Genomic DNA, 57,671 nt, shown 5'->3' with positions numbered 1-57,671 from the left:
CGTCCGTTCGATCTGGGTCGTCGATAGCGCCGCCACGGTTGCCCACGACGTAACCGCGTAGGTTCTCTGAATTGGCGCCGCCCAGATAGCCGTAGGCGAGTGCGTTCCAATCGTAGCCATACCCGACGCGGTCTTGGCCAACGGGGTGGTCGACGATCGGAACCTTGTTCTCCACGTCGAACGCGTAGGTTTGCAGACCGTCGTCGCGAAGGAATTGCGCGGCGCCGGTACCAGTGTTGATCTGGAGGAAGTTGCCGTTGCTGGACGCTTGAGGCACGTTGGCGCCGGCAGTGTCGATTGAGTAGGCGTACAGGCTGCCATCGGGATGCATGGCGATGTCGCCAACATCATAGCCGAACTCGCCCAAGTAAGCTTCCACCGCCCCAGTGAACGGATTGATCGCCCAGACTTGGGTCCGCTCGTTGCCGACGTCGACCGAGACGAACATCACCATATCGCTCAGGTGATAGTCCTTGACCTGCTGATTGCTGCTCAGGAACGTCGTGATGTCGGGAGCGCCGGCGGTTGCCGTCGAATTGCCGCCGATGTGCTCTTCGACGATTCGCTGGATCGAGTCGATCGGCTCCATGCGAACCAGCGGGTTGGTCGGGTTCTCGGTGTAGAACTGCTCCAACTGGCCCGGGATCTGGGCCGCCGACGTCACGGCGACGTAGTATCGGCCTTGCGGAACGCTGATGGTGCCGATGTACGGATCGCCGGTGCTGAGCGATCCACGTTCCAGATCGCCGAATTGCGCGTAATTCGGATCGTAGGCCGCATTGGCGATAAACTGGGTGTTCGCCTGATCGTCGCTGACGTTCGAGTCGCTGCTGACCAGAACCAACTGGCCGCTGGCGTCGAAGACGGCGATCGAAGCGTTGCCGCGGGCGCCAGCCATGTAGTCGATATCCAGAATCAGGCTGGCGAACAAGTCGTCAGCGCTGAAACCCGGGATCGACTGCAGGTACTCGCGAGTCAGATCAAACTCGAACCAGTCGACGTCGCCGGTGGTCGCAATCTGGCCGGCAATGCTGATCGCGTCGCGATCGGTCGTCAGCACGTTACCAACGTTCTGAGCCGTGCCGAGGGTGTCGTTGTTGTTATCGGGCGATTCCGCCGATTCGCCCAGCAGCGGCGAGTGCGCCGGTTGACCGAGTACTTCGATGCCGTTGGTCGCGTAGCGAACGTCGGCCTGTTTGATGGTCGAACCGCCGAATTCGTCGATTTCTCGCAGACGGACCTGCATTTGATAGACGCCAGAGGTCAGACCGCTGGTGAGCTGATCCTGGTTGACGAGGTAGCTGCCGGAGGCGTTCTGCGACGTCCCCAAGTTGTCGCTGTTGCTGCGAATGCGGATGTGGTAGTTGCTGACCGAACCGGAGGTCGGATCGCCGGTCAGCACAATTCTCATACTCGGATCGCGAGGGTTGATCGTCCAGCGATCTTCGTCGTACATGCCTGACTTCGGCATCGTATTCAATTGGTCCGCAGCTGCGTTGGAGCCGAACAACGTTTCGTTGTCGATTGAGCGAGCGATCACATTGCCGTTGTCGTCGATCAGTTCGATGATCGCATCCAAGGCATAAGTCGTCAGGTCAAGGTCTATCCAGACTTCGGTGCCAGGAATGGCTTGAAACGAGTAAACGTCGACGTCGCTAGGCGAACTCAGGAAGCCGTGGACCTCGAAACCGAGACGACGATTGTCATCCCCTGCGTATTCATCTGGGGCCAAAATGCCGAGCGCCTGGCCGGTTTGCGGAGTGCCGTTGGTTCCAACGGAAACGGCGTTGTTGATTTCCGCTTCGACAATGGTGTCGACGTTGCGATCGTTCGCGTATTCGTCGATCAGCAGGCTTCGCCAGTCGCCGGGGCCGGGAGCCTGGGCGCCGTTGTCGTTGTTCGTGTCGACCGCGGACATGCCGTCTTGGTCAAAGCCGGCGCCAACGGTGTCGTCATACAGCGAGGTGAAGACGACCGGATAACCGGGCTGGCCGACAACGTGTAGTGTGCCGCCGATACGGTCTTCGATATCCAGCGGGGTACCGCTGGCCGTAATGCCCGCATCCATGCCCCGCAGTTTAACGACCAGGCTTTCTCGCGAAGAGCTTTCGATTCGCAGGCCGCCATAGGTGTGCAGGTCCGGAATGACGATTTCGTCGAACAGAATGTGGACGATGTCGGTATCGTCCCAGACCCCTTCGGTGTTCAGCACGCCGCCGCGAACGATCATGCCGTTCAGGCCATTGTTCGTCTGCATGTTAAAGCGGACAAGGGCGCCTTGGTTGTCTCCCACACCCGGGGTGACGTTGACGAAGCCGGTTGAGCGGCCGGTGTCGACCACCAAGTCTTTGTTCAACGAATTGACGTCGATGTTGATCGAGGCGCTCTCGTTGTTAAGGAAGTTGTTGCCGATGATGATCGGTTGAGCGCCGGCGACGAAGATCGTGCCGATCGCGTTGGCGCTATGGCCAGAGCGGGTGCTGCCAGTGTCGTTGACGCCAAGGCCATCGGCATTGCTTTCCAGCACGCTGTTCGCGACGCGAACGGTGGCTTGGTGAATTTCGATCGCGTTGAAGAAGGCGAGGCCGCCGTTGATGCGCGAGTTGCCGCCGCCATAAGCCAGGATGACGTTATCCAGACTGCCGGTCGAGGTTTGCCCAAAGTAGATGCCGCTCCAATCCCCTTCGGCGGCGGTCGTGAGCACACCGTTGCCATTCGTGTCGAAGGTGCCGCCGAAGCCGTAGCGATCGTCATGCAGCGAGGTCATGATGACTTCGTTGCCACTGGAGCCTTCCGCGATGAAATTGGCGCCCATTTCGACTTCAATTCGGGCGCCGTTCGACTTCAGCACGATGTTCGGGTCGATCATCAACGCCGCGTCCAGGCGAGCATGTAGAACGCCGAATTCGTCGATGAACTGACCGCCCGGAGTACCTTGAATCAGCAGATTCTCAAACAGCACATGGACAATATCGGTATCGTCGAAATTCGCCGTAACGGTTAGCTTTTCGGTCTGATTGCCGGCTGGCGTGGCGATTCGAATCACAATGCCGTTGTAGGAGTTGGTGTCGTACAACTCTAAAACCGACGGATCGTCCGTATCGTTAGCGGCGTTTAGCACGCCAGTATCGGCGACGAAGTCGTTGCCGAAGATGGCTGGACCGGAACGCGAATAGTCAGGCGTCGCTTGGTTGAACTGACCGGTGCGGTAGCTTTCGGAGTCCGAGCCGCCGTTGTAGACCTGGAAGTTCGTTTTTTCAAAGCTATTAGGGTCGGCCGAGAAGGCGCCGCCGGCGCTGGAAACGACTTGGTTGAAGTACAACGCAGGGCGAGACTCTTCCATATAGACCGGCGCCAGAGTAAATTCCCGGCCACTGATCGAGGTGACGCCGCCGCCGAAGCGGAAATCGCCGCCGACGACCGAGTTCAGGAAGATGCCATTGTCTTGCCAAGAGCCAAAGCTCTGTTCGCGGTCAACTTCGTTGTTGAAGAAGATGCCGCCCCAGTCGCCGGCCGTAGGCGCAAACTGCAGGTTGCTGCGATCGCCAACCCCATCTTCGTTGTATGAAGTGAAAATGACGCGGCGCCCGGTCCGCACTTCGTCTTGTACGACCTCGTTGTCGGCGTTGACGTAGGGATCGAAACGTTCCGGCACGCCGAGGACCTGTAGCGAAGCGTAGCTGCGATCCTCAGTGACCGAGGTGCTGCCGACGACGACGGAGCCGCCGACGCCGAATTTAAGAATGGCGCCTTCGTCAATCATAACCGTGACGCTCTGCGGAATGATCAGTTGCAGCCCATCTTCCAGCGTCGTCTGTTGAGTCGTGTCGTAGCCGATGTAGTAGGCGAGATCCTGGTCATTGCCGACGATCCGAATGACGTCGCCTACCGGCTTACCAAATAGATTGATCGAGTCGACGTTCCGCTGTTCGGCGAAATTGATCGCATCCTGAATGCTGTTGAACGGGCGTTCTAGCGTACCGTCGAGCGCCGGCATATTTTGGCCGCCGCGGGTCGACGTCTTGTCGACGTAGATGACGATCGGTTCGTCCAGCGGAGTGATTGTGCCGTCGGCATGCGAAGTCTCGGCGCGGAACCAGAAGTTGTAGTTGCCGCCGGCGGCGCCATCCAGGTCGCCGTCCAAAGCCGCACCTTCCGAGGCGCCAGCCGAGACGCGGAGCGAATCGAGCATTTCAATCGGGCTGGAGAAGACGACGGCGTCGTTGCTCGCCACATTCGACAGGTCGATCCGATTGCCGACATTGGTTGCGATCGCTTTGAAGTTGGCGAAGGTGTCGGTCGTGTTGTTGATCGCGTCGACCAAGGCGGCGACGATATCGCTGGCCCGATAAGACGAACCGGCGCCAATCAAGACCGGGACGGGGATATTGCTGCCAGAGACGGTATCGGGATCGCTGAGATCGGTCTTGAAGTCGAGCTCGTAGGTGACGTCGACGCCGACGGCGTCGGTAATGGTGATCGTGTTTCGCCCGTCGAGGTCAAAGTCGAGGTCGCCGTCAGAGTAGCTTTGAGCGTCGGTGCGGACCTGAATCGAGGCGCCCGACTCCAGTTCGGCCCCGGTATCTTTGATCGCGTTGGTCGCATCAGGCCGGAAGCGAATCTGCAGGTCATACTGGCCTTGCGTCTTGCCGCCGAAGCCAGAATCGGGGATCGATGGATCGTAGGCGTTGTTGCCGCTGGCCGAAACGCCAACGTAGTAGGTCCCCTGTTCCAGCAACAACTCGACGAACGAATCTTCGCTGTAGTAGTCGTCGTTACGGGCGATGATCGTACGCGTACCGTCGCCGTTCTCCTGATAGATCGTGATCAACGCGTCCAGGCTGCTGAGCGCGTTGCCGGTGTTAGGATCGACCAAACGCTCGGCCAGAATTTCGGCAGTCAGGCGGCCCATCTCCGGAATCTCGAGCTTATAAAGATCGATATCCTTCGACTCAGGGTTGTACATGTACTGCATGTGGACGATGTCATTGTCGCCCGGGAAGATGTTCTCCGCAATCAATCCATAGTCGTTCTCCCCGCCGCTTTGCGTCGTTGTCGGGGGGAGTTCGTACGCGTGGCCGAGGCCCAGGAAGTGGCCGATTTCGTGAATCGCCGTGCGTTGCCAAGCGGCCCCATACTCATCGTCGCCCGCATTCTGGTGATCGAGGATGTCCATGATGACCAGCCCGCCGCCAGCGATGCCGGCGACGCCGCCCGGCGCGGACGGAATGGTGGGCGCGACTCCGCGCAGGTCACCCGTGACGACGCCCAGGTCCCACTGTTGTGCATTCCAGGGAAGGCTAGGATCGTAAGCGACTTCGACGAACGTTACGCCGGAATAGTAGCTGTACAGCGCCATAATTTCGCGCGTACGCTGCTTTTGCGCTTCGGTGATGACGTTAATCAGCGCGGGGTTGCCCGGTGACGGCGAGACGCCGTACTGGACGGGGAACCCATAGCGAAATTCGGTGATGCCCGCGTGGTCATCCGCTGTGCCGAGGAGATGCGATTGCTGGTCGACGTAATCTTCGCGATGGCCCGGTTCGTCGGAGGCGCCCGGCAGATTCAGTTCGTAGGGCGTAACGTTCTCGATTTCGCCATGAATGACGATCGTCTGCGAGCGGTCGACGATCAAACCGACCGTCGTCTCACTGACCTGCATCTTGGGCCGGCCATCCGGGCTGGTGATCTTGTAGCGAGTGTCGCTTAGCGCCGCGTTGGCCAAGTCAACATCGACGGTAACAGGCGTGGGAAGGCTGGCGAAACCGTTCTCGATTCCGGCGGCAATTAACGCGGCCAAATCGGCGCGCGTGCTAGCCGTGTTGGTGATAAAGGCCGAGATGTCGATGGCGGAATCCGCAACGGGGTTGGTCGTCGTTGCGCCGTTGGTCAATTCAAACGTGATGACAGTGCCGGCTCCGTCATCGATCGTAAAGATCTGACCAACGATGTCGTACACCGTACCGCCGTTTCCATCCGAATGCGTCGCATGGGCGGCGCGAGTGACCTCGAACTCATGGTTGCCGTCCAGCAAGTTGCCGGAGACGCCGGGGCCAACCAGTTCCGTCGCCGTGTCGAACGTATCGCCGGCGTCGGTGCCGTCAGTATTCGTGTTGATGGTGTCGACGCCGAGCGTACCGGTCCATTCCTTCGACGTGATTTCTTTGCTGCCGATCTGCAGGCGGTAGACGGTCGGCGCAGTCGGATCGTAGCCGCTGGCGCCGGTCGCCAATTCGTCCAGAGAATCGGAGAAGGTGAGCACGATACGGTCCAGCGCCGCGTCGTACTCGACGTCGGTCGGGAAGAAGGCGATTTCGCCATTCTGAATGCTGGAGGTCGAGCCGGAGGTCGCTTGGAACAACAGTTGGTAGTAACCCGGATCCTGGGCTAGTTCCGAATCAAGATCGTCGTCATTCAGGTAGATGTAGATCTTGTCGGTTTCGACGGTCAGGTTGCCTTGATCGTCTCTCGACATCGGTTGCGGAACGATCGACAGAATCTGGGCGCCCAGGTTCAGCTCGAACGTCGTGCTCGAAGCGAGTGCGGGGTCGATATCGCCGGTGGCGGTCTCGGTACCCAGCAACGATTCGGTCACTTCCAGCCGATACTGATCGTCAGGCAACGCTTCGCCAAAGCGGATGACGATTTCGTTCGGAGTGTCGCCAATGCCGATGAATCCGCCAAACGCGGCGCCATTGCCGACAATTTGGACGTCGTCATCGTCTCCTAAGACGTTGTTCGGGCCCGCGCGGTAGATGCGGATGCCGTCAACGATAGTCGTCGGATCGATGACGTGATTCTCGTCAAACCGCAGGGTCAGGTTATGCGGCGAGCTGTTGAGCACCTCGTTGTCTTCCAGCAGGTCGCCATCGTTGTTTTGAATGCCGATGAGCTGGAACGAGTCGGCCGCCATCACCTGGCGTTGTTCCAGTTGCTCATGGTTCAACGCTCGCGTGCCACTGTTTCGCTTCTTGCTACGCAGGTGATTCTTGAGGGCAGCTTTGCGTTCTGTGGATGTACGTCGACGAGTGTAGCGAATGGTCATGTAGACGACCTCTATCCTCACTGGAAGGGGGCGGGAGCTTCTCCGGGGGGAGAACCGCGTAGGACCTGTTTGGTTTTTCGTAGGTTGGATCTTCCCCCGCCATGTTGCGAAATCGCATCATTTCGAGGGTTAAGCCGGATTGTAATTACGCCCAAACTACGTTCCGCACGAAATGAACGGGCCTTCGTAGTTTGCCTATCCTTTCCTTCTTTGCAGGAAAGGATTTTGCCTGCGAGACCGGTTATAACGGTTTCGCGGGGGCGTCGAACCTCACTCAAAACGCGCAAATTGAGGTTTGGTTCGACGTTTGGACGTGGGGCGCTGACTGGAAGTTCCGGTAATTTCCCTCCAACCGTTGAAATTTGGCAACAGGGATCTTGGGAAAGTCAAGGAATTAAGCTTGGCGATTCAGGCTGTGGCCGCATACCGCATAAGTACGGGCGCCGAAGTCCCACTTCCAGGGTGGGGTGGTCTTTAGCGTGTGCCCCGGCGCCAGAGCTTGCAGTTCCCCAGCGATTACCGCGGGATTGAGACCCATAAACAGCTTTTGTTCTAAGGCTAACTGAACCAGAGTCGGTCCGAGCATGGGGGCTTCGCAGGTGGCGACGCTTGGTTCGGTGTCGCTCGAGACCGCCTCGTTGGCGATGACGACGCTTCCCTGGGGGCCAGCGAGGCTGGTCAGCAGGTCAAAGTGGCGTGTCCGGATTTGGTGAATCAGCGGCAGCCCTTCTTCTTTGTTCTTCTGCTGCTCGGGAATTGCATCGATAATTTGCGACAGTACGCAAAGCGACGCAACGACATCGAACTTGCCGATCGCAGAGAGCTGGCTGATCGCATCTTCGGCATCGAGATCGACCGGCGCATGAATCATGATTTTACCCTGGAGCCCGCTGAATTGGCGTTTCAGGCCTTTGGTAACCGCCTCTTTGTCGAAATCGACCAGGTGGATCTCGGCAAACTTCTTGGCGAGGGCGGTCAGTTCGACATCGTTGCAGTTGCCGGCGCCCAGGAGGCAGAGTCGAGTCGGTTTGACAGGAGCGGCATCGAGAATCAGACGCGTGCAATGTCGGCGATGCTCGGCGTAGCGTTTCCATTCTCCCGCCGAGTCGAGATTTCGCTGTCGCAGTTTCGCCAGTGATTCTTCGTTCACCTGAATTCCTTCCAAGGCAAATAAAAAGCGGCGGAGAGGCGAGCCGCTCCGCCGCGTGAGAAATTGTTCGCTGCAGGGGGGGATACTTAGCCGCTGATCAGATCTTCTTCCCAGGCGGCTTCAACGTCAATCGCGATTTCATCGATCGTCGATTCGACATCTTCATCCAGCAGCGTCGAAGTGCTGGTCGACTCGATCAAACGGAAGTCGAGCGAGTCGCTGGGGTAAAGGTAATCGGTCAATTCCCCTTCCAGGTTTGATTCGCCTTCGTCAGGTTCCGACTCCTGATCCAGCAGGCTCTTCTGGTCGCTCGATTTTTCGAGGACGCCGGCCAGATAAGGAGTGACGTTGCTGGAAGGCGTCGAACTGGACGAGGTGACGATCGGCGATGAGGTCGCAAACGCGGATTCGGTAAGAACCGGCGTCGTCGCTTCCAAGATCGGCGTTTCTTCCGCAGCCAACGCCACGTCGACCGCTTCCCGTTCCCGTTCCCGTTCTCGGGAAGCGCGGCTCAGCGCGGAAAGGACCGCCGTCACGTCCAGCGAGCTGAACAGCCCGTCGCCGTTGACGTCAATGAACTGATTAAAGTTCGGGTTGGTCGGCGTAACTTGCGGCAGAGCGCGCGGTCCGTTGTGCTTCAGCTCGTACAAGATGATCGCCAGGTCGTGGGTGGTTACCACGCCATCTTTGTTGACGTCGCCCCGCTTCTCGGTGTTCACGAAAGCCGTTGAGTTGAAGGACGACGAGATTGGCGTGCCGGCGACCTTGAGCGTCAGCTTCGCCGTCGAGGTGAAGCCAGCCGAATCGATGGCTTCGTATTCGACGACGATGTCTTCGCCCACGTCGAGGATGCCGGTGGCGTCGAAGACAATCTTGTTGCCGACGATCGTAAACGCGGTGCTGGGGACGCCAGCGGTTTCCGAGGTAACGCTGGTCAGCGTGATCGTGCGGTTGAAGAAGGTCTTGTCGTTCGCCAAGACATCGTATGTCTGATCGGCTGTGTCTTCTTCATAGGTGAACGCGTCGTCGTTCAGGAAGAGACCGCTTTCGGGATCTTGAGCGACGAAGAGTTGATAGTCTTCGACTTCGCCGGCGAATCCAACGCCGGTTGGACCCAGGTTCTGGGTATAGTCGATGCGGAAGCGGGCGTTCATCGCAATGCGATACGCTTCCGGCAGGGCCGAGTCGTCAATCACCGTGTTCGGGATTGTGAACGTGTAGGTATGGATCCCGGGCTTCAACTGCAGATTTTTGAAGATCTGCTCGCCGGCGTCATCGAAGTCGCCGTCCTTGTTGAAGTCCATGAAGCCTTGCAGCAGCGCCGTCGACAACACCGTCGACGAATCGATGGTGACCGTGTTGGTTCCGATCTTCAGGCCCGAGCCAAAGACGACGCCATCGTCGACCAGCGGCGATTCGCCCAGTTGCAAGCCGTCGACGACCGGGTGGGCGGCGTAGGGCATGCCTGCGTCGCCGTAATCGATGGCGGGAATGGCGCCAGAGATCAGCGGAGCGTTGATTGTGATGCGGTCGCCGTCGACTTCGATGACATGCGAAATCTCATCGGTGTCGTAGTACCCCGGCTCGGTCACCTGCAAAATGTTGAAAGTGCCGCTGTTACGCGGGTAGAGGGTGAACATGCCGTTTTCATCGGTAACCGCGGCCGGTTCGCAGAGGCCAATCTTGCCGTCGCCGTTTTCATCGATGAAGTAGGTGAAGCCAGCCAGACCGGGCTCGTTACTTTGGCGAATGCCGTCCTGATTGACGTCATGGAACTTGTATCCAATGACGCCGTGCATCAGAATCTCGGTCTCTTCGGTCGCTTGCACGAGTACGTCGTCCGCGAAGGCGACGTTACGGGCGAGTAGCGAAATCGTTTCGCCGGCGTCTCGTTGCTCGACCTCAAAGAAGTTGGCGTCGTAAGCGGTGAACTGCGAATAAGCCTCCGCTGCGTTAACCATGGGGTCGGTGACGCCAATCGACTCACCAATGACCGTCGAGTCGTAAGGCGTCGCCGAAACGCCCAGGTCCGCGACATCGACCGAACCGGCAGGCAGGAAGTCGTAGTATCCCGACGCCAGGCTGCCGCCGCCGGCCCAGATGTCGATACCGCGACTGTTGATTGCAGCGGCGATATTCGATTTGGCGGAGACGATCTTGGCGACTTGCGCATCGTCCAGGCCTTCGGTCGGCATGGCGTTGAGGTCCGACAGGATGATCAACGCGTCTTTCGACAGGATCTCGATCCACATCAGCGGCGTGATGTCGTCGATGTCGTAGAACGAGGTCGATTCGTAGCCGATGGCCGTATGGGTGCCGGTCGAGAAGCCCCAGTCGACCGTGTCGTTGCCGATGATCGCGATCGAGTAATCGTCGGCGGCGATTTCCTGGTCAGTCCCTTCGCCGCGGAGGAAGTCGAGAATCTCGTAGTCGAAACCTTGTTGTCCGTTGTCGACGCCGTTGTCCAGGACTGAGTGCCCAGTGACGAACAGGTTGGCGCCAAGGCCGGCGTGGACCTCAATGGCGGCTGGTCCCGTGTAGACGCCGCACGCGTCCGGCGAGCCGATGGTGTCGGCGCCCGCGAAGATGGCGCCGAGAACCGCTTCGATGCCGTTCACATAGCCGTAACCAGTTCCGGTGTCAAAACCTACGTCAAATCCGCTGGTAGTGGGATCGTCCATGTCGGTCGCGGTTTCGCGGAGGATGTCGTTGACTTCGAGCGCCGAGAGGCTTGTGTTTGCCTGCCGCATCAGAGCCGCCAGAGCAGCGACGTGCGGCGCAGCGGCCGAAGTGCCAAAGAAATTCGGGAAGCCGGTAGCGTCTGAGTCGCCGCCGCCGAAGAAGGTCGTGTCGGAGCCGTCGGGCCCAACAACGTCAACGGTCTGTCGGTAGTTCGGCGTGATGTGATTGCCCGCTTGGTCAAGCAAGATCGGCGTACCGCCGGCCGAGGAGAACGATTCAATCGCTGCCGGCGCGGTGCCGAATACGGGCGTTTCAAGATAATAGGCGGCGCCGATGCTCATCGCATATTCGGCGTTGGAGTGCCCCAAAGCGGTGCCGCTGGCCGTGTCGTATTCGTTGACCGCCATGGCGCCGCGGTACTGGACGTACTTCAGGCGAGTCGGCAGATCGCCAGAGTACGAGACGATCATGATGTCGTACGTCGCGGCAGAGTCGGTTGCGTTGATGACGTTGAAGCCTTCAAAGGCGTCGACGTTCAAGTCGGTGCCGCCAGCGACGACGGTGTTCCCCGATAGTACGTAAATGTCGACCACGCTAGAGGAGGCGATGCCGCCATCGGTCAGGAAGGTGTCGTCCCACTGCATGGTAAGCGTGACGAAACTCTGTGGGGCGAGCGTAATCGACTGGCGATCGTCAACGCCGGAGCCAGGATCGAAGTCGTGCGACGTTCCACCGAAGAAGGTGGGAGCGCCGGTCGCCGAGGCAAAGTCGCCTTCGTTATAGGTGTTGCCCACGCGATAGTCGCTCTCATACGACTCGCGTGCGCTATTACCAGCCGAGGTAAAATACGCGACGTTGTTTTGGACGACGCTGTCGGCCGCTAGGGCGATCATGCCGTCAGAAAACCACGGTTCATTTGCGTAGCCAACGTCGTCGACGATGACGGTCGATCCGGCCGCGGCCAGGTCGTAGATCCCCTGGGCGAAGCCCGCCTTCCCGGTGAACGCGGTGGTAAACGCCAAGTCGGCCGCCGGGGCGACGTCATGCACCAACTGCATCATGCCTCGCCCTTCGTCGGACGAGTCGATTGAGATGTAGTCTTGCAGCACCTGAACCGGCGTCGTGTAGCCTTCCGGATTGCCGGCGCCGGGGAGGTCGCCGGTCGCGATATCGGCTGCTTCACCGCCAAGTGCGTTATAGCTGTCGGACAGGACGCCAATCTTCTGGCCGGCGCCATCATAGCCGTATTCGGCCCGGACCTCGTCTGTCAGCATCGAGGCGTCCCCCTGGCTATCGACCGATCCAACGTGCGTTTTCACGATCGAGGCCGAGACGCCGCCGAGTGATGGTAAGGCGGCCAGATCGGCGAGCGAGGAAATTGGCAGAAAACCGGAGACGGTGTTGTTGAGCTGTCCCATTTGGACGAACCCAAGTTGGCCGAGACCTGCAATCAGGTCGTTCTTGCCGGCCGTGTCGAAAGCCGCGATGTCGAGCAGGATTCGATTTTCCGAATCGATCTCGTACAATTCGCGAAGACCCGCAGGATCGCTGGTGGTCTCGTCGTCGGTTGGGGCGTCCGGATCGATCGGCGAACTGTTGGCTTCGCCATCGTGATAGAGAACCGTCAGGTTCCAGCCCAAGACCGCCAGGGGGCCGTCTCGACCGACGCGATCGGTTCCCATGAACGAGTCGAGGGCCGCTTCGTAGCCGGCCGCATCCATGACCATCCGCGCTTCCAGGGCCTCGAATTTCGCTTGAGAGCCATGTTTCGGAAGGCGGTTTTTGGGTTTACGAGAAGACCGTTTCATGGTGCGAATCTCCGAACGCCGACCTGGCCCGAGAATGGTCGGGCAAGATCCCTTGCGTTTTGGCTGGCTGAGCTGTCGTGAGTATGGGAGTAGGGCTTGCGACGGATTATCCCAAATGTTCGGGCCAGGACGGGCCTGAAGAGGGGAACGATTCCGTAGCTAATGAAAATAGTTGCTCGTCAGCCCGTTTACAACGTATCTGACGCAGTCTAGCCGAATTGCCCAAATTTTCCGTTTGGGGGAATTCGGTAGACTTTGCAACGTGGTTTAGACGTGGGGGATGCCACCAGAGTTCCCCAAATTTTGCGGGCAGATGCGCAAAAAGAAAGGGCCGGCGAGATTCGCCGGCCCTTGTTGTAACCTCTTTTTGGTCAACGCTTTGCGACTACCAGACGACTTCCAGGCCCGCCGTGGCGCCGTGATAGAGCGCCGAGCCGTTGTCGTCGACGGTGATCGCCCGTCCGGCCAGGGCCGCCGGGGCGGTTCCCAGTCCGGTGGTGAAGTTGTAGTTGTCGACCGCCAGGGCCACGCCATCGACATAAACCACTTGGTAGCCAAGCTTTATGGCTGCATGCGGCGTCAGCTTGAAGTTGCCGTAGAAGCCCCCTTCGGTGACCATCGAAGCTCGGTTAGCCGAAGCTTCTTCGATCACGCTGGCCAGTGTTCCGGTATCGTTCAGCAGGATCGTGGTGTGCTGAACCCCCCGGTTGCCATAGAGACCGCATTCCAGGAAGCCGGTCAGGCTCAAGCGAGTCGTCAGGCGGGTCGTCAGATCGCCACCCAACTGAACGCCGTACATGTCGTTGTCGGTGTCAACGTTGTAGCTCATGGCGCTGGCGCCGGCGAGCGTGATGTAGTCCGAGCGTTCGCTCAGGCGGAAATAGCGGAAACCGCCCCACCACGAACCTTGGAACCAGCAGCCGGCGCCGGTCCAGCCACGCTTCAGGTTGATCTCGACCGAATCAAAGCGATTCGACAGCGACAGAGCCGCGTAGTTGGCCTGGTCGCTTTCGGCAAAACCGCCGAACGGGTCGCTACCGAAGTTCGACAGCGGCGAGTACAGGTCGCCGGCGCCAACGGCCGCGGCCGAGCTTCCCCAGTTGCCAATTCCGACGTAGCTGACTTCGAGGGTCGAGCCCGCGAAGCAGAGCCAGTTGCCGGTGATTCGCATGCCCCCTTCGGCGTCGAAGTTGAGCTGGTTGCTGTCGAGGACGATTGGGCCCAGGATGCCTCGCGAGGCGAACGCTCGGTCCGGCACGTTGCCTTCCAGGCGGAAGATCGTCGCTTCGGCGCTGACGTCAAAGAACCGCGGAGCACAGCGGCCGCCATATTCCGACAGGTCCCAGGCGTTGCCGATACCGCGGCTGAAGCCGCAGTACTGTCCGCCGCCGAGCAATCCACAGCAGCCATTGCAGCCGTTGCCGCAGCAGCTGCAGCCCGAACCGCGACAGGTGTCGCAGCCGTGACCGCCGCAGGTCGCACAGGCGCCATTGTGGTACGAGGCGGGGGCGACGTTCGGGTCTTGCATCGGCGCGGCGGGTTGCGTGTAGCCGGCCGGAGCGGCGCCGTAGGGCATCATGCCCTGTTGCGGCATCATGCCCGGATAGCCCATGCCAGGCTGCGGCATCATACCGCCGGTCATCATCATCGGTTGATAGGGATTGGGCTGCGGAGCTTGCCCAGGCTGGGCGTATTGTCCGTTGCCGGCTTGCGACGGGGGATCTTTGACCAAAGGCTGGCGCCACTGGCCGCTCGCCAAATACGCGATGCCGGAGGGTTGGCCTGCGGAATCTTGCTGGTCAGAGCCGGTCGCGTACGTCGCTTTCTGCGCGACCGCATCCGTCGATGCTGCGAGCATCGTTATCAAGGAAACGATCCACAAACTATGGGCTCTCATGGGTTCCTCTTTCGCAGACGAAAGGCTGTCTTATCGTTGTGGAGACGAAGGCGGGCCAAGTGCCATGTCCACGCGCTCCGTCGATGGATCGCCGCAACGGCGACGAGTCGATACGATGACTGCGAGGCGTATTTTCGATACCTTCACCACCACCCATCGGCACGAAACGCTCGCATTAACCAGCACTTTCAGAACGAGCCGTACATTTTTGCCAAATTCACGTAGGCGGAGATTGCCGGAGATCGCCCCTGGGCGGAAAGGTTTGCCTGAATTGCCGAGATTGCGTGCTAGCGGGCGGCGGGTGGGGCGAGGCTGCGACTTGCGAGTTATGTCGTTACCACAACCGTCGCGTTAGACTGGCGGACGTTCGTGTCCGAATCAACCGATTTTCAGAAGCATATTCATGCACGAGATCACCGCCGTCAGCGATGCGGCCGCCAACAAGGGGGCGTTCTACGCTCAGCTTCAACAAAACGTCGCCGCCATTCTGACCGGCGAGCGAGATTGGATCGCCAACACCGCCAACTGCGCGGCCGTCCTGTACCACGCGCTGGATAAGATCAACTGGGCCGGTTTCTATTTTTCCTAAAAGGCGAAGAGCTGGTGCTGGGACCGTTTCAGGGAAAGCCCGCCTGCGTGCGGATCGCCCTCGGTCGAGGCGTTTGCGGTACGGCGGCATCTTCGCGACAGACGCAGGTCGTCGCTGACGTGCACCAGTTTCCCGGGCATATTGCCTGCGATGCGGCGTCGAAGTCAGAGATTGTGCTACCGCTGCTGGTGGGAGATCGGCTGTTGGGAGTGCTAGACATCGATAGCCCGATCACTGACCGGTTCGACGAAGAGGACGCCGCTGGCTTGCAAGCGATCGTTGACTGTCTGTTGTCGTCGTCGGATCTCGCCGACTAGAGCGTTTTTCTGATAGCTGTAGCGTTTCTGGCGTTGGTGAGGCAAGCTGGTCAAGGCGGCCGCAACCAGCCACAACGCTATAGATTGAAGAAAACCGCTCTAGGACGAAAGCGACTCGCGAAGGTTTCCGCCTTCACGACGAAAAATCGCCACGCGGCAATCGACGTTCAAGATTTGCGTGCCGTTTGGCAGCTCGGGCAGCGGTTGGTCCCAATGGGCATGACCGCGAACGATGAGCGTTGGCGGAAGCAGATCGAAAGCATCGTTTAGGTCGGAATAGCCGAGTTGCCCCGGCAGGTTTCCGGCTGGGCCATCGTGCATCACGAGAAGGTCGACCGGCGAGTCGAGCAAATCCCCCAGCACATCGACATATTCCAGCGTCGTGCGGCGATGCGTCTTGCCGGGATTGCCAACCATGCCGCCGAGGCCAGCGATCGTCAGCCCGTCGATCGTCGCGACCTTTCCTTCCAGATAGTGCAGATTTGCCGCCAGGCGATCACCAGGATGAGCGCGATCGCCAAAACGATCATGGTTGCCGGCGATCCCCGCGATCCAGCGAAAAACGTCGCCGAAAGCCCGCCAAACGTTGCTGATGTCGCCGTTGCCGCCCCGTTTGTCTAAAGCGGGGACGGTGTAAAAGTCGCCACCCAAGAGGACGCCGACTCGCTGCGGATCGAGATGAAGATTCGGCAAATATTCATCCCTAAGTAGGTTGGGAAGAACTTCCCCCAGAAGGCGTGGCGGACGGGCTGGATTCGGCGGCATCCGCTCTCGCCCCTGAAGGTCGGCGGTGGCGATGATTGCGTCCAACGAATCAGGCAGCCCAGCGATCGTACCGGTATGAACCGGACAGCGTTCTACATAGTAGCCCCCTGCCCCTTTGCCTGCGTTGAGGAACGGGAGTTCGGCGATCGGATTTTCGTCAAATGTAGTGATTCGCATCGTGAGGCCAGACAAGGAACGGGCCGCTCAGGTTCGCCCTGCCGCATACCCCATGCAAACGGTCAGGCGACAATTGGCCTTTGCAAAGTCGCTGCCTGGTGGCGTCGAATTGACTATCATGGATGACGCAATCGCGGCGTCGCCGGGCGTCGCTTCCCATCCTCTCGCCAGGACCTTACTCATGCCGCTCCACATTCCCGCCGTCGGACGTCGCCAGTTTCTCACCCAATCGGCCGCGGCGCTTGCTGGGCTTTCTATCTTGCGAATTGGGTACGCCGCTGAAGGCGACCAGGCGGTGACGCTCGCCCTGTTGTCCGATACCCACGTGCCGGAAACGCCGATGGTCGAAGCCCGCGGCGTCAACATGACCGCCAACCTGCAGAAAGCGGTCGAAGAGATTAACGCACTGCCGACCAAACCGGCGGCGGTGTTGTTCAACGGCGATTGCGCCTATCTGAAGGGATTGCCGAGGGATTACGCCAACTTCGCCCAGTGCGTGCAGCCGCTGATCGACACCGGGCAAGAACTGCACATGACGATGGGGAACCACGACAACATCCCCGCCTTCTACGGCGCGATGGCGAGTCAAAAACCGGAACAGCCGCTGGTCGAGTCGAAGCACGTCGGCATCTTAGAGACGCCCTACGCCAACATCTTCCTGCTCGACTCGCTGATGACGACCAATGTCGTTACGGGAGAACTTGGCGCAGCCCAATTGAAATGGCTCAGCCAAGCGCTCGACGCTCACGCCAACAAGCCGGCCGTGATCATGGCGCACCACACGCTCGACAAGTCGCCCCCGCAGGTCGGTAAGGCGATCAGCGGGCTCGCCGATACGGCCGAGTTGCTGGAGCTGCTCCATAGCAAGCCGCACGTCAAAGCGTACGTCTTCGGCCACTCGCACGTCTGGGCCCACACGCATGAAGGGGACCTGAACCTGATCAACTTGCCGGCCTGTGCGTATGTCTTTAACGAAGCGCAGCCGAATGGCTGGACGCTGGCTCGCGTCAATGAGAAAGGAATCGAGTTCGAACTACAGGCCCACGACAAGAGTCATAAGAAACATGGTCAGGTCTTTACGGTGAAGTGGGCGTAGCAATGCGCCTGCGTAACTTATTCAGAAGCATGGCCCATTAGAGCGGTTTTCTTCAATCTTTAGCGTTCTTGCTGGTTGCGGCCGCGCTGGTCGGCGTTGACCTGCATCGACGAATCTTGAGGATTCGCCTGCTTCGGTCGCCTGGACCAGCTTGTCTCACTAACGCCAGAAACGCTACAGCTATCAGAAAAACGCTCTAAGTCCCAAAATCCCGCCTGCCGCGCCCAGCGGCACGCCGAAGATGATCACAAACGGGTAGAGCCACGATTCAAAGAACGCCGCCATCAATAGGTAAGTGATCAACAGCGCCCGCGTCAGGTTAAAGCGGAGCGAGGTCCAGGTTTTGCCCAGTTTGTCGGCGGTGCCGGCCAGATTGATGCGATAGTCCTGGCCTAGCTCACCGCTGGCCTCAAGCGGCTCGATGATTTCTGACGTGATCTGATCCATCGCGTATTCCAGTGGGACGCTCGGCGGAGGCGTCACTTCGATGATGATCGAGCGGAGTCGTTCGCGGTGGTTGACCTGTTCGGGAGCGCTGGCGATGTCGACATTCGCGATTGCGCCGAGCGGTACGATCGAGCCCAGCGGCGTCGCGACCGGTAGCGCTTCGATCTTTTGGGTCGCGTCGGCGAACCGCGTCTCCCCTTTGATCGTCAGGTCGATTTCCTGCCCTTCCAGGAAGCGGAATCAACTCGGAGACCCGCTGATCGTCGTAGGTCTTGACCTGGCGGCCCCGGGCGACGAAGAAGAAGTCGCGAATCGCCGGGAACTCTCCTTGGTCAAATTCGGGATCGGTCGGGTTCACGTCCCAGTAAGGTTTCAAATCGGCTTCAAACACTTCGCCCAGTTCCATCAACGGGTCGAGGTTGTACCCCGTTGGCGGCAGCAGCACGCCAAACACCAGGTTCCGGTTGCCGTTGGGCAAATATTCGACCTTCGGCCAAAAAGGCCCAGCAGAGGAAAATCGCGCCGGCGGTGATGCCGCTGATCAAGGCGATCCGGCGAAGTACGCCCCCTTGGAACCAGCGATTCATTCCAACGATGCTCCCCACCATCCGATGCCCAACTTGGGGGCTCGATCGTTCCACCGCTCCCATGCGATGGCCATCGGCGGCGATCACGGCCGGCACATCACTATCTGCCTGTTGAAAAATGCCCTCGTGGCATTTTCCAACCTCGCCAGGCTCAGAGCATAGCTCTTCGCGGCTCCCAAAATAACGACTTACGTCGCTATTTTGGGAGCGCATCCCTGCGATCCAGCAGCCCGTTGAGAAAATCAACGGACTGCTATGCTTCTCGGGGATTTGCGGATCGGCGAACGGGTTGTCTTCGTCCTCCTCCTCCTGGCTGAACAGCCGAGAAGCGGCGACCGGAATGACCGTGATCGAAACGATCAGCGAAAATGCGACCGCCGCACTAATCGCCAGCGCGATATCGGCGAACAATTGACCCGCTTCTTCCTGCAAAAAGACGACCGGCAGAGAATGCCGGCGAGCGTCGGCGGCTCGATCATTAGCCGCTTGGCAAGTTCGGTCTGCGTTATTTCGCGATCATGGACCAGCCAGCCCAAGACCTAGAACTGGCGGAACGTAATGCCAAACGGCATCAAACGCTCGTCGAGCGTTTGATGCATCGTATGGGCGGCGAGACCGATCCAATTAGCCGATACTTGACTGAAAATCGTACTTGAGTGGTCCCATGATGCTAGCAAATAATTGGTTGGCCTAGCTAATGTAATTTTTTGCTAGCATCATGGATCGCAAGCGAAATCTTCCCCAGAGGGGCTAGCTAATTCCTATCGCGCCGCCCGGCCCCCTCGGCCGAGGTAAAACGCCGGGTCGTCGATAATCCATGGCGTCGACCAGCTCTTGCCGTCGTCATGGTTGAAGACGTTGAAGAACATCCCCTGCACCGATTCGATCGTGTAGTTGTACGGCTTGTGCGACGCGACATGGTCGGCGGCGGTCAGATTGTCGACCCCTTCCGAGATGAAGTAATGGCAGCGGCCATCCGGCGTGAACGACATGCCGATGGTGTACCAGCCGGGCTCGGTGATTTCCTGGCTGCGGAAGTCGCCCCGCTCTGATCCGCGGATCACCCAGAAGGCCCGCGAGCCTTCTTTGGTCAGCTGATGTTCGACAAAGATGCCGGGCCAGCTCTGTTCTCGCTCGGTCGAGCTGCGGCTGAACAAGCCGCCACCTCCTTGCTTTTTGCGGCTGCCCATCACCGTGGCGCGAAAGCCGAACGATGCGGCCGCGTTGTATTGTTCCCACTTGTCGAACGGCTGCATGTAGACGCGAACGACGCAACTGGGATATTGCGACGCCGAGTAAGAGCCAGGGATGCGGCAGATCAGATCGTCTTGGCCCAGGTCGCCGCTGGGACGTCCCGGAACGTTCGACTGCAGCGTCATCATCAGCAGCGAACCTTCGCTTCCTTCGATCCCATCGGGCGGCGTGTGGAAGCGTTCGATGTGATCGGGATGGCCGCGCTTCGAGCTTTCGCCCCACATCTTGTTCTTGGACATCCCGCCGGGCAGACGAACCTGCTTGTCTTGCTCGTGGCTCGCCTTCGGGTTGTTGGGAATGTACTCCCACTCTTCATTTTCAAAATCGTCGTACCAGATTCTTGTGCCGGTACCCGGGACGAGCGGTCCTTGAGCGGCGGCGAATTGGGAGACCGAAGCGACGGCCAGAACCAGGCTCAGCAGTAAAATACGCGACATAACAACTACTCAATAATGACGCTAGCTAAAGCGGATCGGGGGAAGAATAACGCAGGCCCCACTAGCCGACGTATCGGCGCACAGCGGGGTCCGATTTCAGTAAACCGGCACGATTGTGCCGGGAATTTCGTTCGCCTACTTCGGGCCAATCGCCCAAAGAGCTTGGAAGGTGCGGAGATAAATCCGTCCACCCGAGATCGCCGGCGAGGCCGAAATTTCTTCGTCCAGCTTGTTTTCGGCCAGGATCTCAAAGTCCGGTCCCGGTTTGACGACGGTCACCTGACCATCCCGGCTGGTGAGATAGATCTTGCCGCCTCCGTAAACCGGCGAAGCGCGATGGCGATCGCGGTGCGTTCGTTCTTCATACAGCTCTTTGCCTGTTTCCCGCTCTAGGCAAATCAGATTGCCGTTCTCGCGGCAGAGGTAAACGTAGTCGCCTACCGCTAGCGGCGACGGAACGTCGGGCGTGGTATCGAACTTCCAGAGGTAGCTATCCGCCTTGTCGGTAATGTTGCCGCTAGAGTCGGGTTTGACTGCGACCAGCTTGCCCCGTTTGGCGCTCGGCACGACGATCAAGCCGGGACTAGCCAACGGCGAAGCGACAAAGCGAAGCGTTTCGTCATAGCCAGCCGGCGGATGCAGACCGCCGACGCGCCACAGCTCTTTGCCATTTTCCAGGTCATAGGCAATCGAGTAATCGGCGCCATGCGTCAACAGAAAGCGGAGCTGACCATCGTTATAGATCATCGGCGAGGCGTAAGAATGTTCGCACTCGGCGTAGGCGTCGCTTTCACGCTTGATTTGCCAGACTTCGGCGCCGGTGTCGGCGTCCAGGGCGATTACCTTTGCGCCGCCGCTATGGATCAATTGCAGGTAGAGCTTGCCGTCGTACAATACCGGCGTCGAGGTGAGCCCGAACTGAATGTCGAACTTGCCGAACCGTTTCTGCAGGTTGGTTTTCCAGACTTCTTTGCCGTCGAGATCGAAGCAGGCCAGATCGCCGGTCGTAAAGAAGCACCAGACGTGCTTGCCGTCGGTCACCGGCGAAGCGGACGCCGAGTTTCCTTCGTCGCCGCGAACGACGCGGTTCCCCTGTCCGACCGTTTTCTTCCAAAGCTGCTTGCCGGCCGCGTCCAGGCAGATCAGAACCAGATCGTCGCCATCCACCGACGTCAGGAAGATGCGATCGCCCCAAATCACCGGCGTCGAACCGGCGGCGCCCGGCAAGTCGACTCGCCAGGCGACGTTCTCGTCTTTTGACCAGGTGGTTGGCAGGTTCGTCTCCTGGGTGACGCCGGAATTGTTAGGACCGCGCCAGTTAGGCCAATTGTCGGCTCTGGCCGACAAAGTAACGAAAATAAGGGGCAGGCAGACCAGCAGGGGCAGGATGCGAGAAGGCATGGTTTTAAGCTCGGTAGGCGGAAAAAACGACCAAGAGGGTCTAGTTTCCGGCATTTGGGGCGGTCGGTCAAGCAAAGCCGAGGTAACCCTTCCCGAGAAGTAAGGTAGAATATGGAAGTCACTCCCTAGGCAAAAACTGCATGCGATTGTCCAGCATCCCTCAGCTCTATCGAAACATGAACCGCGGCGCCGAAATCGTAACGGTGCTCAGTCGGTACGGCTTGGCCGATTGGATTCAACAATTCAACATCGATTTCGCCAAAGGCATCTTGAAGGCGAAAGATGGGGAATTGCTGGCCAAGTACACCCGCGAATCGCGGATTCGGATGGCGATCTCCGATCTCGGCCCCACGTACATCAAGCTGGGGCAGATCCTCAGCACCCGCCCCGATATCGTTGGCATCGAACTGGCCGACGAACTGAAAAAGCTGCAGGCCGACGTGCCAGCCGATCCCTTTCCGACCGTTCGCAAGACGTTGGAGTCGGAACTGTGCCAGTCGATCGAGTCAATCTTCGCCCGCTTTGACGAAACGCCGATCGCGTCGGCTTCGATTGGTCAGGTCCATCTGGCCGAACTGCTCGACGGCCGGACGGTGGTGGTCAAAGTCCAGCATGCCGACATCGAGAAGAAGGTAACTGAGGATCTCGACATTCTGGCCGGCTTCGCCAGCCTGGCCGAACGGCTGCCGGAGTTCGCCCCGTATCACCCGACGTCGACCGTCGCCGAATTTCAGCGGGCGCTACGGCGAGAACTCGACTACGGGCGAGAAGAACGCAACATGCTGCAGTTCGCCGCCCAGTTTGGCGACGACGATACGGTCTTGATTCCGGAGATCCATTCCGAGTACTGCACCGCCCGGGTGCTGACGATGGAATACGTGGAAGGGGTCAAACTCGCCCATCGCGAAGCGCTGCAGGAGATGGGGTGCAATCTTCCGGAAGTTGCGCGGCGCGGGGCCGAGCTCTATGTCCGGATGATTTTTGACCTCGGCTTCTATCACGCCGACCCGCACCCTGGCAATATCTTGATCTTGCCGGGCGACGTGATCGGTTTGCTCGACTTTGGGATGGTCGGCCGGATTGACGATCGCCTGCGGGAAGAGATGGAGGACCTGCTGGTCGGGCTGACCAGCGGCGACTCCGATCTGCTGGCGAGCGTGATCATGCGGTGGGGATCGCTGCCAATAGACCTGGACGAGAACAGCCTACGGCGGGACGTTTCCGACTTTATCAGCGACTACGCTAATCGGCCGCTCGAAAAGATGGACTTCGGCGAAGTGATCGACGACATGTTTCGGATCATTCGCCACTACCACATCGCCTTGCCGCCGCAAGTCGCGATGCTGCTGAAAACGATGGTGATGTTGGACGGGACGGGCCGCTTGCTCGATCCTGAATTCAACCTGGTGGGTCTGCTGCAAAAGCATCGCCGCCGCATCATGATGAAGCGCTATTCCCCTTCACGGCGAATCCGCAAATGGACGCGGGTCTATCGCGAGTTTGAGCGTCTGGCCGAAGTCGCGCCGCGGCGAGTATCGGAGATGCTAGAGCAGATTCGGACCGGCCGATTCGACGTTCATCTCGACCATCGCATGCTGGGCCCGACCGTCAATCGACTGGTCACCGGAATCGTGGCGAGTAGTTTGTTCCTGGGCTCCTCAATCATGCTGAGCATGAAAGTGCCGCCGCTGCTGTTTCACCAACGTTCCGCCGCAACGCACGTCGAAGCCCCCAAGAACCCAGTCGAAAAAACGGAAAACAACGTCAAAGCGGTCGTCGGAGAGGATGCCGCCTACATGGGCATGCGCGACATTTCGATCATGGGCATGTCGGGCATCATCATCAGCTTTGGCATCTCGCTGCGGCTGCTGCTGGCGATTAACAAGTCGGGCAACTTGGACCGGCCGGAGTAGGCGCATCATCGTTACCTGCGACAAGTGGTCCTTGGCGCCGCAAAGCCCGGCAGCAAGAGCAGGGAAAAGACGAAGCAGACCGACCGACTCATTTCCAGATTCCTCGCAGCGCACGACATATAGATTTGCCGCGACATAACGGCAAATTTCATCGTAGCCCGAGGCGCGAGCCGAGGGAATGCGCTCAGAAATTCTGAGGAGAAGTCGTATTTTTCCCAGGCCGCGATCGTGCGATTTCGCTTAGGCGGCGCGGCGCTGCTCTTCTTCGTTGACGACCGGGATCGGAATCCGTTCCGGCTCGGGGCGAACGACCAGCGAAGAGAGAAGCTCTTCGAGACGGCGATTGAGGTTGTCCAACTCTTCCAGCACGTAATCTTGGCGGGCGTTAATCTCTTCGACGATGTTGTTTCCAAGCGGTAGACTCAATGCAGGCTCCTCGTCGATGGTTGGCTCAATTCCGCCTACCGTTGATCGACCAGCCAAGCGGTCAGAATGAACGTGCGGATCGGCCGCCGACGAAGATCATGGTTCGGCGATGAGAGACTTTGAGGCCTGGGCAAAGCTTGTCTACCTGCTGGCGTGGCGAATTGCTAGCGATGCGGAGTAGGCGATAGCAGCGCGAGTTCGGCGTGTGCGGGCGCCTTTGCAGGCCAGGACCTTGCGGTGTTGCAGTACGCAATCATGGCCACGCAAAGTCGTGGCCATTGCGCCCCGTTCGGATGTGACGCGCCTGGGCCTAGACGTTTCGCGATAGCGAGAAGATCGGCAACAGCAGCGCCATCGCGATGCCGCCGACGACCGTACCCATCACGGTGATCATCAACGGTTCTATCAGGCTGGTCGCCGTTTTGATCGAGAGATCGACTTCTTGCTCATAGTGGCGGCTGACCTTCATCAGCACGTCGTCCAAGCGACCGGTCTCTTCGCCGGCCGAGATCATTTGCACGACCGTCGGTGGAATCAGCTTGCTTTTGGCGAGCGTTTCGTGGATTTGATTACCCGAGGTAACCGAGTCGATCACGTCTCGCCAGAGCTTGTCGTAGTAGTAGTTTTGGCTGATATCGGCGGTAAGTTCCAGCGACTGCAGCACCGGCACGTCGCTGCGAACTAGCGTCCCCAGCGTGCTCAGGCTACGGGCGATCGTAATCTTGCGCATCATCGGACCGACGATCGGCATCGTGATCTTGACGCTATCAATCGTCTTGCGGCCACGTTCGGTCGTGCGGAAGTAAAGGAAGCCGATGACCGCGGCAACTAGTCCGATCAACCAGGCCCACCAGTAGTCGAGCAGCACGTCGGACGCCGTCATCATGATGATGGTCGGCGTCGGCAGTTTGGCGCCTTTCCGCTCGAACAGCGGGGTGAACTTTGGCAGCACGTAAGTCAGCAGGAAAATTGTCACCGACGTTGCTAGCACCACCATCACCGCTGGATAGGCGAGCGCGGCGCGAACCTTGTTGCGGATTTCGACTTCGCCGCGCAGGTACGATGCGATCCGCTCCAGCATTTCGCCCAGCATACCGGTCTGTTCGCTCGCTTTGACGAGCGAGATGTAGGTGCGGTTGAAGTGCTTGGGATAGCGGGCCAGTGCGGCTGAAAAGTCTTCGCCCCCTTCAACGCTGCGGCGGATGTCGTTAAGCAGCGTCTTCAGCGCTTCGTTCTTCTCTTGCGACGCGACCGATTCGATCGCGGTCGAAAGGTTGATGCCGGTGTCGACCATCACCGACAGCTGATTGGTGAAGTAGATGATGTCGGACCGGGAGATCCGCGATGGAAAGAGGGAGCCCCCTTCTTCCTCTTGCTCCAGCGATAGAACGTGCATGCCGTCGCGATGCAGCACCATCGCCGCTTCTTCGGTCGAACCGGCTTCGATGGCGCCCTCGTGCACATGGCCGAGGGTATCGCGGGCTTGATAGGCGAAGCTTAACATGCTGGAACTTTACCAATCTTGGGTTACGTCATGCTGGCCATCGCCACATCGCCGGTGGCATGCAGCACTTCTTCGATCGTCGTGATTCCTTCACGGACCTTCCGGAAACCGTCATGCTGCATCGAGATCAAATTTTTGCTCTTCACAGCAAGTCGCCGCAGTTCGCCAATTGGCATGCCGGCGACGATGGCGTCGCGCAGTTCGTCGTCGATCGTTAGCATCTCGTGCACGCCGAGACGTCCGCTATAGCCCGAGTTGCGGCAGTAGCGGCAGCCGATTCCTTTGCGGAAGACTGGAATCTCGTAGCCCATCCGCTCGAGCGTTTTTCGCAGGTTACGCGGCGGTTCGTACGCTTCGCTGCACTTGGGGCAGATGCTGCGTACGAGTCGCTGGGCCAAAACCATGTTGAGCGCGGCGCCAATCAGGTAGGGCTCGACTCCCATGTTGACCAATCGGGTCACGGCCGAAACAGCGTCGTTGGTATGCAGCGTGCTGAAGACCAAGTGCCCGGTCAGCGCCGCTTGAATCGCCGTACGTCCCGTCTCTTCATCGCGGACTTCACCCACCATGATCACGTCGGGGTCTTGGCGAAGCAGCGTTCGCAGCGCTTTAGAGAAGGTCAGACCGACCCGCTCTTGCACTTGAAACTGGTTGATCAGCGGCAGGTGATATTCGATCGGGTCTTCGACGGTGCAGATGTTGTTTTCCATGGTGGCGATTTCGTTGAGCGCCGCGTAAAGCGTCGTCGACTTACCGCTACCGGTCGGACCGGTCACCAGCACAATGCCGTTCGGAGCGTGAATGTTGTTCAGGAAGCGGTCAAGGATGTCCTCGGCGAAACCAAGGTGTTTCAGGACCAACGTCACCTTTTTCGTATCGAGCACGCGAATCACCGTCTTTTCGCCGCGATTGCCCGGGAAGGTGCTAACGCGCAAGTCGATCTTCCGCGAGTCGAGCATCACGTGGACGCGACCATCTTGCGGCAGACGGCGCTCGCTGATGTCGAGTCCCGCCATAATCTTGATACGGCTGTTGACCGCGTTTAAAAGGTGCTGGGGCACTTCCAGCGATTTGTGCAATTTGCCGTCGATGCGATAACGAACCCGCATGCACCGCTCGGCCGGCTCGATATGAATATCGCTGGCGCCCTCTTTGACGGCATTGTAGATGACGTAGTTAACCAGACGGATGACCGGTGACTGACCGGCGATTTCCTCGACGTCGCCGATGTCCTCGATCGCGTCTTCGATCAGCGTCACTTCCGACTGATCGCTATCCTCGATGATGTCGTCGATGACGAACACCTTCGAGTCAGGCAGGTTCTGGATCATTCGCCGCACGTCGCGCGGCGACGAGGCGACAATCTGCACCTGCTTTTCGGTAAGCGTCTGGATTTCGTCAATCAGAAAGAGATTGGAAATCTCGGTGACCGCGATCGTCAGCACGTCATCGATCAAGAACAGCGGAAAGACCAGGTTTTTTTCGATGTACTCGCGCGGCAAGATGCCGACCACGCGGGGATCGTAGAGTCTCGCTTCCAGCTTGGCGTAAGGAATGCCATACTCGACCGCCAGACATTCGATAATCTGGTCTTCGGTGCAGTAGCCGAGGTCGACGAGGATTTCGCCGAGAAGCTTGTTCTTCCCTTTGTTTTTTTGGTGGTCGAGCGCGACCTCCAATTGCTCGATCGTAACGAACCCCCGCTTGGTGAGGACGTTACCTAATCGCATCGGGGCGCTCGTGGTGGGCGCGTTCATGGGGAATCATTTCCAATGACGATTAGACGAAGCTCTTTACCGCTTCGATCATGTTTTCAAATACCTCCAGCCGCTTGTCCAATCGGGTGATTTCCAGGATCTTGCGATTGACGTGGTTGGAAGTGGTAATCTTCAATTCTCCTCCCCCTTCGCGCAGTTGTTGTTGCGCTGATAGGAGGCAAGTCAGACCGGCGCTGTCAATCGTCTCGGTGCCGTCCAGGTCGACGATGACCCGATTGCGTTCTCGCGATCGCAAGAACGCTTCGACGCCGTCGGCTTGGTCTTCGCCCAATTCTTCAGGCGTGTGGACCACCACGACTTCACCAAAAATTTCGGTCGGCAGGCTCATCGGCTACTTTGTGAAAAATGGTTTAACGCAGGAAGCTGACCGGCGGTTGCTCGAACGAACCGGTGGTCAATACCGCTTCGACGCAGTTCACCAGGCCGCGAGGACTGAAAGGTTTCGCCAAGATGGCGGCGATGTCGAGCGACTCCAGGTTGTCGTCCGACGTCATTTCAAATCCCTTGGCGGTCAGCATGATGATCGGCAGTTGGCGGGTCGCCTCGTTCTCTCGCACGCGGCGGCACAGGCCGAGGCCATCAAGCCGCGGCATGTGGAAGTCGGTGATCAGCAGGTCGGGCATTTGCTCTTGAATCGCTTCCCACGCCTGTTCGCCATCCTCGACGCAGTCGATTTCGTAACCGCTCCGCTTCAGTTTGAACTCAGCGGCGCGGAGAATGTGCATTTCGTCATCGACCAGCAAGATGCGCTTGCTGGCGGTGTGGGTTGACGTGACGGCGGTCGAAGTGGTCGTCATCTGACGAAAATCTTCCATGGAAGGTTGTGAAGCGTTCATCTTGATGGCCTACAAACGAACTGATTAACTACGAGACGGTTTCGGCCACTTGGACCGTGGGGAGACGAATCCGGAACGTCGAGCCGACGCCCGGTTCGCTGGAGACGTTCAGTTCGCCGCCATGAACGTCTTCCACAATATGTTTGGCCAAGGGCAACCCAAGTCCGGTTCCCGTGGCCATCTTTTGATCTTTCTTGACGCGATAGAACTTCTCGAACACCCGATCGCAATCTTCCGAATTGAGACCGACGCCAGTGTCCTCGACCTCAAACACCACTTCGCGATCCTGCATCCGGCTGCGCAAGGTTACCCGGCCGTCGTTGGGGGTGTACTTGAGGGCGTTCGACAGCAGGTTAATCGCCGCCTGCATGATCATGTCGCGATCGACCAGCACGCCTAAGTACATCGGGCTGAGGTCGGAAACGAGCGTGATGTTCTTTTGCTCGGCGGTTGGCTGGACGATGCGGAACGCTTCCTCCAGCAGTTCGTTGAGCGAGCGCGGCTTCTTGTTGACGTTGACGACGCCCGCTTCGATCCGGGCCAAGTTCAGCAGATTGTCGATCAGCCGCTGCAGGCGGTCGGCCTGGCTGTTGATCACCTGCAGAAACTCATCGCGGGTCTCTTCGTCTTCCGCCTCGCCGTCGGCCAGCAGTTCGACATACGCCTTGATGCCGGCCAGCGGCGTCTTCATCTCGTGACTCACGGCCGAAACGAATTCGGCGTTGCGGCGCTGGATCGCTTTGTAGCCGCTAATGTCTCGCAGCACGGCGACGGCGCCGAAGTTCGGCTCGTCGGCGCCCATTTCGTTTTCGAGTTGCTGTCCGATCGTGCCGACGGTGATGCGGTACCAATGCTTGTCGCCGGTCGAGTCGTGCATTTCGATCTCGCTGACTCGCTGCGTCGGCGTCTTGCGGAGCCGCGTCTCTTGCAGCAGTTGCACGATCCCTTCCGATCCGATCGCGTCCTGGGCCATCGTTTTTTCGGCCAGACTGACGATGCCGAAGATTTCGCGGGCCACTTCGTTGGCGAAAATGATCTCGTCGTACTGGTTGGTCATCAAAACCGGTTCCGACAGCTTCTCGACGATTTCTCGCATCTGTTCGTGGCGCAGACCGGTCAGGTGGGCCTTTACTTCGCTGCGAACCCGCGACTGTTGCAACTCGTGCGCCTCGTCCGAGAGCGACTTCATCCGCCGAAAGCAAAGTTCCAGCGGCGTTTTCCAGCGAGGCAAGGCTCGCGCCTGGGGACACATGTCGTGCAGATCGTCGGTTTCCAGTTGTTCGGTCGACGCGCTGGCCAGCAACTGCAGCTGGCGGATAACGCGGTCTTCGGTCGTTTTTACCGAGCGCCATATAAGTAGTAACGCTACCGCCGAAAGACCAGCCGCGCCGCAGGCCAGCATGCTGCCGAGTCCGACTTGCCCAGTCGCTACGCAGAAGATCGTCGCAATCACGAACAGCAGCCCGCAAGCGATTGCGGCCAGGAGTTCATTGGTAAGTGGCGACTTTTTCATCATTGGCGTCAACTCAGTTTCAAGTCATGCATCAGCGCCGCTTGCGCTGCGTGGGGCGAGCTGAAAGCGCGCGACGGCAGGCCCGCCATCAGCTGGACATCTTTGAAAAACTAGGTTGGACAATGAGTTTGTCCAAGAAACGGGATTCGCAATGCCCGTAGGAAGCTCCCACTTTTTGGGGCCTGAGGCGCCGAAGATGCCGGTTATGCGTGTGGCGCTGAGAGAATCAGATGAGGGGACGGATTTTGTTATGCGACTTGCTGGTTGCGCCGCTCCCCGGTTCGGACCGCTTGCAGCGTGGCGGCAAGCTGCGATAGCTCTTCCCCCGCTTCGTACTGGAAGGAGATTTCAATCACGTCGCCCGCTTCAACCTCCTGCGGACGCTCCAGCGGCATGACCAGAAACTGGTTGTGCCACGGGATGACTCGCTCGTCTTCCACCAGTACCGTGAGCGCGTTCTTGGTGATGAACCGGACGCCGTTCATAACGCCGCGGTGGGCGATTTCGATTTTCCCGCGCCAGGCGATCTCCGAGCGAAGCGGCTTGTCGTACCAGACCATCTGATGGACGGTAGCATCCGCCAGCACGTGGGTATCGGCATGCTCGTCGGCCGGCGCCTGAAAGAGCGGACCGGTCGCCAGGTAGCCTTCAAACTCAAAGTCTTGCTCGACCGGCTGGCATGCCAGCAGCGTCCCTTCAGGAAAAAAGCGAGGGAGTCGCGGGCCATGGGCCGCGGCGTAATTGCGCTGGAAAGCCGAGATCACTTGAACCTGCTTTTCCCGCAATAACCCGACGTGCAGCATTTCGCAGATGACGGCATCGACCGGCGATGGCGGCGTGAACTCCGCCGCGTCGGCGTGGACAATATGCACCTGCTCGGCGACATGATTGGCGCGCAGCATTCGCTGGGCCGCTTCGACCAGTTCCGGATTGCGCTCGCAGTACCAGACTTCGGCGCCGGCACGCGCGGCGAAGAACGACATCACGCCGGTACCGCCGCCCAGATCCACCACCTTGTCGCCTGGGCGAACGGTCGCTTCAATCGCCTCGCGGAAGCTCTTCATACGATAGCTGTCGCGGAGCATTTCAAAGTGGTAGTGGAGCGGGATGTACTGTCCAAGGACTTCTGACGCTTTGGGCATGAAATTCTCTTCGTCAATGCTGGCGGAGATTGGCGCAGGAGCGCGGTCGGGAAAATAGCAGGCGCCAGCGGATTCTGCAAGCGAGAAACAGCACACACGCAAGCTGGGTAAATGCGAGTAGCCGCGTTTCCGGCGGCATACGAGGGGATTTTTGCGAAATTGACTCGCCTTTTTCGCGACATATCGCCTAAAATTGAATAGGTAGGAAACGACCAGAATCTCCTGCCTCGCTTACAGTCGCTCATCCCGTGAAACGGAGTTCCTTTGTCATGCCGCTGAAAAGCTTGCTACTGATGATTGGCGCCGGGTGGATCATGCTCGGCTCTCTTGCGCTCGGTCCCGGTTTGATCGTCTATCCCTTGGCGTGGACGGTTGTGGCGGTTGGATTCTGGCTGCTGCACCGCATGGTGGGGGATCAGATCTCCGGCGTCAGTGTGGAAGCGGTTCCCGTGAAGGCGGCGCCCCCTCAGACCGGCGCCAGCGGATCAGCTTCGTCCGCTTCCACCGCGTAACGTCGCTGACCGAATAACCATGACGGTTTAACACCGCGTGCTATCAAATCGCGCGGGATGTGCCGATCACTCCGATAAAAATTTCCCGCCGCGTGGCGATCTGGAAGAACGTGCGAAACCAATCGAAGGCAATCTCAATCCGTCGCATCGGCTCGCCGATACTTCGGGATAGTTTCGCCCCGATTTGTTTCTTACCGATCAGGATCGCTCATGCTGAAGGAATTGGACGTCGAGAATTTGTCTGCTGAAGAAATCGAGATCTTGCTCTCGTGCGGCAGCGATATTTTGTCCCCCTCGCAAGTGCTCGAAGTGCAACTCTTCGTGCAGCGTATTGGTGGACTTGCGAACGCTTATGAAGCGGTACGCGTTCTGAAGAACATGGAAGCGGCCGGCTAGCTGACCTTGGCAGCCGGCTGCCGCCGGTTTGGCGGCCCAATCAAGCGGATCGAGAATGACGCCGACTACTCGGCCGACCCGCTCGAAGCTTCGCACCGCATTAGCTCGACCCAATCGAGATAATCCTCGATCTCGTCATACGGCATTCCGAGCTCCAGCGCCGACTGAATCGCAGCGATTCGTTCTAAGTACGAGTGCGACGACTCCAGCAGCAGCTTCGCTTTTTCATGAGCCATGGGCGTTTGCTCCCCAAGGTACGACCTGTTCGATGCAACCATAGCACCGAAAAGGCATTCAAGAAATACGAACTTTCAAAATCGTCATGCGATAGCCCTCTATCGACCTGCGCAGGGGGCTAACAATAGCCATCTGTAATAAATCTATAGCGCTAGCGGCGCTGTCGCCCAGCTAGCGCGTTCCATTTGTGACGGTTGTGCCAATTATAGGAGCGCGGCTTTGAGAGGGAATGGTCGACCCGCCTCGTTTTAGCGAACTAGATTTCATAGCCCACAGTCTCGTATGTCCCTAACGGAGGTTCGCCGTGTCGTCTGCCGCTACGCTCGATCTGAAAAACACCTTGCTCGCCTCGCTGATGTCGGACGAAAACTTTCGTCCTGAAGAACCAAAGTCGTTGGAAGAGACGCGACTCTCTCCTCAGTTGATCGAATCGTTGATCTGCAAGCTGTTGCTGAACATCGGTTCGGCCAGCGGTCGTCAGATCGCCGAGAAGATCTGCCTGCCGTTTGGCATTCTAGACGCGCTGTTCGTATCGCTTCGCACGCGGCAAATTTTGCAACATACCGGTTCGGCGGCGCTCAACGATTTCGTCTACGCGCTGACCGACCAAGGGCGGACCCGCGCCCAGTCGTATATGGCCAGTTGCACCTATTTCGGGGCTGCGCCGGTCATTTTGGAAGATTACATCACCTCGGTCGAAGCCCAGTCGATCCGCAACGAAGCGCCGCAGCGAGACCAGCTGGAAGAGGCCTTCAAAGGACTCTCGGTCGACGATGATCTGTTCGACAATCTCGGCCCGGCCGTGAACTCGGGCGCCGGACTCTTTCTCTACGGGGCCCCGGGCAACGGCAAAACGACGCTAGCAAAGCGGATTACCGCCTGCTACGGTCAGCATATCTGGATCCCGCGCACGATCATCGAAGATGGCCAATACGTCAAGCTGTTCGATACCGTCTATCACGAAGTGATCGAAGAGGCTCAGAGCAGCATCCTGAAGGCGGACAGCTACGACCATCGTTGGGTTAAGATTCGGCGACCCACGGTGATTGTGGGTGGCGAACTTACGATGGACAGTTTGGAAATCAGACACGACGTCATCAACAACATCGGCGAAGCGTCGCTGCAGATGAAGAGCAATTGCGGCTGTCTGTTGATCGACGACTTTGGACGACAGCGAATGGAGCCGACGCAGCTGCTCAACCGCTGGATCGTACCGCTCGAAAATCGGGTCGACTACCAGGCGCTAGCAAACGGCAAGAAGATCCAGGTACCGTTTGAACAGCTGATCATCTTCTCGACCAACCTCGAGCCCAAAGATCTGACCGACGACGCCTTCTTGCGTCGCATTCCTTACAAGATCGAAGTCCGCGACGCGCAGCTCGACGAGTTCCGTACTCTCTTCCGGATCTTCGCCAAGCAGTTCAACTGCGAGTACAACGCCGCCGCGGTCGACCACCTGGTCGAAAAGCACTACCTGCCCACCAATCGCCCGATGCGACGTTGCCAGCCCCGCGACTTGCTGGGCCAGGTCCGCAACTACTGCATCTACAAAGGGCTCCCGCTGGAGATGAAGCCTGAGTATTTTGACCGGGTGGTGAAGAGCTACTTTACGGTGGTGGCGGGGGACGAATAAGAAAAGCGGAAAGCGGAGAAGATCGTGGCGCTGTGATCGCCGCGATCTTTTTCTGTCGGTAGGGTTAGCCGCAGGAGGCATCCATCCGAGAACGGCATCCAGGCGGGTTTCGCCGACGTGTATCGGCACGGAGCCTGCCTTTCACTTTCGCCGCCAGACGCGATAAAATCGTTGCCAAAGCCAGCTTCTCACCGAAACAAGAGTCACCCACGGTGCTTCGCGAAGAGGAAATTCAGATCCAGATCGGTCGCGGCTCGCACGGCGGCGACTTCCTGCGAGTCGTTCATACGCCTACCGGAATTGAACGTTTGCATCCCGGCCCACTAGCAGGCGTCAACCGGCATGAGTTAACGCAGCAGTGGCTCGAGGAGATGGAGACCGAATTGATCGCGAAGGGCCTTCATCAATATGTGGTCCCCAATTATCCAGCCAAGAACCGCTGGCAAGGGAAGTGATTCGCAGGCTTCACGCCGAACTTTGTGGCACAACGCCGTTTGATCGCCCGGCTCGGATCGATGCCTCCAGCCGACTTCGTCGGCCCCGAAAGCGGAGCTTTCGCGGCTAACCACTAAAAAAAGAGAGCCGATTTACTGGCCCTCTTCCTTCTGCTTTCCGCTCTCGGCGTTTGCCTTACGCTTCCGCGCCCACTTCCAGCAACTGCGGGCGACTAACAACGTAGAATTCGGTGGTCGGGATGTCGTCTATCGATTCGGCGTAGCTGGACGAATCAAGCGGTTCGCTCAACAGCGCCAGGTCGTCGCGAGAGACGAAGCCAAGCGGTTTGCCATGGTCGACGATCGCCACGCACGGGGTGGGATGTTCCGCGAAGAAGTTGACCAGTTCGCTGAACGAGGCGTTCGAGTCCATTTGCGGAAAGTTGGGATCAACCAACTCGGCCGCGGTTAGCTCGCGCGAGCGGACGGCCCGGTTTTGCACCACGTCGCGTGTGATGGCGCCGGCAAATTGGCGCTGGGCGTCCAGCACCGGGGCGACGTCGAGATCATGCTTGGCGAACGCGGCGATCACTTCGTCGGCCGGCGTTGTGGTCGAGAGATGAACGAACGCGGGACGCAGGACATCGGAGGTCGTCGTGCCGTCAAACAAGCGGCCATGCGAGCCGCCGGCGGCGTCTTCGTTTTGCAATTGCCGAAGCGAGGCGACGAAATTGCCGCCGGAGTTTTTCGCGAAATCGAGCCGTTCCTGCACGTTTTCCCACATTTCTTCGGCGATTGGTCCCGAATCGGCCGAAGCGGCGACGCCGCCGCTGACCGTCAATTTTAGCGTGGTATCGGCGTGTTGAAACTCGGTGGAGGCGATCTTTTGGCGGACCTCTTCGGCCCATTGATACGCTTCGTCCGAAGTGGAATTGGGCAGCAAGACCGCCAATTGATCGACCGAGGGCTGGCACATGCGATAGGTGGGAAGCATCTCGCCGCTGATGGTCGAGGTTACTTGCTCGACGATGCGGTCGAAGCCGGAATCGGCGCCAAAGCGGAGAGCATAGTCGATATCAAATAGCGCCACGCTTACTTCGTTGCCGGTGGTGGCGGCGTCGCGGAGATCTTCCCGCAAGAGACGCAACAAGACGCCCGAGTTGCCCAATCCGCTGGTCGAGCGGCGACCTACGCGACGATAGAGACGGCTTTCCACTTCCAGCGACCGAGCGGCGGAGCGTACGCGCACCAATAGTTCTGTAAATCGCAGAGGCCGCGGAATGATGTCGTCGGCGCCCCCGGCCAGCGCCTCAAAAACGCGATCCGGCGAGTCGTCGTCGGTGATGGCGATGGCGTAGACGTAAGCTTGGGTGGTGTGCCGCTCCCGCCGTGGACTTTGCAGTACGGACCAGGCTTTGGGCATCGCCGTATCGACAACGACGATATCGGGCTCACGGCTGGCCAGCGCCCACTCGGCCTGCTCGGCATCGGCGACGACATACGCCGCTATGCGACAGGCGCTTAAGAATTCGGCGGTGCGGCGGAGGAAAGAGCGGTCCTGAGATACGAGTAATACGCGAAGCGGTCGGCGTTGCATAAACGTCTCTTGCTGAATGACGGATAAGAAGTCGAGAAGAGCGTTGACTTTTGGCGACATCGCCGCCGCAGCGGCTTTGGAAGCCATCTGAAACATAGGTCAATAAGAAGCGACGAGCGGGGCGATTCTGTAGAAACCACAGGACGTGCATAGAGAAATTTCGTCGGCCCGAAGATTTCAATGCTATGTTTTCGATGAACGTTGCTGCGAGGCGCGTGCGCTTTTCCTTATCCGATGTCCCCTTTCTCGGCAAAAACTCTCTTGTCGAAAGGGTTTCAGTCGACGTGACTTTTCGCCTGCGAGAATATTCCCGATGCACACAGAAGTCTTGTTCGATCCGCAAGTAGGCGCCCCGTTCTTCGAAATCATTTCGGCGGAGAGCGGCGAGACGCGAAAACTGGGGATTGAAAAGTTTCCTTTCTCGATCGGGCGCAATGATTCGTGCGACTACCCGGTCGAATCGGGGAGAGTTTCGCGCGAACATGCGCTGCTGTTGAAAGAAGGCAGCCAGTACTTACTCCGCGATCTAAACAGCACCAACGGCACCTTCGTCAACGGTGAGAAGATCACCGAAAAGATCATCTCGGATGGCGATACGTTAATGGTCGCCGATATCGAATTCGATTTTCATAGCGGCAATCAATCGCAGCAGCGGCAGACCGTCACGCTGCAGATGGATGGCGGCGGCGCCGCGCCGACTGAAGTAGGCTCTTTTTTCGATTCGCTGCAGGCCTTTCGCCGGTGGCAAGAGATCGCCGCCGTGGGTGGCGTGCGCGTCGACTTTGACGGCATCTACGATCTAGCCAGCGGCGATCCGTTTGGATTTCTCGTGCGGCGCATGATCGATAGCAACGTCAGTCCTGACGATCCAATCAGCCGCAAGATTCTCGATACCGAGTGCCGATTGACCGAGCGTTTGCAGCGTTTGCATCGCCTGCGGGCCTATGTGGCGGCCGAGATGCTGCCTGAAAACTCCTGTCTTTTTTTGCGGCCCGAACAATACGAAATCGGCTCGACCAGCTTCCTCGATTCGGTCGCCTACGCTCGCGATCAATCGCCCGAAGCGCGGCGGACGGTGATCGTCATCCCGGATGAATCGGTTTGCGAGCTGCCGTTCTTTCGCGAGTTTATGAACGAATTGCAATCGATCGGCTGCGAGACGGCGTTCGCCGGCTACCATCCGTCGAAGTCGCGGCTGGAGGACTACTTGGACCTCGCCCCCGACTACATCGAATTTCATGAGACGGTCGCTCGTGAGATTGACGGCGACCAACAGCTGCAAGAGTCGATGCGCGAAGCGATTCGCGTCTGCCAAGAGAAGCACATTGTTACGATTGCGACTGGGGTGCATGCCGAGGCGAGCGCGCAGCGGTTCCGCGACCTGGGAGCGAATATGAGTCGAGGAAGGTATCGACGACGCGACGCTGGGCAAGCGTAGCGCCGTCTTACAGATAATTCGTTGAATGAATCATCGAACCGCGCAGTCAGGCTGGGCCGCCTGGCTGCCGTCGAAAACAGTCAAGCGTTTTGAGGCGAACTTTCCGTGTCAACCGAAGTTCCAGCGCATGTACGTGAAGTAGCAGGCTACCGCGTGCGCCAAAGAATTGGCGCAGGCGGCTACGGCGAGGTATGGACCGCCGAAGCCCCCGGCGGACTGCAAAAGGCGGTGAAATTCGTTTATGGATTCCATGACGAAGCGCGCGCCGCTCGCGAACTGAAAGCGCTCCACCGCATCCGCAGCGTACGCCATCCCTTTCTGCTCTCTTTAGAGCGGGTCGAAGTGATTGACGGTCAATTGGTCATCGTGACCGAACTGGCCGACAAGAGTTTGAAGGACCGGTTTGAAGAGTGCCGCACCGCCGGCCTGCCGGGCGTCCCCCGAGCCGAACTGCTTCGCTATCTGAGCGACTCGGCCGAAGGGCTCGATTACATGAGCGAGCAGCACTCGCTCCAGCATCTGGATGTGAAGCCCGAGAATCTGCTGATCGTCGGCGACCACTCGAAAGTGGCCGACTTCGGGCTGGTGAAGCATCTGCAAGACGTCACCGCCTCGATGATGGCGGGACTGACGCCGGTCTATGCGGCGCCCGAAGTGTTTCATGATCAGCCGTCGAAACAAAGCGACCAATACAGCCTGGCGATCGTCTTCCAGGAAATGCTGACCGGCGCCCTCCCCTTCCCCGGCAAAACGCCGGCCCAGTTGACGGCGCAGCACCTCAGCAGCAAGCCGCGACTCAATTCGCTGCCGGAAGCGGATCGCCCGATCATCGATCGCGCGTTGGCCAAAGACCCCGCGCAGCGATTCCGCAACTGTCGCGAAATGCTGGCGGCGCTAGTAGCGGCGTCCGATCCCGCGTCGAGCTTGCCGGCCACCGGCGTTGTCGCGCCGCACGCGTCGACCAATAACGACACCAAGACGATCTGCGCCGCCGATACGCGCACCACCGAGACGACCGAAGAAGACGCTCCGGTTGGAGAGAAGTCGGCGACGCTGGAGATGTCGGCGCCTGAGGCGCCTTCGCCCATCTCGCATCAGCTGTGGGACGATCTGCCGGAGCTGCAGCCGGCCCGCAAAGAACCGGTCGCTTGGGCTGCCGCCGAGTCGAAACATCGTCCGACGTTGGTGATCGGCGTCGGCGGCGTTGGCGTTCGGCTCGCCTATTCGATCGAGCAAAAATATCGTGACAGCGGCAAGGAACAAGGACAAGCCTGGTACCAGGCGATCGCCGTCGATACCGACACGAAGACGTTGAACTCGATGGAGATTCCGCCGGCGATGCCGGAGGCGACCGACATCACGCGGTTGTTGATTCCGCTGCGTCGCCCGCAGTCGTATCGCAGCGAATCGGCGCGCATCACGCAGTCGGTCAGCCGCCGTTGGCTCTATAACATTCCGAATTCGCTGGCGACCGAAGGTCTTCGTCCGCTCGGCCGAATCGCCTATCTGGACCATATTGACTCGGTGTTGCAATCGATCGGCGATGCGCTGGATGCGGTTGGCGATCAGTCCGAACTGACGCCCAACGCCGTTGCCGGCGAACCTCGCGTCATCCTGATGGCGTCGATCAATGGCGGCGCCGGCAGCGGGATCGTGCTCGACCTGGCGTTCGCCATCTGTCACTTGCTGCAGAAGCGAGGACAGGAACTGAGCGATCTCGAAGTGATGTTGGTTCATGCCGGTCCGCGCAAGACGGACGAACAAGACTTGGCCCGCTCCAACGGGCTCGCCTGCTTGACCGAACTGCATCAGATCTTGCAATCGCAAAAGTACCCCGGCGATCCCTCGGCGCGGATTCCGGAGATTGATTTACGCGGCTTTCGGCGTCCCACCTTTCAGCTGTTGCACTGGGGGGATGAACTAAAAAATGGGGACTACGACCGCCAGATTGACGAGCTTTCCGATTACCTGCTGATGCGGGCCCGCAGTCGCAGCGGTTGTTACGTCGACAACCTGAACGCCAACATCGCCGCCGACGAAGGGGGCCCGCCGAGGATCAACACCTTCTCAACCTACACCGTTCCGCTCAGTTCTCGCTCGGCGACCGAACGCTATAGCTGCGAGATCGCCAGCGCCGTCGTCCAGCGATGGCTCGGTGGCGACGACTGCGCTGGCAGCTCGGATCGCCGCCGGATGGCGACGCTCAACAAGCAAGAAGAGGAAGGAGACGAGCGTCAAAATCGTTTTGAACGCGTGCTGCAAGAACATGTCGATCAGCTGGTGGCGGAAGAGAACCTGGCGCTCGATCCGCTGCTGCAGACGATGTTCATGATGGTGCACAACGAACTTGGCGCCGATCCCGACGAGTATTTCCGCGCCGTCCTCGCCCAAGAGTTTAAACAGCTGGACCAGCCATGTGACGATCCGCTGCAGCGGTCGCTGAAGGTCTTTGAGTTTCTCGATGCGGTGATCGGCCAAAGTGCGGCCGAGATGGAGTCGAGCGAGAAACGCTCCGTTTCGCTCTATAGCGAGATTGCGCCGAAGTTGCGCCAATCGGGAGAAGAGACCGCTCAGAAGATCACCGCCTGGTTGCTATCGCACTTGGACATGGAAGAGTTTCGCCTGCAGCGGACCCGCGACTTGCGGCAGTCGGTGGACGACTATTTCCGGCAGCTAGAAGACAAAGCCCGCGCGATGGCCGAGCGGCTACAGGGCGAAGTCTATCGCCATCGCCAAAAGCTGCTCGACGCCAATTACGACAGCAAAGACAATCGGGGCCGCGATCGCAGCAAGAGCGCCGCGACCGACTACGATGGTTGGATCAAGTACGCCCATCTGCGGACGCATGGCATCGCCTTGTTGGGCGTATGTCAGTTCGCCCAGGTAGTACGCGCGAAACTGATCGATACCAACCTGGCGTTTAAGAATGTGGAAGGAGAACTGAAGCGGCTGGCGAACTTCTTTGACCTGGAAGTAGGCGAAGTCAACGATACTTCGATTCGCGCCGTCGAACCGCGTTTCCACGAATTCCTGCTAGTCGCCGATCGCGAAACGCGGGCCAAGATTTGCGAAGAGCACCAAGGGCTCGAGAACTTGCTCATCTGCACCCGCGATGGCGCCATGAAGGCGGCCAAGATGCTAGAGAACATCTGCCGAACCGTCATCATTCGGGCTCAGACCGATCTGACGCAGAGCTCCAATTCGGCGGCGCTCACCGGCGCCCCGCCCCGCGAAGAAATCGCCAAGGCGCTGACCGATTGTCGGCCCCGTCTCGCTTCGTTGGGAGGAGCATGTGCGGTCAGCGTCTTCTTCCCCTGCTCGAACATTGGGGAGTCGGATGTCGGAACCCTACCGACCGCCGAAGGCGCCGCCGGGTTGATCCCGTGCGACGTGCCGGAGGTCGTCTATTGTCAGCATGTCGAAGGGACGCCGCTGCGAGATGCGGCCCGAATGCTGGTTGACAATCGACCCGAGTACCGCGATATCGCAGCGCGGCTACACGGGCGAATTGACGTCAACTGGCGCGAGCTTTAATAGCGGCGCGTCGCCTGACTGCGCCGCTGCTGTTGCATGCGGCGGTATTCTTCGACGGTGACGACCGGCGCCAGCTTTGGCGTGGCGACCGGGTCCCGTCTCGGAATCAGCTGCCCCCGCGGCAGCGCTCCGACCGGCGGAACGGTCGGCGGCGTCGGGCGGGTTGCAACTTGCGGCACGTTGGCGGTCGGCGTGGCGCCAACCGGCGGAGTCGCCACTCGCGGCACAGCGCGGACCGGGTTGGTCGGCGTCGTGACGAGTTGCTCTTGCGGAGCCGTTTCGCTGCCGGGCTGCTCGAGGCTTTCTGACGGCATCTCCGACGGCGCCAGTTGAGCGAACGCTTCGCTGCGCGGCGGGGACGCGGCGCGGTTTGCGGGCGCCGTTGTCGAACTCGTGGACGAGGTCCACTCGGTCGGCAACTGCGGAGTCGCCGGCAACGCGGGCGTGGCGATCTCGACCGGAGTCGGCGTCGCGGCGACGGCAGTTGGGGTGGCAGGCGCCACTTCCGTCGCAACTGGAGGCGTCGGTTGATAGCGATTCGGCGCGACGGCGACGATCGCCGCGCGGGTCGGCGTGGGCGTTGTCGGCTCGCTCGGTTGGGCTTCTTCGGTCGCTTTGACCGCGGCGGTGGTGGCCTGAGCGGCGGGCGACGGAACCGCGGCGTCAAACATCGGGCGGAACTGGTTGACCCGCCGGCTTTCTTTCAGCTGGTTGACGATCGAGTCGCCGGCATGCACATGCGTTTGGAAGGCGACCAGCGTGGTGGCCTCGGCCGGTTCGGCGGCGGTGTTGTTGACGGCAGCGCTTTCCTGGGCCGGGAAAACCGTTTGGGCTTTCGGCGGCTTGGCGCCAATCGGGCTGGCGGCCAGTTCGGTCATCGCCGAGCCGCTGACCGGCGAATCGCCACGCAGCGGATTACCGTCTAGCTTCCGAGCGGCGGTTACAACCGGCGACGAGTTGATGGTCGGGTTTTCAATCACTTGCGCGGCGACCGGCGGAGTCTTGGCGGTGGTGACCACCGGCGTCGGTTCAGGCTGACGCGAGCCGAGCGGGGCCGAATCGAGTTCGACAATCTGCGATTGGCCCGCCGATGGCGACGGCGAGGAGGTCGCCGCGGCTTGCGGCGCCGTCGAATCGATCGTGGTCGAAAAACGGCTCGCTTGCGGAGCGTCGTGGGCCAACCCCTCTTTGGCGGCGTTGTCCAGGGCGCTTCGTAGCGCCGCGGTTAGCGAGCCTGATTGCGAAGGGGGCGGCTCCGGCGAGCTGGTCGATTGGGTCGGATTGGCCAACACGTCGGCTAGTTTCGGCGCGGCGATGTTGCTCGGCGTCATCTCGGCCAGATTGCTGACTTGCGGCATGACGACTTGCGTTGGCCCCTCTTGTTTGGGCGCGACGACGCCGGCTCCGATATCGCCGGTATTGTTGATTTCGATCTTTGGCTGAATCGCCTCGGCGACGTCCGACGGATCGGCGTCCGGGATGGTCGAAATCGGATCGGCTGGCGGTTCCGACTTACCGCGACCAAACAAGCCGCTGAAGAACCGCGCGATCGGCGGCATCGGCTTTTTGCCCTGGGCGACCCGCGGCGCGGCTGCGGCGGCCGGTTGGTCCAAATCCTTTTTCGCGGCGTCCTCCGCCGCTAGTTTTTCGACGCCCACCACTTCTTCCAGAGACCTGTCTTTCGAACGAAAGAAGGGGAAAGCGCAGCCCACGTTCAGCGCCAAAGCGAGCAAAGTTAGGCGAAGAAGCAGCGAGTTGGCACGCGGCATGGGGACGACTCCGTCGTTGATGCGTCTGATTCAAAGGGGAGATCGCTGCTAGCAAAAATGCCGGCGCGTCTCCTCTTTTTGTTTCGGTCACATCAACTGGGCAAATTCAGGCGAGCTGTTCGTTTTTTACGATTCTGCCGAATATGCCGCCGTCGCCGCTAGCAATGGCCTACTGAATGGGGGCCATTAAACGAGAGAGAGCCACCGTCAGGCGGAACAGATATGACTGCTGGGCCAGCTCGTCGGCGTGCGCCTCGCGGCAATGCTCGAAGTCATCCTCCAGCATCGCGGCGACGTCGGCGGCGAACTTTTCGTCGGCGGCCGCAATCATGATCTCAAAGTTGAGATGGAACGAGCGGTTATCGAGATTCGCCGTGCCGACCGCCCCAAAGTGATCGTCGATAAGCACCACCTTTTGGTGCAAAAACCCGGGCTCGTAGCGGAAGAAGCGAACGCCCTTGGGCGCCGCTTCGGCGATGAACGAGAACGCCGAGAGATAAACCAGGATATGGTCGGGGCGTTCCGGCAACATAATCCGGACGTCGCAGCCCCGAATCGCCGCCAGCTGTAGCGCCGCAATCACCGGAGGATCCGGTACAAAGTAAGGACTGGCGATCCAGACCCGCTTCTCGGCCATGTTGATCGATTGCACAAAGAAGAGCGTACAACGCTCATATTCATCGGCTGGACCGGTGGGCAGCACCAAGACCTGCTGATCGTCATCGGCCGGCTCCGGCGACCATTCGACCTGGGGCAGGTCGTGCGTCGCCCAGTTCCAGTCTTCCATAAACGACCGCTGCACCGCTTGCACCGCTGGGCCGCGAAGGACGACATGCGTATCGCGCCACTTGCCAAAGCTCTTGCTCCGTCCCATATATTCGTCGCCAACGTTGTGCCCGCCGACAAATGCCGTCTGGCCATCAACAACGACGATCTTGCGATGGTTGCGAAAGTTAAGTTGAAAGCGGTTGCCGCGTCCCTTGGTGGTATGAAACGGCACGATCTCGACGCCAGCGTCGCGCAGGTCTTGAATGTACTTGCGTGACAGTCCATAGCTGCCAATCTCGTCATACAGCACGTAGACGTGGACGCCGGCCTTGGCCCGCTCGATCAATCGTCGCTGCAGCGCATCGCCAAGCTCGTCATGCCGCATGATGTAGAACTGCACCAAGACATACTTCTCGGCAGATTCAATCGCGGCGAAGATGGCGTCGAAGGTCGCCTGACCGTTGATCAGCAGGCGGATCGAGTTTTTGCGGCTAAAGGGGAACTCGGCGAGGTTTTGAAAGGTTTTGAGCTGATACGGAAGGTCATCGGTAACGATGAACTCGCCGGCTGCACCCCGCAAGGTGCTGTTGATATGCTCCACGCCACGGTTTTCGCTCCGCCGGGCTTCGACGTAGCCGTGAAACCGATTGCGACCAAAGATCCAGTAGGCGGGGACCGCCACGTACGGAAACATAAACAGGGTCAACGCCCAGGCAATGGCGCCCTGCGACGTGCGGGTTTTCATGATCGCGTTGATCGCGGTCAAAACCCCAATCGAATGGGCGCAAAGGGCGAAGAGCCCTATTTCTTGGATCCACTCCATACAATAGATTCCGGGTGGCGATCGCTTGATGCGTAGTCAGATGGAACTTCAATGGCGATCAAGCATAACACGATCGCCGAAAAAGGCCGATACGTTCGGGGGCAATCGAGCGGAAAATGGGGATTCGGTCGGTTTGAATCAATCGCTGCGGCGCCGCATACTGGTAGCTGCACGCCCTCCTCAATCTGACCTCCATGCGGAAGTTTCCCATGCCCCGCCCCGCTCCGTTCCTCCTGGCGACGCTCAGTTTGCTATGTGTCAGCCAACTCTTCGCCGACCAGCGCCCCAACATCCTGCTCTGCATCTCCGACGATCAGTCGTGGATTGACACTTCGATCGCCGGTAGCCAAGCGGCGCAGACGCCCAGCTTTGACCAGATCGCCCGCCGCGGCGCCTATTTTCGCAACGCCATTTCGGCCTCGCCCGGCTGCTCCCCTTCGCGGGCAGCGCTGCTGACCGGGCGTTATTCCTGGATGATTGAACAAGCGGGAACGCACGCTTCTGCCTTTCCGAAAAAGTACGTCGTCTATCCTGACTTGCTAGAAGAGGCGGGTTACTTTGTCGGCTTCACTGGCAAAGGCTGGGGACCCGGCAACTACAAGATCAGCGGGCGAACCCGCAATCCAGCTGGCCCAGCGTATCAAAAACGGAAGCTGAAAAAGAAGCCGGCCAGCGGCATCAGCAACAATGACTACGCGGCCAACTTCGCCGACTTTCTGGCCGATCGTCCCGATGACGCGCCCTTCTGCTTCTGGTTTGGCGCGATGGAGCCCCATCGTCCTTATCAACAAGGGAGCGGCGAGCAGGCCGGCAAAAAGCTGGCCGAAGCGACGCTGCCGCCGTTTTTGCCCGACGCCGATCCGGTTCGCGGCGACTTGCTCGACTACTGCCGTGAGATCGAGTGGGTCGATCAACAGTTGGGCGCCATGCTGAAGCAATTGGAAGTGGCGGGCGAACTGGAGAATACGATCGTCGTCGTCACCAGCGACAATGGCATGCCGTTCCCGCGGGCGAAGGCGAACAACTACGAGTATGGCATCCACATGCCGCTGGCGATCGCCTGGCCGACGAAGATCGCCGCCGGACAAACGATTGACGAACCGGTCAGCCTGGTCGACCTGGCGCCGACGTTCTTGGCGGCGGCCGGCGTCGCTCCTGCGGCCGACTCGCCAATGGTCGGCCGCAATCTCTTGCCGCGTTTGACCGGAGTGCAAAAGCAGTTGACCGGCGGCGTCTATAGTTCGCGTGAGCGGCATTCGTCATCGCGATGGGACAATTTGACCTACCCGCAGCGATCGCTGCGTAACGAGCAGTTCCTACTGATTCGCAACTTCCGGCCCCAGCGCTGGCCGGCGGGCGCTCCGCAGGTTTACAAGAAGCCAGGCATGCTCGGCCCGATGCATGGCGGGTACCACGATATCGATGGCTCGCCGACGCTTGCCTGGATGGTGGAGAATCGGGAAGAGGCGGCGGTTGCGCCGCTGTTTCACGCCGCGGTCGATCATCGGCCGGCGATTGAGCTGTTCGATATCGAGCAAGATCCGGGCTGTTTGCACGATCTGGCCGACGATCCGGCGCATGCTAAGACGCGTCAGGAGCTGGAAAAACAGCTGAATGATTACCTCGCAAAAACCGGTGATCCGCGGCTGAGCGGCTCTGGAGACGTCTGGGAATCGTATCCGCGGTACAGTCCGATTCGCGACTTCCCGAAACCCGATTGGGCCAAGTAAACGAGGGGCGGAGCCTTAGCGGTGAACGTGCTGGCCGCTTTGCCGGTTTATGCTTGCTCTTTTTCCGTTCGTGGGAAAGGAGCTGGAAAGTTCATCGAACTTTCTCGGTTCTCTGCGGTAACTCCAGGTCGGCTTGCGGCGACTCCCCTACCGCAGAATTGCCCCCATTTGGTACCATTCACGATTCACTTTGTCCCATTTATCCGCGCTAGAGATACGTCCATGCGTCGCGACGACATTCGCAACATCGTCATTATCGCCCACGTCGACCACGGCAAAACGACTTTGGTCGACTGCCTGCTGAAGCAAAGCGGCCAGTTCCGCGACAGCCAACTCAGTAGCGAGCGAATCCTCGATTCGAATGATCAGGAAAAAGAACGCGGCATTACGATCCTGGCCAAGAATATCGCTTTGCCGTTCAAGGGTGTGAAGATCAACATCATCGACACCCCGGGCCACGCCGACTTTGGCGGCGAGGTCGAACGGGTGCTCAGCATGGCCGACGGCGCCTTGGTGCTGGTCGATGCGGCGGAAGGCCCGATGCCGCAGACGCGGTTCGTGTTGTCGAAGGCGCTGGAGTGCGAGCTGAAGCCGATCGTCGTCATCAACAAGGTCGACAAGCCTGACGCGCGCCCGATGGAAGTGGTCGACGAAGTGCTCGACCTGTTCCTGCAACTGGGCGCCGACGACTCGATCGCCGACTTCCCCTACATCTTCGCCAGCGCGAAGGAAGGCTTTGCGTCGCACGACCCGGCCGATCGCAGCGGCACGGCCGATCGCAGCGGCACGATGGAACCGCTGCTCAACATGGTGCTGGAGCACATCCCGGGGCCGGACGTTCAGCCGGAAGAGCCGCTGCAGATTCTCTGCACCACGCTGGCCTGGTCCGAGTATGTCGGCCGCATCGCGATTGGCCGCATTCAAGCGGGCCGCATCAAGAAGGGGCAGAACGTCCTCGTCAGCAAGATCGACGACAAGTTCGAGCGCGCCAAAGTGACCGCGGTGCAGGTCTTTGAGAATCTCGGCCGCGTTGATGTCGAACAGTCCGAGGCGGGCGACGTCGTCGCCGTCTGCGGTATCGAGAACATCGACATCGGCGACACCATCTGTCATCCCGATAGTCCCAACGCATTGCCGCGACTGTTGGTCGACGAGCCGACGCTGGAGATGGTCTTTACGATCAACACCTCGCCGTTTGTCGGCAAGGACGGTAAGTACGTCACGTCGCGTAACCTGCGCGAACGACTCTACAAAGAGCTGGAACGAAACGTCGCACTGCGGGTTCGCGATGCCGGAACGGCCGACTCGTTCGCCGTCTCGGGACGCGGCGTGTTGCACTTGGCGGTGCTGGTCGAAACGATGCGGCGCGAAGGGTACGAACTGGCGGTCAGCAAGCCGCAGGTCATCACCCGCGAAGTCGACGGCAAGAAGGAAGAGCCGTTTGAAAACCTGGTAGTCGAAGTGCCGTCGGTGAAGATGGGCCCGGTCATGGAACTGGTCGGCGAACGTCGCGGCGAGATGATCGAGATGTTCCCGCGCGGCGATTTCACGCAGGTCACCTTCTCGATTCCGGCTCGCGGGCTGATCGGTTTGCGAACCAAGATGCTCAACGCCACCCAAGGCGAAGCGATCATCAACCACCGCTTTGATTCGTATCGTCCGCTTGGCGGCGACGTACCGCGTCGGGCCAACGGCGTGTTGATCTCGAACTCGACCGGCAAGGCGGTTGGCTTTTCGCTCTTCAATCTGCAAGATCGGTCTGAGCTGTTTGTCAAGCCGGGTGAAGAGTTGTACGAAGGAATGATCGTCGGCGAGAATGCCCGTAACGAAGACATGGTGGTCAATCCGATCAAGGAAAAGAAGCTGACCAACATGCGGGCTTCGGGCTCGGACGAAAACATCGTCTTGAAGCCGCCGCGTCAGATGTCGCTGGAAGCGGCGCTGGAGTACATCGAAGACGACGAACTGGTCGAAGTGACGCCCAACTTCATTCGCCTGCGCAAGCAACTGCTGAAAGAAGCGGATCGTCGTCGCGGCGGTCGCCGAAATTAGGAATTTGTTGGCCAAAGATTCTAACGGTTGACCGGCCGCCCCCCTTGGTTTAGTTTCTCTGAAACATTGTGTTCAGAAAAACATGCGATCGGGGGCGGATGATGGTCGATTGGATGCCGCTGTTGGCGGCTGGCGACGAAGCAGGCAAAGGGCCTGCTTTGCTTATTTTCTTCGCATTGGGCATCATTTTCTTCTTGCTGGGCGTCTATTCGATCGTTACCAAGACGGTCTTGCTGCGCGCACGCGATCGCTGGATCTTTGCGATGTTCGGCTGGACGGAGTTCAGCGATAGCTTCGCGGTGTTTACCGGCGCTTGCTACTGTCTGGGGGGCGTTCTGTTCGTCGTCACCGCGATTGCAGTTTCCATGGGCTTCAATCTCGAAGCCCAGCTTAACGGCCAAGGCAATCAAGTCGCCAATCAGCAGGTTGCTGTGCAGCAGCCGCAAGGCAACAAGCCGAATCGCCCCGCCGTCGAAAAGGCGGCGCCCCCGCAGCCAAGTCAGCCGGTGATGGGCGAAACGCCGGAAGAGAAAGCGGCTCGCGAAGAGGAAGATCGCCAGCGCAAAGCCGAGTTCGATGCGCGCATGCGAAAGATGGAAGAAGACGACCAGCGGCGCGAGCAAGAGCGGGCCGATCGCGAAGCGGCGGAGATGGAGCGGAAGCGCCAAGCGGAGGAAGCCGAGCGAAAGCGCCAACAAGAGTTGGAAGCGGCGCGCAAGGCGGCGCTCACTCTGCCAGAGCCACCGCAAGCTCTGCCGGTATTCACCTATGTCGCCGGCACGGTTCAAGAAGGGACGCTGTTGGGCCGAGTCAAGGGAGAGCGCTTCATGGATCATGCGCCCGAAGGTGGCGTGATGGTCGGCGCGATCTTCTTCATCGACGATCACTTCGGCACGTCGGTCGCCGGCGTGCAGCCGATTTACCAGGTTGGCGACAAGTACGTCAAAGGCGCCGTCTGCGGTACCGAGACCGACCAGCCAGTTCAGCAGCTTGCCGAACCAGGCGGCGTGGTCGCCGGCGTGAAGACGCGGATCGGTTTGATCATGGACAGAGCGCAACTCGCCTACGGACCGCTGAAGGGAACGCGGATCGATCCGAACCAGGGCTACTTCGGTTTGGCGGTCGGTCAGGATGGCGGCAGCCCCAAAGACTTCTATGCCGACGGCAAAGCGATCGGCGGAATTTTTGGTTCCTACGAACCCGGCAAGAGCCTGACGTCGCTCGGCATGTATGTCATCCCGCGAATGCAGGCCTCCGCTATGCCGGCCGCTCCCGCCGCCGCCGAAATGCGAACCTTCACCAGCGCCGACGGCAAGTTTCGGATCGAAGCGAAACTGCAGAAAGTCAATGACGATGGTACGGTCACGTTGCTGAAAAAAGAGGGTGGCGAGATCTCGGTGCCGCTGACCAGCTTGAGCGAAGAGGATCGCAAATACGTTAATTCGCGGAAATAAGCCTTTCAGCCGCGATGTGAAGTTCTGAATAGAACGCTTCGGAACGCTTGACACATTGTTGACTGCGGTGCAATATTAGTGACTGTTGGTCCCGTCCTGTTTTCTCCTGCACGTCATTAGCCGAGCCTGTCATGCGTTTCTTTTCGTTGCTTACGCTTTTCCTGCTGACGATCACCGCCACCGCATCGGCCGCTGAGCAGGAAAACGCTGAGAAGGAAAAGCATGTGCTGCTGCTCGGGATCGATGGCTGCCGGTTTGACGCGCTGCAGAAAGCGAAGACGCCGAACTTGGATCGCCTGATGGCAGGCGGCGTCTACTCGCCCAGCGCCCTCATCCTGGGCGATCGTTACCGCAAGAACGATACGGTCAGCGGGCCTGGCTGGGGCAGCATCAACACCGGCGTCTGGGCTGACAAGCACAACGTGCAAGGGAACGAGTTCAAAGAGCCGCGGTTCGACAAGTTTCCGCACTTCTTCCACTACGTGAAGCAGGCCTATCCCGACGCCAAGACGGTCTCGATCGTCGACTGGGATCCGATCGCCAAGTACATCGTTTCGGACGCTGACGTATCTTTGTCGACCAAGGAACCGGGCGAAAGCGGCGCCGCCGCCTATGCCAAGGGGGACGAAAAGTCGACCGCCGAAGCGATTCGCTTGCTGGAAGAACTGAAACCGAAAGCGATAATGCTCTACCTCGGCCAAGTCGACGAAACGGGCCACGCTCATGGCTTTCATCCCAGCGTCCCGCAGTATGTCGCTGCGATCGAACAGGTTGATTCGCTCGTCGGTCAGGTCATCGATGCGATCGCCAAACGAACCGACGAAGAGTGGCTGATCGTCGTCACCAGCGATCATGGAGGCGAAGGACGCGGTCATGGCGGCGGTCACGACAACCCGAACATCCTTCACAGCTTCCTGATCGTCAGTGGCAAAGGCGCCAAGCAAGGGAAGTTCGACAAGCAAGTCTATATTGTCGACGCCGTCCCAACGCTGCTCACCTACTTGCGCGTCAAGATTGACGACGCGTGGCGACTCGACGGCCGCGCCGTTGGCTTGAAGTAATGCTTGGGCGCCATAGCCACGGTCTTACGTGGCCATGAATGCGTTCACCAATTGTCAAAGAGCGTCGCGGAGGGCAGTGTTCTTCTTTGGCCCAGCGTGCCTAACCAACCTAGCCCAGGGAGTGTCGCTTCAGCGACTAAGCCCTGGGTAATTGGTCCAGAATGAAACGTTGACGCCGGACGATCCACCGGGGACACCCCATCAAACCTCAGCGGGCTGTGTGGTATCTCTAACCCAGAGCTGCATCGCCTGGCGGCCTCGTTCAGGCGACGACCGCGAAGTAGAGCAAAGCTTCGCCGACCACCGTCGCCGCCAAAACCCCACACGCGATCGCTGCACCGTAGGTCGTCACTTCGTCAGCCTCTCGCCCAAAGCCAAAGTAGCCGCCGCGGCCGTTCCACAGCCACAGTCCCAGCGGAACGCAAACGCCGCCAAATGCGGCAAGCTGCCAGACGGCGCCTCCCTGCTTCAGGATCTCCGCCGCGTCTCCAACCGGCGAGCGTATCGCAGCCCCCAAGTACGCTCCGTTGGCAATCAAGCAAAAGCCGGCAAAGAACGCAGCGAGCGGTTCATGCTTACTCTTCCCAAGTCGCATCGCCAGCCAAACGATCAGCGGCGCCATCGCGCCAAAGATCGGCCCGGCCCAGATGATCGGCAGTTCGTGCTGCGGTGCGTGAAAGTCGGTCCGCGAGATCTCCCACGGAACCAGGTAGACTAACTCTACCTGGCCGCCAATCAGCCATGTGGCCGCCGCATGCCCTAGCTCGTGGATGATCTGCATCCAGAGCCAGCAGATGGCGACGATCGCGAGACCGAACAGGACTCGCCTCATTTCACGCGGCCCGGCGGACGCAGGCCTGAGCCTTTCGTCTTGGTCAGGCTATCGCCCAGATCGGCTCGCGCTTCGTCCGCCAGTTTCTGTAGTCGGGCGACGACGTCGGGGTGCGAATCCTTTACGTCGGTCGTTTCGCCGATGTCGCTTTCCAGGTTGTACAGCGCCAGTCCGGTGCTGGCCTGTTCGTAGTTGGTCGGAATGCCACCCTTGCCGCCGGGGCGACCATTCATGGTGCGGTAGCCATGCGGGAAGTGCAGCTTCCACTTGCCGCTGCGGATCGCTTGCAACTGATCGCCATAGTAGAAGTAGTACGCTTCGTGCGGGCTCTTGGCGCCCGGCTGGCCAGTAACGATCGGCCAGATGTTCTTGCCGTCAATCTTATGATCGGGCAGCTTGGCGCCAATTAACTCGGCGACGGTCGGCAAGATGTCGATCGTCATCATCGGCGTGCTGACGCTCTTGCCGGCCGGAATCTGGCCCGGCATCCAAAAGATCGTCGGTTCGCGGCAGCCGCCGTCCCACATCGTCCCCTTCCCTTCTCGCAGCGGTCCGGCCGAACCGGCATGATCACCGTACGAAAGCCACGGGCCATTGTCCGAAGTGAAGATCACCAGCGTGTTGTCGTCAACCTTGTTGCGGTGAAGCGCCTCGATAATCTGACCAACCGACCAGTCGACTTCCATCACCACGTCGCCAAACAAGCCGGCGCCCGACTTGCCGGCAAACTTGTCGGAGACATACAGCGGCACGTGGACCATCGAGTGGGGCACGTACAGGAAGAATGGCTCCTTAGCGTGATCATCAATGAACTCGACCGCTTTCTCGGTGTAGAGGGTCGTCAGGTTCTTCTGATCTTCGGGCGTCACCTCTTCGTCGATCACTTCGTTCTTCGAGATCAGCGGCAGGTCGGGATAAGTCTTCTTGCGTTGTTCGAGGGGCTTGTTGCGCAGACGAGGATGATAGGGCCACATGTCGTTGGAGTACGGCAGGCCGACATAGTCGTCAAAGCCATGCTGCAGCGGCAGGAACTCTTCGTGATGTCCCAGGTGCCATTTGCCGTAGGCGGCGGTGGCGTAACCCTTCTGCTTGCAGATTTCGGCCAGGGTCGTCTCGTCCGGGTTGAGGCCATGTTTGGCGCCGGGGCCGAGGGCGCCCAGGATGCCGACCCGGTTGTTGTAGCAGCCGGTCAGTAGCCCGCAGCGCGAAGCCGAGCAAACGGCCTGGGTGACGTAAAAGTCGGTGCAGACCGTCCCCTCTTTCGCCATCGCGTCCAGGTGCGGCGTCGGATAGGCGGTGGCGCCAAACGGGGCGATATCGGCGTAGCCCATGTCGTCAATAAAGATGACGACGATGTTGGGCAGCTTGGCGTCTGCGGCGGAAAGTTGAGACGAACCAGCGACGACCGACAGCAGGGCCGCGGCCGTCAGAATAAGTGTGCGAAGCATGAATTCTGGCCTGGTTGGGGGGGTGGTGAGGAGGGCAATTTGCGGAAGCCGCTATTCTCCCCCATCGCCGGTAATCGGTCAACTTTCCGGGAAGCTCGCCAGGCGGCGCACAATTTTTCCCGGTTTGGGCGAACCGAGGATAAGTTGATTCGGCGTGCAATCTTCGGGCTTTGGGTTGCATGAAAGATAACCCAGGCCCCCGCGATTTCCTGGCGACGATCTACCACCACCTCGGCATCGATGGCCGCAAAGTCTTCATCAAAGACCTCAACGGCCGCCCGACCCCAATCGTCGACCGAGGCCAGCCGATCCCAGAATTGATCTCGTAGGAGGAAGACCGGACCGCAGCGCAGTTTTTTTGATCCCCATCCCCGTAGGGTCCGCTGTGCGGACCAAGAGCCTGCCCCAACGCTCATTTGGCGAACAACCCCAACCGGACCGCCACGTTCCAAAATTTCCGAATTGCCAAACAGAGCCCGCATCTTCATCAGCCCATCGGGGCGATCTAATAGCGGCGCCGTTTATCGGTTCGTATCCTGTGATGGACTGGACCGATGGTTTGCATTTTTTTTGCTGGCCGACGTCGATCGGGACTGGACCGCAGCGCACGTTTTTTTCGAGCCCCCATCGGCGTAGGGTCCGCTGTGCGGACCAAGAGCCTGCCACATCGGTCATTTGGCGCCCGTTGCTCATGCTTGTTGAGCAGGTTCGTGGTCCGCACAGCGGACCCTACGACTACGACTGGACCGCTCCGTTTCATTTTTTTCGTTCTCCGGCGGCAACGTATATCGCTTGAGCGTCGAATGGGGTTCTTTCGGCATCTCGACGATCTTCCCCGCCGTCATCATCCGGTCCCAGGTCGGGCCGAATTTGCTGCCGCTCATGCCGCTGTTGCTGCGGATGTTGTATTTGCAGAGGCCGTTTTCACCAGCATCGAGCAGGACGCGGCGAAGTTGGGACTCGAGCTTTTCGAACTTCACGTCTTCTTTCGCCTGCTTCGCGGCGGCTTCGATCTCGGTCGCTTCGCGAAGAGTGACGTTCCACCGCCGGCCTCCGTCATCGGTCAGTTTACCCTCGTCGATATCAACGCCCCACTCGCCACCTTGCCCGGCGTAGCCGCCGATCGACAGCCAGAGTTTGTGCTGCCCGCTACCCGACTCAAACGCTTCGCGGCGATTCACCAATAGCCATTGCTGGGCGAAGTCGAGACTGCCGGCCAAGATCGAGGCGTCCAGCTTGCCCGGTTTCATTTCTTTGCGAGTCTGCACGCAGAGGATCGGCGTGGCGCCAGCTTTCGAAATGGTTTTCACGAGCGTTTGAATTGCTTCGGCCTGCTTGCGTTTGTTGGTGGAGCCAAGACGCAGCGGATCGATCACGACGACTTCGAGCTGAAACTTCTCGATCCACTCTCGCAAGCTCTCGAGGTGCTCTGGAGTCGCCGGCTCCTCGACCGCCATGAACCACTGCAGGTTGTCGAGCGTTGGGTTTTCTTTGCGCGCGGCGCTCCACCGCACCGCCAAGTCGGTGAGCTGCGACTGCTTGTTGTCGGCGCCAACAAAGCCGACGCGGAACACTTTTTCGGCGGCGAACTCTCCCAAAAACTTGCCGCCGGTCGCGAGCGCCGCGCAGAGATCGACCGCCAGTGAACTCTTCAATGTCTTGCTCGGCCCAACGATCACGGCCGGTTCGTTCTTGGTGAGCAAATTCGGGAAGAGCCACTCCTGCGGCTTTTTCTCGGCGAGCATTTCGGCAGTCGAGAGCGTGCGATGCGTCTCTTTCGCTTCATCACCGCCGCCGACATCGCTGCGGAAGAAGTCGATATCCTTGGAAGCGGAATCGTCGGCGGTCAACGCGTCGAGCCGCTCGATGATTTTCGTTCGGTCGGCGGCGAGTTGTTCGGCAGTTTCCTTCGCTCGCAGCTCTTTCTGCAACTGACGCATCCGGGTTTGAAACTTCTGAATTCGGGCTCGGCGCATGAGATTTCCCTTGGTTTGTGAAAACAAAATCTGGGTGCCACTGGCCTTCAGCCAGTGTCTTCCGTGAATCGATATCCAGTTCCGTACTTCGACCGCGTCACTTCGATCTGAAGAGCACTGGCTGAAGGCCAGTGGCACCCGGCGACTCTTTGGCTTCTTCGCCGCCGCCGACATCGCTGCGGAAGAAGTCAATATCTTTGGAAGCGGAATCGTCGGCGGTCAACGCGTCGAGTCGCTCGATGATTTTCGTTCGGTCGGCGGCGAGTTGTTCGGCAGTTTCCTTCGCTCGCAGCTCTTTCCGCAACTGACGCATCCGGGTTTGGAACTTCTGAATTCGGGCTCGGCGCATGAGATTTCCCTTGGTTTGTGAAAACAAAATCTGGGTGCCACTGGCCTGCAGCCAGTGTCTTCCGTTGAATCGATATCCAGCTCCGTACTTCGATCTGAAGAGCACTGGCTGAAGGCCAGTGGCGCCCGGTGGGAAGTTGGTTCGCTCAGCGCGCAGGGAGGGCCATCAGCGACCTGCGTGCTTGGGAAAATTCGCCTTGCCGCCATGCAGGGCGCGAAGAATTATTGCTCGGCGGGCGATTGATCAGACGCCCGCAACTTTAAGGGGTGTAGTGTACGAAAAGCCAGGCAGTTTTGCAAGCCTTTTTTGACGCTTCGTAGGCCCTGGGTAGGCTGGGTGCCACTGGCCTTCAGCCAGTGTCTTCCGTGAATCGATATCCAGCTCCGTACTTCAACCGCGTCACTTCAATCATGAAGAGCACTGGCTGAAGGCCAGTGGCACCCGGTGGGGGAGATCTGCTGGGTCTTGACCCAGCCTACGGACCGATGCGCGGCTCACTTGCGTTGCCACGCGGTGAGAGAAAATTGCGGGTGGGCAGGTTTTTGGTCCGCACAGCGGACCCTACGCCGGAGGACGCTAGAGCGTTTTTCTGATAGCTGTAGCGTTTCTGGCGTTCGTGAGGCAAGCTGGTCAAGGCCGACCAGCGCGGCCGCAATCAGCCAGAACGATACCGATGGAGGAAAACCGCTCTAGTGATAGATAGGGGGCGAAGTCGGAATCTGACTCATGCGATAGACGGGATTGTTGGGCTCGAGCTGCGAGGCGCGGAGAAAGTGTTCGTTCGCTTCGATCACTTTCCCTTCCATTTCGAGGACGACGCCCAGCAGATGTTGCGTTTGGGCATCGCCGGGGCGCAGCGCGACCAACCGGCGATAGTAGCCGATCGCATCTTCGCCGCGATCTTCGGCCAGGGCGACTTCGGCCGCCATCTGTAAGGCCGGAATCGAGTCGGGCTGCAGCTCAAGCGTCTCTTCAACTTGCTTGCGGCACTTGGCGGTATCGCCGTTGGCGAAGTGAGCCTGGGCGGTTCTCAAGCGGGCTTTGGCCCCTCGCTGCGCCAGGGAGTCGGCCAGCTCGGCCTTGCGCTCTTCCAGGTCTCGGCCTGGATGCATCAGAGAGTCGCTCCAGCCTGGCAGGTGCGAACAACCGATCGCGCCGCACAACAGCAGCGGAAACAGGCAATGACGAAGGCTCATTGGTGCACCTGGGGCATAGGGGACGCGGGAGCGGCGAAATCTTGCGGGGTGACGACCGGCGCCGGAGCGAAATCTTGCTGCGTCACTTCGGGGCCAGGCAAGTGACCAGGCACAGGGCCTACGTCATGGATGAACTCGGGCGGCGGCATCATCACCGGCGGCGGCGTTTGGATCTGTTGAATATGCCAGGGTGAGATCTCGGGCGGATGGGGCGGACTGGGGGGAACCCAGCCTTCGCGGAGATGGGTCATGACCGAGCGATCGCCAAGCCCCGATTGTTGCGTGATGACGTTGCGAAGTTCGGCCGCTTCCAGGCGGTTGGGATCGAAGTGAATCGCCAGGTTGACGTATCGCAGGGCCGAGTAAGCGTCGCCGGTCGCCCACGAAGCGGTCGCCAGGCGATAGTACTTGCGGCCCAGATAGGTTTTGCCGAGCGGCGACATCTTGTCGGCCATGTTCTCGTGCTGTTGCTCGAAGACGCCTTGTAAGGATTCTCCGTCGTTGGGCATGTTGCCGGCGTCGACGATGCGAGGCGTGATCAAGATGATCAACTCGTCGCGGGTCGTGTCTTCCCGTTTTTGACGGAACGCCGGACCAATCAGCGGGATGCTGCCCAGGTAAGGGATTTGCGTGCCGTTGCGGCCGACGTCGCTCTTGATCAAGCCGCCGATGACGACCGTCCTGCCGTCGGGGCAGATGACGTTGGTGGTGACTTGGGTCACAACCTTGTTGGGGAGCGTGATTTGGTTTTCGACCAGCACGTCGCCGTCGGAGATTTCGGGGTGCACCTCCAGCCGGACCATACCGTCGTCGGTGATGAAGGGGCGCAGACGCAACTGGGTGCCGATTTCGAGGAATTCAACCGACTGCGTCGAGGCGGTTTCGGTCACGGTGGTGCTGATATAGCCTTGCTGCTCACCGATCAAGATCTCGGCCCGCTGCTTGTTTAGGACCAAGAGCTGCGGCGAGGCGATGACGCTGGTCTCGCCGAACGATTCCAGCGCGTCGATGAAAACGGCCAGGCTCGAGTCGAGGAAGCCGAACTTCAAGCCGCCATCGGTCATGCTGATGTTATCGAGCGCTGACAGCGGCATGCCGGAGATCAGCCGGACGGTGCTCTTGTTGCGAAGCGCCTCGAAATTGACGCCCATGTTGACCCGGTCGTCAAGATTGACCTGCAAGATCGTCGCCTCGATGGCGACCTGCAGCGGACGGCGGTCGAGTTCGCGGACCGCCTGATCGATTTCGTTCAGTTTGTGTTCGTAGTCGCGGACGATGACCGCTTCGGTCCCGGCGAAGTCGTCGCCGCCCGAGGCGTTGCTGTTCGCTTCGATGCCGACTTGGGCGGCGGTCGAGACGCTGATCACGCCGACTTCGGGCGTCAACAACGGCGTAAGCAACGTTTGCAGGTCGACGGCGCGGACGTAGTTGGGACGATAGATCCGCGTCTGGACTCGGTCGCCCATGTTATTTAGCGCGTGCAGTTCGGACGGCGTACCGACGTAGATGAAGCCCTTCTCTTCCAGCGTGATGTAGCCGGTCGAGCGGAGGATCGCGTCGAGCGCGGTGCGAACGTCGACCTTGGTAAGCGACGCCGAGACGGTACCGCGCACGTTGTTGGTCGGTAGGATGTTCAAGTTCCCCTGTTCGCTGAGCATCTCCAGCACT

The 57,671-nt window shown here is 59.5% G+C and carries 42 protein-coding genes (2 of these 42 cut by a window edge); 16 read left to right on the top strand and 26 right to left on the bottom strand.

Annotated features, from left to right (window positions below; translation table 11 throughout):
* The 4 genes from Enr8_RS16455 to Enr8_RS16440 all read right to left on the bottom strand — a co-directional run.
* On the bottom strand, nt 1–6,946 hold the beginning of the coding sequence (locus Enr8_RS16455; protein ID WP_146433541.1) for a GEVED domain-containing protein. The gene continues 7,073 nt to the left of window position 1, outside the view; the window shows 6,946 of its 14,019 coding nt (coding positions 1–6,946); it begins with the start codon at nt 6,944–6,946; its stop codon lies off the left edge, out of view.
* A gap of 493 nt (nt 6,947–7,439) precedes the next feature.
* Complete coding sequence (locus tag Enr8_RS16450; RefSeq protein ID WP_146433539.1) at nt 7,440–8,195, bottom strand: class I SAM-dependent methyltransferase; 756 nt, start codon at nt 8,193–8,195, stop codon at nt 7,440–7,442.
* A gap of 86 nt (nt 8,196–8,281) precedes the next feature.
* Nucleotides 8,282–12,685 carry a GEVED domain-containing protein gene (locus Enr8_RS16445; protein ID WP_146433537.1) on the bottom strand — a complete coding sequence of 1,468 codons (4,404 nt, stop codon included), beginning with the start codon at nt 12,683–12,685 and terminating at the stop codon, nt 8,282–8,284.
* Nucleotides 12,686–13,070: 385 nt separating this feature from the next.
* Nucleotides 13,071–14,543: a hypothetical protein gene (locus Enr8_RS16440; RefSeq protein ID WP_146433535.1), complete on the bottom strand. Its 1,473-nt coding sequence runs from the start codon at nt 14,541–14,543 to the stop codon at nt 13,071–13,073.
* A gap of 442 nt (nt 14,544–14,985) precedes the next feature.
* Here Enr8_RS16440 and Enr8_RS26510 point away from each other — a divergent pair, with 442 nt between their 5' ends.
* Both Enr8_RS26510 and Enr8_RS16435 read left to right on the top strand, forming a co-directional pair.
* Nucleotides 14,986–15,171 (top strand): GAF domain-containing protein, encoded by a 186-nt coding sequence (locus tag Enr8_RS26510; protein WP_315851769.1) that lies wholly within the window; start codon nt 14,986–14,988, stop codon nt 15,169–15,171.
* Nucleotides 15,172–15,185: 14 nt separating this feature from the next.
* Nucleotides 15,186–15,488 carry a GAF domain-containing protein gene (locus tag Enr8_RS16435; protein ID WP_315851768.1) on the top strand — a complete coding sequence of 101 codons (303 nt, stop codon included), beginning with the start codon at nt 15,186–15,188 and terminating at the stop codon, nt 15,486–15,488.
* A gap of 99 nt (nt 15,489–15,587) precedes the next feature.
* Here Enr8_RS16435 and Enr8_RS16430 read toward each other — a convergent pair whose 3' ends face one another.
* Nucleotides 15,588–16,430, bottom strand: coding sequence for a metallophosphoesterase family protein (locus tag Enr8_RS16430; protein WP_146433534.1), 843 nt, complete (start codon nt 16,428–16,430; stop codon nt 15,588–15,590).
* Nucleotides 16,431–16,611: 181 nt separating this feature from the next.
* On the opposite strand from Enr8_RS16430, the gene Enr8_RS16425 reads away from it, so the two are divergent.
* On the top strand, nt 16,612–17,526 hold the full coding sequence (locus Enr8_RS16425) for a metallophosphoesterase family protein (protein ID WP_186767704.1): 915 nt from the start codon (nt 16,612–16,614) through the stop codon (nt 17,524–17,526).
* A 183-nt stretch (nt 17,527–17,709) separates the two neighbouring features.
* Here the strand turns inward: Enr8_RS16425 and Enr8_RS25850 are convergent, their stop codons facing one another.
* Nucleotides 17,710–18,177, bottom strand: a complete 468-nt coding sequence (locus Enr8_RS25850) for an efflux RND transporter permease subunit (protein ID WP_246120165.1) — start codon at nt 18,175–18,177, stop codon at nt 17,710–17,712.
* Nucleotides 18,178–18,356: 179 nt separating this feature from the next.
* On the bottom strand, nt 18,357–18,947 hold the full coding sequence (locus tag Enr8_RS26225; RefSeq protein ID WP_246120164.1) for a hypothetical protein: 591 nt from the start codon (nt 18,945–18,947) through the stop codon (nt 18,357–18,359).
* Here Enr8_RS26225 and Enr8_RS26220 point away from each other — a divergent pair.
* Nucleotides 18,831–19,103 (top strand): hypothetical protein, encoded by a 273-nt coding sequence (locus Enr8_RS26220; protein ID WP_246120173.1) that lies wholly within the window; start codon nt 18,831–18,833, stop codon nt 19,101–19,103. The genes Enr8_RS26225 and Enr8_RS26220 overlap by 117 nt on opposite strands.
* 218 nt (nt 19,104–19,321) lie before the next feature.
* Here Enr8_RS26220 and Enr8_RS16410 read toward each other — a convergent pair whose 3' ends face one another.
* A complete protein-coding gene (locus Enr8_RS16410; RefSeq protein WP_146433530.1) occupies nt 19,322–20,251 on the bottom strand; it encodes a hypothetical protein in 930 nt (309 codons plus the stop codon).
* A 135-nt stretch (nt 20,252–20,386) separates the two neighbouring features.
* Nucleotides 20,387–21,652, bottom strand: a complete 1,266-nt coding sequence (locus Enr8_RS16405; RefSeq protein ID WP_146433528.1) for an outer membrane protein assembly factor BamB family protein — start codon at nt 21,650–21,652, stop codon at nt 20,387–20,389.
* Nucleotides 21,653–21,792: 140 nt separating this feature from the next.
* Here Enr8_RS16405 and Enr8_RS16400 point away from each other — a divergent pair, with 140 nt between their 5' ends.
* Nucleotides 21,793–23,565: an ABC1 kinase family protein gene (locus Enr8_RS16400; RefSeq protein WP_246120124.1), complete on the top strand. Its 1,773-nt coding sequence runs from the start codon at nt 21,793–21,795 to the stop codon at nt 23,563–23,565.
* Nucleotides 23,566–23,805: 240 nt separating this feature from the next.
* On the opposite strand, the gene Enr8_RS16395 is transcribed toward Enr8_RS16400, so the two are convergent.
* The 7 genes from Enr8_RS16395 to Enr8_RS16365 all read right to left on the bottom strand — a co-directional run bounded on the left by Enr8_RS16395 (nt 23,806) and on the right by Enr8_RS16365 (nt 30,764).
* Entirely contained in the window at nt 23,806–23,991 is a 186-nt protein-coding gene (locus tag Enr8_RS16395) for a hypothetical protein (protein WP_186767760.1), read from the bottom strand.
* 310 nt (nt 23,992–24,301) lie between these two features.
* The gene (locus Enr8_RS16390) at nt 24,302–25,495 is read right to left on the bottom strand and encodes a type II secretion system F family protein (RefSeq protein WP_146433526.1); all 1,194 of its coding nucleotides are present in this window, start codon (nt 25,493–25,495) and stop codon (nt 24,302–24,304) included.
* 23 nt (nt 25,496–25,518) lie between these two features.
* Nucleotides 25,519–27,252, bottom strand: coding sequence for a GspE/PulE family protein (locus Enr8_RS16385; protein WP_146433524.1), 1,734 nt, complete (start codon nt 27,250–27,252; stop codon nt 25,519–25,521).
* Between the two features lie 22 nt (nt 27,253–27,274).
* A complete protein-coding gene (locus Enr8_RS16380; protein ID WP_146433522.1) occupies nt 27,275–27,601 on the bottom strand; it encodes an STAS domain-containing protein in 327 nt (108 codons plus the stop codon).
* A 22-nt stretch (nt 27,602–27,623) separates the two neighbouring features.
* Nucleotides 27,624–28,109: a response regulator gene (locus Enr8_RS16375; RefSeq protein WP_246120123.1), complete on the bottom strand. Its 486-nt coding sequence runs from the start codon at nt 28,107–28,109 to the stop codon at nt 27,624–27,626.
* 28 nt (nt 28,110–28,137) lie between these two features.
* Nucleotides 28,138–29,622 carry a sensor histidine kinase gene (locus Enr8_RS16370; RefSeq protein WP_186767703.1) on the bottom strand — a complete coding sequence of 495 codons (1,485 nt, stop codon included), beginning with the start codon at nt 29,620–29,622 and terminating at the stop codon, nt 28,138–28,140.
* A 248-nt stretch (nt 29,623–29,870) separates the two neighbouring features.
* On the bottom strand, nt 29,871–30,764 hold the full coding sequence (locus tag Enr8_RS16365; RefSeq protein ID WP_146433518.1) for a methyltransferase domain-containing protein: 894 nt from the start codon (nt 30,762–30,764) through the stop codon (nt 29,871–29,873).
* Nucleotides 30,765–31,033: 269 nt separating this feature from the next.
* Here Enr8_RS16365 and Enr8_RS16360 point away from each other — a divergent pair, with 269 nt between their 5' ends.
* Complete coding sequence (locus Enr8_RS16360) at nt 31,034–31,276, top strand: hypothetical protein (RefSeq protein ID WP_146433516.1); 243 nt, start codon at nt 31,034–31,036, stop codon at nt 31,274–31,276.
* 210 nt (nt 31,277–31,486) lie between these two features.
* Nucleotides 31,487–31,672 (top strand): hypothetical protein, encoded by a 186-nt coding sequence (locus tag Enr8_RS16355; RefSeq protein WP_146433514.1) that lies wholly within the window; start codon nt 31,487–31,489, stop codon nt 31,670–31,672.
* Between the two features lie 65 nt (nt 31,673–31,737).
* Here the strand turns inward: Enr8_RS16355 and Enr8_RS25525 are convergent, their stop codons facing one another.
* Nucleotides 31,738–31,908: a hypothetical protein gene (locus Enr8_RS25525; RefSeq protein WP_186767702.1), complete on the bottom strand. Its 171-nt coding sequence runs from the start codon at nt 31,906–31,908 to the stop codon at nt 31,738–31,740.
* Between the two features lie 305 nt (nt 31,909–32,213).
* Between Enr8_RS25525 and Enr8_RS16350 the strand changes: the two genes are divergently transcribed.
* On the top strand, nt 32,214–33,542 hold the full coding sequence (locus tag Enr8_RS16350) for an AAA family ATPase (protein WP_146433512.1): 1,329 nt from the start codon (nt 32,214–32,216) through the stop codon (nt 33,540–33,542).
* A gap of 212 nt (nt 33,543–33,754) precedes the next feature.
* A complete protein-coding gene (locus tag Enr8_RS16345) occupies nt 33,755–33,997 on the top strand; it encodes a hypothetical protein (RefSeq protein WP_146433511.1) in 243 nt (80 codons plus the stop codon).
* A gap of 175 nt (nt 33,998–34,172) precedes the next feature.
* Here the strand turns inward: Enr8_RS16345 and Enr8_RS16340 are convergent, their stop codons facing one another.
* Nucleotides 34,173–35,660, bottom strand: a complete 1,488-nt coding sequence (locus Enr8_RS16340) for a diguanylate cyclase (protein ID WP_222434887.1) — start codon at nt 35,658–35,660, stop codon at nt 34,173–34,175.
* A 226-nt stretch (nt 35,661–35,886) separates the two neighbouring features.
* Here Enr8_RS16340 and Enr8_RS16335 point away from each other — a divergent pair, with 226 nt between their 5' ends.
* On the top strand, nt 35,887–37,011 hold the full coding sequence (locus Enr8_RS16335; protein ID WP_146433507.1) for an FHA domain-containing protein: 1,125 nt from the start codon (nt 35,887–35,889) through the stop codon (nt 37,009–37,011).
* Between the two features lie 153 nt (nt 37,012–37,164).
* Nucleotides 37,165–40,545 (top strand): protein kinase domain-containing protein, encoded by a 3,381-nt coding sequence (locus Enr8_RS16330; protein ID WP_186767700.1) that lies wholly within the window; start codon nt 37,165–37,167, stop codon nt 40,543–40,545.
* Here the strand turns inward: Enr8_RS16330 and Enr8_RS16325 are convergent.
* Nucleotides 40,542–42,314 (bottom strand): hypothetical protein, encoded by a 1,773-nt coding sequence (locus tag Enr8_RS16325; protein WP_146433503.1) that lies wholly within the window; start codon nt 42,312–42,314, stop codon nt 40,542–40,544. The two genes, Enr8_RS16330 and Enr8_RS16325, sit on opposite strands and share 4 nt — an antisense overlap.
* Nucleotides 42,315–42,483: 169 nt before the next feature.
* Nucleotides 42,484–43,905 (bottom strand): cardiolipin synthase, encoded by a 1,422-nt coding sequence (cls, locus tag Enr8_RS16320; RefSeq protein WP_146433501.1) that lies wholly within the window; start codon nt 43,903–43,905, stop codon nt 42,484–42,486.
* A 209-nt stretch (nt 43,906–44,114) separates the two neighbouring features.
* On the opposite strand from cls, the gene Enr8_RS16315 reads away from it, so the two are divergent.
* From Enr8_RS16315 to Enr8_RS16300, 4 genes are all read left to right on the top strand, one after another.
* The gene (locus Enr8_RS16315; protein ID WP_146433499.1) at nt 44,115–45,635 is read left to right on the top strand and encodes a sulfatase family protein; all 1,521 of its coding nucleotides are present in this window, start codon (nt 44,115–44,117) and stop codon (nt 45,633–45,635) included.
* Nucleotides 45,636–45,857: 222 nt separating this feature from the next.
* Nucleotides 45,858–47,687 (top strand): translational GTPase TypA, encoded by a 1,830-nt coding sequence (gene typA / locus Enr8_RS16310; protein WP_146433497.1) that lies wholly within the window; start codon nt 45,858–45,860, stop codon nt 47,685–47,687.
* Nucleotides 47,688–47,785: 98 nt separating this feature from the next.
* The gene (locus Enr8_RS26440) at nt 47,786–49,141 is read left to right on the top strand and encodes an SHD1 domain-containing protein (protein ID WP_261342469.1); all 1,356 of its coding nucleotides are present in this window, start codon (nt 47,786–47,788) and stop codon (nt 49,139–49,141) included.
* Between the two features lie 131 nt (nt 49,142–49,272).
* On the top strand, nt 49,273–50,202 hold the full coding sequence (locus Enr8_RS16300; protein ID WP_146433495.1) for an alkaline phosphatase family protein: 930 nt from the start codon (nt 49,273–49,275) through the stop codon (nt 50,200–50,202).
* Nucleotides 50,203–50,464: 262 nt separating this feature from the next.
* On the opposite strand, the gene Enr8_RS16295 is transcribed toward Enr8_RS16300, so the two are convergent.
* Both Enr8_RS16295 and Enr8_RS16290 read right to left on the bottom strand, forming a co-directional pair.
* On the bottom strand, nt 50,465–51,034 hold the full coding sequence (locus Enr8_RS16295) for a hypothetical protein (protein ID WP_146433493.1): 570 nt from the start codon (nt 51,032–51,034) through the stop codon (nt 50,465–50,467).
* Complete coding sequence (locus Enr8_RS16290; RefSeq protein ID WP_146433491.1) at nt 51,031–52,482, bottom strand: sulfatase family protein; 1,452 nt, start codon at nt 52,480–52,482, stop codon at nt 51,031–51,033. The genes Enr8_RS16295 and Enr8_RS16290 overlap by 4 nt, the downstream gene beginning before the upstream one ends.
* A 179-nt stretch (nt 52,483–52,661) precedes the next feature.
* Here Enr8_RS16290 and Enr8_RS16285 point away from each other — a divergent pair, with 179 nt between their 5' ends.
* Complete coding sequence (locus Enr8_RS16285; RefSeq protein ID WP_246120122.1) at nt 52,662–52,811, top strand: DUF1501 domain-containing protein; 150 nt, start codon at nt 52,662–52,664, stop codon at nt 52,809–52,811.
* Between the two features lie 360 nt (nt 52,812–53,171).
* Here Enr8_RS16285 and Enr8_RS16280 read toward each other — a convergent pair whose 3' ends face one another.
* The 4 genes from Enr8_RS16280 to Enr8_RS16265 all read right to left on the bottom strand — a co-directional run.
* Complete coding sequence (locus tag Enr8_RS16280; RefSeq protein ID WP_246120121.1) at nt 53,172–54,458, bottom strand: AAA family ATPase; 1,287 nt, start codon at nt 54,456–54,458, stop codon at nt 53,172–53,174.
* Between the two features lie 97 nt (nt 54,459–54,555).
* Nucleotides 54,556–54,807: a hypothetical protein gene (locus tag Enr8_RS16275; RefSeq protein ID WP_146433489.1), complete on the bottom strand. Its 252-nt coding sequence runs from the start codon at nt 54,805–54,807 to the stop codon at nt 54,556–54,558.
* 689 nt (nt 54,808–55,496) lie between these two features.
* Nucleotides 55,497–56,003 (bottom strand): tetratricopeptide repeat protein, encoded by a 507-nt coding sequence (locus Enr8_RS16270; RefSeq protein WP_146433487.1) that lies wholly within the window; start codon nt 56,001–56,003, stop codon nt 55,497–55,499.
* Nucleotides 56,000–57,671: the 3' portion of a type II secretion system protein GspD gene (locus tag Enr8_RS16265; RefSeq protein WP_146433485.1), read on the bottom strand. The gene runs 632 nt beyond the window's last position; the window shows 1,672 of its 2,304 coding nt (coding positions 633–2,304); its start codon lies off the right edge, out of view; its stop codon occupies nt 56,000–56,002. The genes Enr8_RS16270 and Enr8_RS16265 overlap by 4 nt, the downstream gene beginning before the upstream one ends.

Source organism: Blastopirellula retiformator (assembly GCF_007859755.1).
GTDB classification, from domain to species: Bacteria; Planctomycetota; Planctomycetia; order Pirellulales; family Pirellulaceae; genus Blastopirellula; species Blastopirellula retiformator.
The sequence above is the reverse complement of the archived record's forward strand: the minus strand, read 5'-3'. Positions and strand labels throughout refer to the sequence as shown.

Bases quoted from the DNA above. Each gene is read 5' to 3' on its own strand.
- Enr8_RS16295 (WP_146433493.1), bottom strand. From the start codon at position 51,034: ATGAGGCGAGTCCTGTTCGGTCTCGCGATCGTCGCCATCTGCTGGCTC.
- Enr8_RS16440 (WP_146433535.1), bottom strand. From the start codon at position 14,543: ATGCTCGCAGCATCGACGGATGCGGTCGCGCAGAAAGCGACGTACGCG.
- Enr8_RS16270 (WP_146433487.1), bottom strand. From the start codon at position 56,003: ATGAGCCTTCGTCATTGCCTGTTTCCGCTGCTGTTGTGCGGCGCGATC.
- Enr8_RS16400 (WP_246120124.1), top strand. From the start codon at position 21,793: ATGCGATTGTCCAGCATCCCTCAGCTCTATCGAAACATGAACCGCGGC.
- Enr8_RS16425 (WP_186767704.1), top strand. From the start codon at position 16,612: ATGCCGCTCCACATTCCCGCCGTCGGACGTCGCCAGTTTCTCACCCAA.
- Enr8_RS16410 (WP_146433530.1), bottom strand. From the start codon at position 20,251: ATGTCGCGTATTTTACTGCTGAGCCTGGTTCTGGCCGTCGCTTCGGTC.
- Enr8_RS16445 (WP_146433537.1), bottom strand. From the start codon at position 12,685: ATGAAACGGTCTTCTCGTAAACCCAAAAACCGCCTTCCGAAACATGGC.
- Enr8_RS16430 (WP_146433534.1), bottom strand. From the start codon at position 16,430: ATGCGAATCACTACATTTGACGAAAATCCGATCGCCGAACTCCCGTTC.
- Enr8_RS16280 (WP_246120121.1), bottom strand. From the start codon at position 54,458: ATGCGCCGAGCCCGAATTCAGAAGTTTCAAACCCGGATGCGTCAGTTG.
- Enr8_RS16385 (WP_146433524.1), bottom strand. From the start codon at position 27,252: ATGAACGCGCCCACCACGAGCGCCCCGATGCGATTAGGTAACGTCCTC.
- Enr8_RS16365 (WP_146433518.1), bottom strand. From the start codon at position 30,764: ATGCCCAAAGCGTCAGAAGTCCTTGGACAGTACATCCCGCTCCACTAC.
- Enr8_RS16370 (WP_186767703.1), bottom strand. From the start codon at position 29,622: ATGAAAAAGTCGCCACTTACCAATGAACTCCTGGCCGCAATCGCTTGC.
- Enr8_RS16300 (WP_146433495.1), top strand. From the start codon at position 49,273: ATGCGTTTCTTTTCGTTGCTTACGCTTTTCCTGCTGACGATCACCGCC.
- Enr8_RS16375 (WP_246120123.1), bottom strand. From the start codon at position 28,109: ATGAACGCTTCACAACCTTCCATGGAAGATTTTCGTCAGATGACGACC.
- Enr8_RS16325 (WP_146433503.1), bottom strand. From the start codon at position 42,314: ATGCCGCGTGCCAACTCGCTGCTTCTTCGCCTAACTTTGCTCGCTTTG.
- Enr8_RS16405 (WP_146433528.1), bottom strand. From the start codon at position 21,652: ATGCCTTCTCGCATCCTGCCCCTGCTGGTCTGCCTGCCCCTTATTTTC.
- Enr8_RS16315 (WP_146433499.1), top strand. From the start codon at position 44,115: ATGCCCCGCCCCGCTCCGTTCCTCCTGGCGACGCTCAGTTTGCTATGT.
- Enr8_RS16390 (WP_146433526.1), bottom strand. From the start codon at position 25,495: ATGTTAAGCTTCGCCTATCAAGCCCGCGATACCCTCGGCCATGTGCAC.
- Enr8_RS16275 (WP_146433489.1), bottom strand. From the start codon at position 54,807: ATGCGCCGAGCCCGAATTCAGAAGTTCCAAACCCGGATGCGTCAGTTG.
- cls (WP_146433501.1), bottom strand. From the start codon at position 43,905: ATGGAGTGGATCCAAGAAATAGGGCTCTTCGCCCTTTGCGCCCATTCG.
- Enr8_RS16285 (WP_246120122.1), top strand. From the start codon at position 52,662: ATGAAAGATAACCCAGGCCCCCGCGATTTCCTGGCGACGATCTACCAC.
- Enr8_RS16380 (WP_146433522.1), bottom strand. From the start codon at position 27,601: ATGAGCCTGCCGACCGAAATTTTTGGTGAAGTCGTGGTGGTCCACACG.
- Enr8_RS26440 (WP_261342469.1), top strand. From the start codon at position 47,786: ATGATGGTCGATTGGATGCCGCTGTTGGCGGCTGGCGACGAAGCAGGC.
- Enr8_RS16355 (WP_146433514.1), top strand. From the start codon at position 31,487: ATGCTGAAGGAATTGGACGTCGAGAATTTGTCTGCTGAAGAAATCGAG.
- Enr8_RS25525 (WP_186767702.1), bottom strand. From the start codon at position 31,908: ATGGCTCATGAAAAAGCGAAGCTGCTGCTGGAGTCGTCGCACTCGTAC.
- Enr8_RS16290 (WP_146433491.1), bottom strand. From the start codon at position 52,482: ATGCTTCGCACACTTATTCTGACGGCCGCGGCCCTGCTGTCGGTCGTC.
- Enr8_RS16340 (WP_222434887.1), bottom strand. From the start codon at position 35,660: ATGGCTTCCAAAGCCGCTGCGGCGGCGATGTCGCCAAAAGTCAACGCT.
- Enr8_RS16360 (WP_146433516.1), top strand. From the start codon at position 31,034: ATGCCGCTGAAAAGCTTGCTACTGATGATTGGCGCCGGGTGGATCATG.
- typA (WP_146433497.1), top strand. From the start codon at position 45,858: ATGCGTCGCGACGACATTCGCAACATCGTCATTATCGCCCACGTCGAC.
- Enr8_RS26510 (WP_315851769.1), top strand. From the start codon at position 14,986: ATGCACGAGATCACCGCCGTCAGCGATGCGGCCGCCAACAAGGGGGCG.
- Enr8_RS16335 (WP_146433507.1), top strand. From the start codon at position 35,887: ATGCACACAGAAGTCTTGTTCGATCCGCAAGTAGGCGCCCCGTTCTTC.